The sequence below is a fragment of the uncultured Microbacterium sp. genome, assembly GCF_913776565.1.
GTDB lineage: Bacteria > Actinomycetota > Actinomycetes > Actinomycetales > Microbacteriaceae > Microbacterium.
The window spans coordinates 1-41361 of record NZ_CAJYPF010000156.1 but is presented as its reverse complement, the minus strand read 5'-3'; the positions used below and the strand labels follow the sequence as shown (position 1 = coordinate 41361).

General features: G+C 70.9%; 41 protein-coding genes and 1 pseudogene. 31 read left to right on the top strand and 11 right to left on the bottom strand.

From position 1 onward, the window contains the following. The 7 genes from QZ433_RS08635 to rpsN all read left to right on the top strand — a co-directional run. Window positions 1-449 (top strand): permease (locus tag QZ433_RS08635; protein WP_295782005.1); only part of this gene is annotated, 449 nt, incomplete at its 5' end. Then, complete coding sequence (locus QZ433_RS08630; RefSeq protein WP_295782000.1) at window positions 442-1299, top strand: TIGR03943 family protein; 858 nt, start codon at window positions 442-444, stop codon at window positions 1297-1299. The genes QZ433_RS08635 and QZ433_RS08630, both read left to right, overlap by 8 nt. Next, window positions 1289-2695, top strand: coding sequence for a hypothetical protein (locus tag QZ433_RS08625; RefSeq protein WP_295781998.1), 1407 nt, complete (start codon window positions 1289-1291; stop codon window positions 2693-2695). Before QZ433_RS08630 ends, QZ433_RS08625 begins: the two co-directional genes overlap by 11 nt. Beyond that, window positions 2695-3393, top strand: coding sequence for a DNA-3-methyladenine glycosylase (locus tag QZ433_RS08620; RefSeq protein ID WP_295781996.1), 699 nt, complete (start codon window positions 2695-2697; stop codon window positions 3391-3393). Before QZ433_RS08625 ends, QZ433_RS08620 begins: the two co-directional genes overlap by 1 nt. A 138-nt stretch (window positions 3394-3531) precedes the next feature. Continuing rightward, on the top strand, window positions 3532-3768 hold the full coding sequence (gene rpmB, locus QZ433_RS08615; RefSeq protein ID WP_055832508.1) for a 50S ribosomal protein L28: 237 nt from the start codon (window positions 3532-3534) through the stop codon (window positions 3766-3768). Further along, a complete protein-coding gene (gene rpmG / locus QZ433_RS08610; RefSeq protein ID WP_013584775.1) occupies window positions 3768-3938 on the top strand; it encodes a 50S ribosomal protein L33 in 171 nt (56 codons plus the stop codon). Before rpmB ends, rpmG begins: the two co-directional genes overlap by 1 nt. 4 nt (window positions 3939-3942) lie before the next feature. Then, a complete protein-coding gene (gene rpsN / locus QZ433_RS08605; protein WP_022878196.1) occupies window positions 3943-4248 on the top strand; it encodes a 30S ribosomal protein S14 in 306 nt (101 codons plus the stop codon). Window positions 4249-4309: 61 nt separating this feature from the next. On the opposite strand, the gene QZ433_RS08600 is transcribed toward rpsN, so the two are convergent. Together QZ433_RS08600 and QZ433_RS08595 are read right to left on the bottom strand one after the other, a co-directional pair. Further along, a complete protein-coding gene (locus tag QZ433_RS08600; protein WP_295781989.1) occupies window positions 4310-5854 on the bottom strand; it encodes a LuxR family transcriptional regulator in 1545 nt (514 codons plus the stop codon). Further along, window positions 5851-7311 carry a LuxR C-terminal-related transcriptional regulator gene (locus tag QZ433_RS08595; protein ID WP_295781987.1) on the bottom strand — a complete coding sequence of 487 codons (1461 nt, stop codon included), beginning with the start codon at window positions 7309-7311 and terminating at the stop codon, window positions 5851-5853. The genes QZ433_RS08600 and QZ433_RS08595 overlap by 4 nt, the downstream gene beginning before the upstream one ends. A 356-nt stretch (window positions 7312-7667) precedes the next feature. Between QZ433_RS08595 and QZ433_RS08590 the strand changes: the two genes are divergently transcribed. Together QZ433_RS08590 and QZ433_RS08585 are read left to right on the top strand one after the other, a co-directional pair. Next, window positions 7668-7955, top strand: coding sequence for an HU family DNA-binding protein (locus QZ433_RS08590; RefSeq protein ID WP_013584778.1), 288 nt, complete (start codon window positions 7668-7670; stop codon window positions 7953-7955). Window positions 7956-8032: 77 nt separating this feature from the next. Next, window positions 8033-10015 (top strand): cytochrome c oxidase assembly protein, encoded by a 1983-nt coding sequence (locus QZ433_RS08585; protein WP_295781974.1) that lies wholly within the window; start codon window positions 8033-8035, stop codon window positions 10013-10015. A 40-nt stretch (window positions 10016-10055) separates the two neighbouring features. On the opposite strand, the gene QZ433_RS08580 is transcribed toward QZ433_RS08585, so the two are convergent. Together QZ433_RS08580 and QZ433_RS08575 are read right to left on the bottom strand one after the other, a co-directional pair. Beyond that, window positions 10056-11126, bottom strand: a complete 1071-nt coding sequence (locus QZ433_RS08580) for a hypothetical protein (RefSeq protein ID WP_295781972.1) — start codon at window positions 11124-11126, stop codon at window positions 10056-10058. Between the two features lie 42 nt (window positions 11127-11168). Continuing rightward, window positions 11169-12002 (bottom strand): NAD(P)/FAD-dependent oxidoreductase, encoded by an 834-nt coding sequence (locus QZ433_RS08575; protein ID WP_295781970.1) that lies wholly within the window; start codon window positions 12000-12002, stop codon window positions 11169-11171. Between the two features lie 51 nt (window positions 12003-12053). Between QZ433_RS08575 and QZ433_RS08570 the strand changes: the two genes are divergently transcribed. Together QZ433_RS08570 and QZ433_RS08565 are read left to right on the top strand one after the other, a co-directional pair. Next, the gene (locus QZ433_RS08570) at window positions 12054-12521 is read left to right on the top strand and encodes a MerR family transcriptional regulator (RefSeq protein WP_295781967.1); all 468 of its coding nucleotides are present in this window, start codon (window positions 12054-12056) and stop codon (window positions 12519-12521) included. A 76-nt stretch (window positions 12522-12597) separates the two neighbouring features. Next, complete coding sequence (locus tag QZ433_RS08565; RefSeq protein WP_295781965.1) at window positions 12598-13971, top strand: AAA family ATPase; 1374 nt, start codon at window positions 12598-12600, stop codon at window positions 13969-13971. 3 nt (window positions 13972-13974) lie between these two features. Here the strand turns inward: QZ433_RS08565 and QZ433_RS08560 are convergent, their stop codons facing one another. Further along, window positions 13975-14628, bottom strand: coding sequence for a heme oxygenase (biliverdin-producing) (locus tag QZ433_RS08560; RefSeq protein WP_295781963.1), 654 nt, complete (start codon window positions 14626-14628; stop codon window positions 13975-13977). 185 nt (window positions 14629-14813) lie between these two features. Here QZ433_RS08560 and QZ433_RS08555 point away from each other — a divergent pair, with 185 nt between their 5' ends. The 5 genes from QZ433_RS08555 (at window position 14814) to QZ433_RS08535 (ending at window position 20057) form a co-directional block, all read left to right on the top strand. Further along, complete coding sequence (locus QZ433_RS08555) at window positions 14814-16085, top strand: serine hydrolase domain-containing protein (RefSeq protein ID WP_295781960.1); 1272 nt, start codon at window positions 14814-14816, stop codon at window positions 16083-16085. A gap of 7 nt (window positions 16086-16092) precedes the next feature. After that, entirely contained in the window at window positions 16093-17001 is a 909-nt protein-coding gene (locus QZ433_RS08550) for an EamA family transporter (RefSeq protein WP_295781958.1), read from the top strand. Window positions 17002-17082: 81 nt separating this feature from the next. Further along, on the top strand, window positions 17083-17409 hold the full coding sequence (locus tag QZ433_RS08545) for a DUF3140 domain-containing protein (RefSeq protein ID WP_295781955.1): 327 nt from the start codon (window positions 17083-17085) through the stop codon (window positions 17407-17409). Window positions 17410-17472: 63 nt separating this feature from the next. Beyond that, window positions 17473-18471 carry a magnesium/cobalt transporter CorA gene (gene corA, locus QZ433_RS08540; protein ID WP_295781952.1) on the top strand — a complete coding sequence of 333 codons (999 nt, stop codon included), beginning with the start codon at window positions 17473-17475 and terminating at the stop codon, window positions 18469-18471. 80 nt (window positions 18472-18551) lie between these two features. After that, on the top strand, window positions 18552-20057 hold the full coding sequence (locus QZ433_RS08535; protein ID WP_295781950.1) for an amino acid permease: 1506 nt from the start codon (window positions 18552-18554) through the stop codon (window positions 20055-20057). Window positions 20058-20226: 169 nt separating this feature from the next. Here the strand turns inward: QZ433_RS08535 and QZ433_RS08530 are convergent, their stop codons facing one another. Together QZ433_RS08530 and QZ433_RS08525 are read right to left on the bottom strand one after the other, a co-directional pair. Next, a complete protein-coding gene (locus QZ433_RS08530; RefSeq protein WP_295781947.1) occupies window positions 20227-21408 on the bottom strand; it encodes a 4-hydroxybenzoate 3-monooxygenase in 1182 nt (393 codons plus the stop codon). Between the two features lie 216 nt (window positions 21409-21624). Then, entirely contained in the window at window positions 21625-22377 is a 753-nt protein-coding gene (locus QZ433_RS08525) for an IclR family transcriptional regulator (RefSeq protein WP_295781945.1), read from the bottom strand. Between the two features lie 89 nt (window positions 22378-22466). Here QZ433_RS08525 and pcaH point away from each other — a divergent pair, with 89 nt between their 5' ends. The 8 genes from pcaH (at window position 22467) to QZ433_RS08485 (ending at window position 28995) form a co-directional block, all read left to right on the top strand. After that, window positions 22467-23276, top strand: coding sequence for a protocatechuate 3,4-dioxygenase subunit beta (gene pcaH / locus QZ433_RS08520; RefSeq protein ID WP_295781944.1), 810 nt, complete (start codon window positions 22467-22469; stop codon window positions 23274-23276). Window positions 23277-23343: 67 nt separating this feature from the next. After that, window positions 23344-23901 carry a protocatechuate 3,4-dioxygenase subunit alpha gene (gene pcaG, locus QZ433_RS08515; protein ID WP_295781941.1) on the top strand — a complete coding sequence of 186 codons (558 nt, stop codon included), beginning with the start codon at window positions 23344-23346 and terminating at the stop codon, window positions 23899-23901. Further along, window positions 23891-25264, top strand: a complete 1374-nt coding sequence (locus QZ433_RS08510) for a lyase family protein (protein WP_295781938.1) — start codon at window positions 23891-23893, stop codon at window positions 25262-25264. The genes pcaG and QZ433_RS08510 overlap by 11 nt, the downstream gene beginning before the upstream one ends. After that, window positions 25261-26037 carry an alpha/beta fold hydrolase gene (locus QZ433_RS08505; protein WP_295781936.1) on the top strand — a complete coding sequence of 259 codons (777 nt, stop codon included), beginning with the start codon at window positions 25261-25263 and terminating at the stop codon, window positions 26035-26037. Before QZ433_RS08510 ends, QZ433_RS08505 begins: the two co-directional genes overlap by 4 nt. Next, a complete protein-coding gene (gene pcaC, locus QZ433_RS08500) occupies window positions 26037-26450 on the top strand; it encodes a 4-carboxymuconolactone decarboxylase (protein ID WP_295781933.1) in 414 nt (137 codons plus the stop codon). The genes QZ433_RS08505 and pcaC overlap by 1 nt, the downstream gene beginning before the upstream one ends. Beyond that, on the top strand, window positions 26447-27190 hold the full coding sequence (locus QZ433_RS08495; RefSeq protein ID WP_295781931.1) for a 3-oxoacid CoA-transferase subunit A: 744 nt from the start codon (window positions 26447-26449) through the stop codon (window positions 27188-27190). Before pcaC ends, QZ433_RS08495 begins: the two co-directional genes overlap by 4 nt. Further along, window positions 27187-27825, top strand: a complete 639-nt coding sequence (locus QZ433_RS08490; protein WP_295781928.1) for a 3-oxoacid CoA-transferase subunit B — start codon at window positions 27187-27189, stop codon at window positions 27823-27825. The genes QZ433_RS08495 and QZ433_RS08490 overlap by 4 nt, the downstream gene beginning before the upstream one ends. 3 nt (window positions 27826-27828) lie before the next feature. Next, window positions 27829-28995, top strand: a complete 1167-nt coding sequence (locus QZ433_RS08485; RefSeq protein WP_295781924.1) for a thiolase family protein — start codon at window positions 27829-27831, stop codon at window positions 28993-28995. A gap of 118 nt (window positions 28996-29113) precedes the next feature. On the opposite strand, the gene QZ433_RS08480 is transcribed toward QZ433_RS08485, so the two are convergent. The 3 genes from QZ433_RS08480 to QZ433_RS08470 are packed head-to-tail and all read right to left on the bottom strand — an operon-like array spanning window position 29114 to window position 32433. Then, window positions 29114-29764, bottom strand: coding sequence for a TetR/AcrR family transcriptional regulator (locus QZ433_RS08480; protein WP_295781921.1), 651 nt, complete (start codon window positions 29762-29764; stop codon window positions 29114-29116). Window positions 29765-29790: 26 nt separating this feature from the next. Then, window positions 29791-31254, bottom strand: a complete 1464-nt coding sequence (locus tag QZ433_RS08475) for a hypothetical protein (protein ID WP_295781917.1) — start codon at window positions 31252-31254, stop codon at window positions 29791-29793. Between the two features lie 15 nt (window positions 31255-31269). Continuing rightward, entirely contained in the window at window positions 31270-32433 is a 1164-nt protein-coding gene (locus QZ433_RS08470; RefSeq protein ID WP_295781914.1) for an FAD-dependent monooxygenase, read from the bottom strand. 210 nt (window positions 32434-32643) lie between these two features. Between QZ433_RS08470 and QZ433_RS08465 the strand changes: the two genes are divergently transcribed. Together QZ433_RS08465 and QZ433_RS08460 are read left to right on the top strand one after the other, a co-directional pair. After that, on the top strand, window positions 32644-33945 hold the full coding sequence (locus QZ433_RS08465) for a DUF6379 domain-containing protein (RefSeq protein ID WP_295781912.1): 1302 nt from the start codon (window positions 32644-32646) through the stop codon (window positions 33943-33945). 9 nt (window positions 33946-33954) lie between these two features. Then, window positions 33955-35433, top strand: coding sequence for a DUF6379 domain-containing protein (locus tag QZ433_RS08460; RefSeq protein ID WP_295781909.1), 1479 nt, complete (start codon window positions 33955-33957; stop codon window positions 35431-35433). Between the two features lie 37 nt (window positions 35434-35470). Here QZ433_RS08460 and QZ433_RS08455 read toward each other — a convergent pair whose 3' ends face one another. Then, window positions 35471-36409 carry a LysR family transcriptional regulator gene (locus QZ433_RS08455; RefSeq protein ID WP_295782008.1) on the bottom strand — a complete coding sequence of 313 codons (939 nt, stop codon included), beginning with the start codon at window positions 36407-36409 and terminating at the stop codon, window positions 35471-35473. Between the two features lie 228 nt (window positions 36410-36637). Here QZ433_RS08455 and QZ433_RS08450 point away from each other — a divergent pair, with 228 nt between their 5' ends. The 5 genes and pseudogenes from QZ433_RS08450 to QZ433_RS08430 form a co-directional block, all read left to right on the top strand. Beyond that, window positions 36638-37927 (top strand): extracellular solute-binding protein, encoded by a 1290-nt coding sequence (locus QZ433_RS08450; RefSeq protein WP_295781908.1) that lies wholly within the window; start codon window positions 36638-36640, stop codon window positions 37925-37927. Between the two features lie 70 nt (window positions 37928-37997). Beyond that, window positions 37998-38972 (top strand): carbohydrate ABC transporter permease, encoded by a 975-nt coding sequence (locus QZ433_RS08445; RefSeq protein ID WP_136588281.1) that lies wholly within the window; start codon window positions 37998-38000, stop codon window positions 38970-38972. 1 nt (window position 38973) lies between these two features. Next, complete coding sequence (locus tag QZ433_RS08440; RefSeq protein ID WP_136588282.1) at window positions 38974-39810, top strand: carbohydrate ABC transporter permease; 837 nt, start codon at window positions 38974-38976, stop codon at window positions 39808-39810. Window positions 39811-39903: 93 nt separating this feature from the next. After that, a complete protein-coding gene (locus QZ433_RS08435; RefSeq protein WP_295781893.1) occupies window positions 39904-40698 on the top strand; it encodes a TIM barrel protein in 795 nt (264 codons plus the stop codon). Further along, window positions 40695-41361 (top strand): annotated as a pseudogene (locus QZ433_RS08430) (choline dehydrogenase); the annotation flags it as partial. The gene QZ433_RS08435 and the pseudogene QZ433_RS08430, both read left to right, overlap by 4 nt.

The window sequence follows — 41361 nt, the reverse complement described above, 5'->3', positions numbered from 1 at the left end:
CCGAGCGCTTCCTCGAGACGTGCGAGATCGTCGTGCAGGAGCGCGGCGACCGCGGGCGGCGCACCCTCGCGCAGTTCGTGGTGGAGCTGCGCTCGGTCATGCCGGCGCTCATCATCGGCTCGCTGCTCGCGGGGGCGGTGCAGGTGCTCGTACCGCGCAGCGCCCTGCTGGCGATCGGATCGGACCCCGCCCTGTCGATCGCGGCGATGATGGTGCTCGCGATCGTGGTGTCGCTGTGTTCGAACGTCGACGCGTTCTTCGCGCTGTCGTTCGCGTCGACCTTCACGCCGGGTTCGATCGTGGCGTTCCTCGTCGTCGGCCCGATCGTCGACCTGAAGATGATGGCGCTGCTGCGCACCACCTTCACCACGCGGGTGCTCGCGGGCATGACGGTCGTGGTGGTGCTGTTCGCCTTCGCCCTGGGAACGGTGGTGAATCTGCTTGTCTAGGACCGGAGCACTGGCGACCCGCTGGCTCGGTGTGGGCCTGACCGCCTGCCTGTCGATCACCACGGTCACGCTGTGGCTGACGGGCCGCATGTCGCTGTACATCAACCCGGACTCGGCGTGGTTCGCCGTGGGCATGTCGATCGTCGCGCTGATCGGCGCGATCGCGTCATTCGCGCTCCCCCTGGGCGCCGAGGCCGACCACGGACACGACCACGAGCACGGCCACGCCCCGGCCGCCGCCTCGGCGCGGCGCGAGGCGTTCGCGCACGCCGACCACGAGCATTCCGACCCCCTCGACGCGCACGATCGCGCCGCGCACGAGCACCTCGCGGCCCGACCGCGGCTCACCCCCGGCGGCATCGCCGCGTTCACGGGCGGGGTGATCGCTTCGGGCGCGGTCATCGCCGTGCTGTTGACCCCGGCGGCATCGCTGTCGACCGAGCTCGCCGTCTCGCGCGACGTGGGCGCACCGCCGCTGTTCGCGGGCAGCGACGTGGTGACCCTGGCCGCCTCCGGCGACACCTCGCAGTTCGGCATCGGCGACTGGTCGGCGGTGTTCGCCCACGCCACCAACCCCGAGACCTTCGACGGCAAACCCGTCACCCTGACCGGCTTCATCACGCCCGGCGGCGACGGTGCGAGCTTCGACCTCACGCGCCTGGTCATCACGCACTGCGTCATCGACGCGCAGACCGCGCGACTGCCCATCGCCGCCTCGGGGAGCACCCCCTCGACCGGCCAATGGGTCACCGTCACCGGAACCGTGCGTTCCAGCGGCGACGGCAAGCTCGAGGTGCAGGCGGAGCAGGTGGCGGCGATCGACGAACCGGCGGACCCCTATGAGTACTGACTCCCGCCGCTCGCGCGCACGCAAGCGGCGCGGTCGCGGCTTCGCGGTCGCGTTCGCGGCGGTGCTCGTGGCGCTCGTGGTCGTCGGCGGTCTCGGCGGCGTCGTCGCCGTCGCGCAGGGACCGCGCGTCACGGACGTGCAGGTCGACCCCGCGGCCGCGATCGCGGCATCCGGATCCCGCGTGATCCTCACCACGACCCAGTCGCTCCAGAGCGTGGATCCCGCGCAGGTCGAGGTCGACCCGGCGACGCCGTTCACGGTCGACACGGCGGGCCGGAGCGTCGGCGTGCGCTTCACCCTGCCGCTGCGCGACGACACCGATTACCGCATCACGATCGACGGGGTGAGCGGTCTGGGCGCGGGGCCGTCGTCGACGCTCACCGAGACGTTCCGCACGCCACCCCTGCAGGCCTATCTCATGCAGCGCGGCACCCCTGAGGGCGACACGATCTTCCGCACCGACCTGCAGGGGGAGGCGGGACTGCCGGTGTTCGTCCACCCGCACATCGAGGACTTCCGGGCGACGGCGAACCACCTGGTCATCTCGGTGCGCGACGGCGACACCGCGCGCGTGATCGTGACCGATCCCGACGGCGGCAACCAGCGTGACATCGCCCTGCCGGGGCCGGGGTACGTCACCAACCTGCAGTCGGCGGATCGCGGGGAACGCATCGGCTTCACCTTCTCGGATGCCGACCTGAGCGCCGCGGGAGGCCGCGAGAGTCGCCTGTTCACGGCGTCGGCGGCCGACGACGCGCCGCCCACCGAGGTGGGCCTGAACGGCGGCGACGTGCGCATCGCGGACTACCGCTTCGTCCCCGACACCGACAGCATGCTCGTGCTGACGTTCGACTCCCGTCTGCTGCTCACCGATGCGCAGGGCGGCAACGCGGCCCCACTGGGAAGCGCCGTCTCGATCGACGGGATCGCGCGCGGCTCCTCGGTCGCGATCGTCGAACGACTGGAGGGCATTCGCGAGATCGACCTGACCGACGGGTCGGAGACGGGGCTCGTCACTCCCGTGGACCCGCCGGGGCTTGCCGGCCGGGCGACCCCGGTGCCGGGGGCGGGCGCGGGAACCATCCGCTCGTTCGCCGACATCAGCACCGACGGGGTGTCGCGTTCGACGACGATCGCCCACGTCGACACGGCGGGGGCGGTGCGCCCCCTTCTCGAGGTTCCGGGCTCGGACACCGCGCTGCAGACGTGCGTCTCGCCGAGCGGCCGCTACGCGGCGGTGCTGGTCGCGCCGCGCGCCGTCGACAACCCCTTCGACCGGTATCAGCTGCCGCTGCCGGAGCGCCTGCTCACGCACCTGGTCGAGATCGACACGGGTCGCGAGGTCACGGCGCTGCAGGGTTTCGACCTGTCGTGGTGCCAGGTCCCCCCGCAGTGATGCGACCGGCGACCCGCGCGGACCTGTCGCTGCTGCCCGTCGAGGCCGCCCCCCTGCTGCTGGGTGGGCTGCTCGAGACGGTCGTCGCGGGGGAGCGCGTGGTCGTCCGCCTCACCGAGGTCGAGGCGTACCACGGGCTCGGCACCGGCGATCGACCCGACCCGGCGTCGCATGCCCGCATGGGACCGACCGCGCGCAACGCGACGATGTGGGGCGAACCCGGTCATCTGTACGTGTACCTGAGCCACGGCATCCACTCGTGCGTCAACGTCGTCTGCGGGCCCGAGGGGGTCGCGGGGGGTGTGCTGCTGCGCGGGGCCGAGGTGGTCGAGGGCGCGGACATCGCCCAGCGGCGCCGCCTCGCGCGCGGCGGGGTGGTGCGTTCGCGCCGGGAGATCGCCCGGGGCCCGGGCCGCCTGGGTGATGCGGTGGGTCTGCGCCATCCCGTCCACGACGGTATCGACGCCGTCGCCGGCGCGGAGCGGGCGGGGGCGCGAGCCCGGCTGCTGCTGCCGGAGACGCCGGCCGCGGGGGTGGCGACCGGCCCGCGCGTGGGTGTCGCGGGCATCGCCGGGACCTCGGCGTTCCCCTGGCGGTTCTGGATCGAGGGGGATGCCACGGTCTCGCCGTTCCGATGGGGACGCGGGGCCGCCGAAGCGGCGGCCCGTCAAGCCGACACGCCGCCCGTGCTAGACTGACCCCTTGTCTGCGCGCACTCCAGCACGCAGTTCGCATCCCACACCCTGATCACGGCCTTCGGTCGCGCTCGGACGGGGTGCAGACAAGGGATCTTGGGTGGCACCGTCCGGTGTCACGGTACAGAAGGAGACATCACCATGGCAGCAGTGTGCCAGGTGACTGGAGCGGTTCCCGGCTTCGGTCACAACATCTCGCACTCGCACCGCCGGACGAAGCGCCGCTTCGACCCGAACGTGCAGAAGAAGACCTACTTCGTTCCGTCGCTGGGTCGCAACATCAAGCTCAACGTTTCGGCGAAGGGCATCAAGGTCATCGACGCTCGCGGCATCGAGTCCGTCGTGCGTGACCTGCAGGCGAAGGGCGTGAAGCTGTAATGGCGAAGAAGGCTCAGGACGTCCGTCCGATCATCAAGCTGCGTTCGACCGCCGGCACGGGGTACACCTACGTGACGCGCAAGAACCGCCGCAACAACCCCGACCGCATCGTGCTCAAGAAGTACGACCCCGTGGTCCGCAAGCACGTCGACTTCCGAGAGGAGCGCTAAGCACATGGCTAAGAAGAGCAAGATCGCGCGCAACGAGCAGCGCAAGGTCGTCGTCGAGCGCTACGCCGCGAAGCGCGCCGAGCTGAAGAAGACCCTGGTCGACCCCAACGCGACCGACGAGGCCCGCGAGGCCGCCCGCGTGGGCCTGCAGAAGCTCCCCCGCAACGCGTCGCCCGCGCGCGTGCGCAGCCGCGACGTCATCGACGGCCGCCCCCGTGGTGTCCTCACGAAGTTCGGCGTCTCGCGCGTCCGCTTCCGTGACATGGCCCACCGTGGCGAGCTGCCCGGTGTGACCAAGTCGAGCTGGTAAGCACCAGACACCCGTTCGAAGGGCGGGGTTTCCGAGAGGAGCCCCCGCCCTTCGTCGTCCGTCAGTCGTCCGTCCCGTCGAGCCGCCCGATCACCTCGGCGCGCGTGGCGACCCCCAGCTTGCGGTAGATCGATCGCAGTTGGCTCTTGACCGTGTTCGGTGACACGCCTCGTGCGCGCGCGATCTCGTCATTGGTCCGCCCGCGACGCAGCAGCTGCACCAGTTCGTGCTCCGTCGGCGTCAGCGCGACCGGGGAATCCCCCCGTACGTCGCTCACCGTGACGAGATGCAGCTGCCGCAGCACGGGAGCGAGGGGTCCGGCCAACTCGGGATGCGAGCGGAGCGCGTCGTCGACGAGCGCTCCGGCTTCTTCACCGGGCAGCATGAGGAAGGGCGCCGCCGACATCCCGTTGCGGGCGACGAGCAAGAGAGCGGTGCGCATGCTCTCTCGCGCCGACCGCTCGTTGCCCGTGCGGAGCAGGGCGATCGCCCGTCGCGCGAGCACGGGTACCAGTGTGCGCAGGCAGTGATCGAGGTCGGCCGACACGCAGCCCTCCGTGCCGTCGAGGAGCTCCTGCTCGCGCCCGAGGGCGAGCAGAGCCGCCGAGCGCTGCATCGCGAAGCACGCGCCGTGTCCCTCGGGGCTGTCGTAGGGACGCAGCAGATCGAGAGCGCCCAGGTGATCGCCGTGAGCGACCATGAGATCGGACATCACCGACACGACGAAGTACCGCAGCATGCGGTGACTGCTGCGACGACGTCCGCTGAGCAGCAGATTGCGCCCCGCGGCGAGGGCGGCCGCGAAATCGTGCGTGAACATCATCGCGCCGACCTCGAGCGCGTCGGCGGTGAAGAGGGCATACGCGTCGTCGTGATGGACCGCGCGCAGCTGATCGGCGACGCCCTTCAGCCCCGCGGCGTCCATGCGGATGACCGCGATCGTGCCTCTCGCGGTCATCTCGGCGTAGGCGACCTCGGATGCGTCCCACCCGTTGTCGCGGAACAGCGTCAGCGCCTCGTCGATGCTGGCCTGCGCTGCGCGGATCTCGCCGTTGAGCGCTCGGCCGAGGGCCATGACCGAGAGGGCGCGGTAGCGCAGAGCGGGCGTATCGGCGAAGAGCAGCGCCTCGGCGCCGAAGCGTGCACCCATCTGCGGTCGGCCGGCGGCGGTGCAGTACTCGCCCGCCCCGGCGTACAGCTGCGACCGTGCGGCCGAGGACAGCTGGGCCGGACGGCGCAGGCGCACGCCGTCGAAGGCGCGGCGAACGAGGTCGGCGCCGTCCGACAGGGCATCCCGTCGCGCTCGGGCCGAGAAGCACGCCGCTGCAGTCAGCGCCTCGGCGTCCGTCCAGACGCGCGGCGCGGTCGGCGGGAGGCACTCGGCGAGCAGCGTCAGGTGACGAGCGAGCGGCACGCCCCGTCCGGGGACGAGCCGCGCGGACGTGGCGGCGGCCGCGGCCCGCAGCGTGGCTCCGATCGGCGGTGAGGGGACGGCATCCGGGGTGGTGTCCGCGGGCTCGCGGCGTCCCTTCGCCCCGGCCGCACGCAGGTGAACGATCGGGGACGGGGCCTGGTCGTCCCCGGGGGGCCGCGGCCAGGGGGTCATCGATCGGTCATCGATGAGGAGGTGAGCCTCTGGACCGCCTCGGCCCGCCCGTTCACGCCGAGCTTGACGTAGATGGAGCGCACCTGACTCCTGACCGTGTTCAGCGAGACGCCTCGGTCTCGGGCGATCTCGGCGAGGCTCGAGGGGGTCGCCAACGCGGACGCGAGAGTGCGCTCGGTCGGCGTGAGCCCGGCGGCCCACGTGTTCTCCGTCCCGTCCGCGGTCGCCGGGACGGCGTTCTCGAGCAGGGTCAGCAGCTCGTCGACGACCGGGCGGGCCGACGCGCGCTCCGCCGCGACGGCGTCGAAGAGGAACCGCAGCTCGTCGAGCGGCAGCGAGAGGAAGGGGACGGCGGACGCGCCGATGCGTTCCGTCAGCAGCACGACCGCCTCCATGCACCTCAGCGCGCGTCGGTGCGCCCCCAGACGCTGGAACGCGAGGGCGCGGCGAACCAGCAGGGGGCCGAGGGTACGCGGGTTGTGCCCCGCTTCGTCCGCGGCGCAGAGGTCGGTGTCGGCGATGAGCTCGCGATCGCGACGCAGGTGCAGCAGAACGGTCGCCCGGTGCGTCGGGAAGCAGACCCCGTGCCCCTCGGGACTCTGCCACGGCGCGAGCAGCGCCAGCGCCTCTTCGAGTTGTCCGCTGGCGACGAGCAGGTCGGCGTGCATGCAGACGACATGCAGTCGGCACCCTCTCCAGCTGCTGTGGATGCCGCTGCTGTGCAGCAGGTGCGCGCTGCCGGCGAGGGCGCCGGCGATGTCGCCGCGGAAGAGGCGCGCGATCACGTCGGCCATCCCGGCCGTGAAGTCCCAGAAGGCGTCACCGGGCTGCGTCGCGCGCAGATCGGCCGCGATCTGTTCCAACGCGTCCGCGTCCGCGCGTGCGGCGGCGACGGTGATGCGCGCGAAGAAGGTGACGAGCATGCGCTCTGTCGACGGCCACCCCTGCGCGCGGTACAGCTCGTCGGCGTCCTGCAGCAGGCGTTCGGTCTTGTCGACATCGCCGTCCAGACCCGCCGCGAAAGCGCCCGCTGCCAGCGCGCGATATGTCAGCCCGGGAGTATCGGCGAACAGCAGGGCCTCGTCCGCGAACCGCGCCGCGACGTCGGCGAGCGCGAGGCTGCAGGTGTACTCGGAGACGCTGGAGTACAGCAGCGAGCGAGCGCCCGCCGACAGGGAGGCGGGGCGGGTGAGGCGGACGTCGTCGAAGAAGCGGTCGACGAGTCCCGACCCGAGGGTGAGGGCGTCCTGGCGTGCACGGGCGGTCAGCTGGGCGGCGAGGATGCCGGCCGCGTCGTCGGTCCACAGCGCCGGCGGACTCAGCGGTTCGCACTCCGCGAGCAGGGCGAGGTCGCGAGCGGGGGGAAGGCCGTTACCGGGTGAGAGTCGGGCCGCCGTCCGCGCCGCCGCGGCACGGAGGTCTCCCCCCACCTCGGAGATGTCCAGGGCCGAAGTCATGACGGGTCTCCGTTCGTGCCGGGAGCTCCTCGTCCGTCGGGTGAGGATACGTGGTGGCGGTCATTCTAATGCGCGCCTCGCCCTCTTCTTCACCCGGGTGAGGGCACGCGTCGTGTGCTCACCGCGGGTCGAACGGTGCGCGACGCGAGAGCCACGGCGCTCTCGGGAGGGAGAGGCCGCCTCCGGGGGTCGTCACCGACGCGACACGCCGCGCAGAAACGGACCAAATCGGTCAGAATCCGCGTAATTCCGCGGTTCGGTTGATACTGTCGAGGCGGTCTCCCGACCACCGAGGAGAATTCCTCCTCGTCCGCGTAACGAGAGGCGACGCGCGCCGTCGCCTGGAGGACAACCACATGGCCGACAAGTCCATCACCAAGACCGAGCTCGTCGCGAGCATCGCCAGCGCGACCGGGCAGAGCCAGTCCGCCGTGTCGGGCGTGCTCGACTCCCTCTTCTCCACCGTCTCCGAGGCGGTCGCCAAGGGCAGCAAGGTTTCGATCCCCGGCTGGATCGCCTTCGAGCAGGTCGCGACCTCGGCTCGCACCGGCCGCAACCCGCAGACGGGTGAGGAGATCTCCATCCCCGCCGGCAAGCGCGTCAAGGTCACCGCGGGCTCGAAGCTCAAGGCCGCCGTCAAGTAATTCGACCGCGAGTCTTCAGAGGGGGGATGCCATCGGCATCCCCCCTCTGCCATGCGCGTGCGACGTAGGCTGGAGGGGTGAATCCCCGACTCCTGCGCGTCGCGGGACCCGTCATCCTGATCGTGGTCTCGCTGATCGCCGTCGTCGCGGGGCTCGCGTACGGCGGGGGCGCGGCCGAAGCGCAGCTCGCCGACCCCGGGCCGTTCGTGCGCTGGGGGCTGCCGATCGCCACGGTGGTGGTCAACCTGTCGGCGGCGACCATGGTCGGATCGCTCGTTCTCGCGCTCTTCGCGCTGCGCGCGGGGGAGCGACCGTTCGAGATCGCCCTGGACACGGCATCCATCGGCGCGGCGATCTTCACCGTCTCGGCGGGTGTGACGGGATTCCTCACGTTCCTGAACGTGATCCCCGCCTCTCCCACCCTCGACGCGGTCTTCGGCCAGCAGCTCGGGCGGTTCCTGGTCGAGAGCGAGGTCGGGCCCGCGTGGCTGATCACCACGATCGCCGGAGCGGTGCTGACCGTGCTGACCTTCGCCGTGCGCTCGTGGGTGCCCACCCTGATCGTGGCGATCCTCGCTCTCGCGGCGCTCGTCCCGATGGGCACCCAGGGGCACGCGGGCGACGAGGCGAGCCACAACGCCGCCGTCACCTCTCTCGTGCTGCACATCATCGCCGCGGCGGTGTGGCTCGGCGGGCTCATCCTGCTCGTCGTCGTACGCCCCGCCATGTCGCGGACCGACCTGCAGAAGACGCTGCTGCGCTACTCGTCGATCGCGCTGGTGGCGTTCATCGTGGTCGCCGTGTCGGGCACCGTGCGCGCCTCGATCGGCCTGCTCGGGCTGCAGAACATCTGGTCGGCCTACGGCGTGCTCGTCCTGGTCAAGGTGGCTGCCCTGATCGCGATGGGCGTGCTCGGCGCCTGGTATCGCCGACGTCTCATCTCGCGCATGGGTGACGAAACCGGCTCGCGTCGCTTCTGGGGTGTCATCTCGCTCGAGCTGGTCTTCATGGGCATCGCCAGCGGCGTCGCCGCGGCCCTGGCCCGTACACCTCCTCCGGTCGAGGCGCCGCTGGTCGGTCGCACGCCGGCCGAAGTGCTGACGGGCTCGCCGCTGCCCCTCGACCTCACCCCCGAACGCTGGTTCACCGCGTGGGACGTCGACCTGCTGTGGACCCTCGTGGTCGCCTTCGCCCTGTTCTTCTACCTCGCGGGTGTCTGGCGCCTGCTGCGTCGCGGCGACTCGTGGCCGATCTACCGCACGGTCCTGTGGGCCCTGGGTCTGTTCGGGGTGTTCTGGGTGACGTCCGGTCCGATCAACGTGTACCAGGACTACCTGTTCAGCATGCACATGATCGGTCACATGCTGCTGTCGATGGCGATCCCGCTCATGCTGGTGGCGGGGGCTCCGGTGTCGCTCGCGGCCCGCGCGATCCGCAAGCGCGACGACGGCACTCGCGGCGGTCGCGAGTGGATCCTCTGGGCCGTGCACAACCCGGTCGCCAAGGTGCTGACCAACCCCTACGTCGCGGCCGGGCTGTTCATCGGCTCGCTGTGGGCGTTCTACTACACCGACCTCTTCCGCTGGTCGCTGTACGACCACGTCGGCCACATCTGGATGGTCGCGCACTTCCTCGTCACGGGGTACCTGTTCGTGCTGAGCCTCATCGGCATCGACCCCGTCCCGTACCGGCTGCCGTATCCGCTGCGTCTGCTCGTGCTCATCGCGATCATGGCGATGCACGCGTTCTTCGGCATCGCGATCATGATGAACTCCGGCCTGATGGTGGCGGAGTGGTTCGGGGCGATGGGGCGCACGTGGGGAGCGACTCCGCTGCAGGACCAGTATGTCGGCGGAGGTGTCGCGTGGTCGGTGGGTGAGATCCCGACCCTGATCCTCGCGATCGCGGTCGCGATCCAGTGGAGCCGCAGCGACGAGCGCCAGCAGAAGCGCCGCGACCGCCACGTCGATCGTGTCGGAGACGCCGAGCTGGACGCGTACAACGAGGAGCTCGCCCGCCTGGCCGCGCGCGACGCCCGCCTGGCCGAGCGCCGCGGCTGACCCTGCTCCCCCGGCGCCCCGTCCCGCCGCCGGTGAGGGGTCAGTCGGCCGAGCCGCCGATGAGGATGGAGGCCGACCCGTCGGGCAGGACGGAGATCTGGCCGTTGACGGTGAAGGCGACATCCTCTTCGACGGTGCGCACGGTGCCGTCGAAGATCGAACGGATGTCGACGTCGATGTGCGCGACCGCCGCGGCGTCGGGGATGCGCCACCCCGCCCCGTCGGGGACGACGGTGACCTGCGGCTGAGCGACGATCGACCAGGTGGGGGCGTCGTCGATGCGGTTGCGCACGGTGAAGCCGAAGGGGCAGCCGGTGGGCTGCAGCACCTTCTGTTCGGCGCACGCGCTCAGGAACTCCTCGACCCGCTGCTGCACGACGCCGACGAACTCGCTCGTGGGCTGGGCCTGCACATCGACCGGGATGCCGGTCATCGGCGCATCGGCCAGGACGGCGACGCCGGGGGTCGACGAGATGGCGGTGTCGACGGCGACCGAGTACAGCCCGGGCGAGAAGACCAGCAGGGGGAGCGCGGCGGTGGGATCGGCATCCGCCCCGTCGATCGAGACCTGGCGCTTGTCGACCTCGAAGCCGTTCACGGCGAAACGCATCGAGCCCTCGACCGAGAGCTTCACGACCGCGAGCGGACTGCGGGCGAACCTCCAGCGCGGCAGCAGCCCGGCCGTGGTGTCGGGTTGCACGTCGAAGGTGGTGGTGCCGGCGTAGTCCCCGGCGCGGTAGGACACCGTGACGCGCGTGCGGTCGCCGTCGACCTGCTCCCCGGTGACCGCGGCATCCGTGAGCGTCGTCAGGGACTCGGGTCGCAGCAGCGCCTCCGAGGCGGTCGCGGGCAGGCCGGCGGCCTCGAGCTCCGCCGAGTCCACGGCGACGCCGGGGACGGCGAGGGCCTCGGCACTGCGGCGATCCTGCAGCAGCTCGAGGTAGTGCAGCACGAAGGCGCGGGGGCTGTAGAACTCGCGGTACAGCGAGGCCGCGCCCGCCCCGATCGCGGCGATCAGCAGGACGCCGATCAGCGCGATGGTCACGAGGGCGCGCGCGCGTGCGGCCCCGACACCCCTGGGCGTCGCGGGGCCCCCGCCGGCAATGTCCACGGACCCAGTCTAGGAACGGCACCTGTGCGGTGCCCCCGCGCGTCAGTCCATGACGAGCGAGTGCACCACGGCGACGGCGGCGAGCTGGCCGCCGGAGATGGCCGCGGCCAGCGAGAACAACGGGCCGGGAAGGTGGTCGGGCTGCGCGATGTCGCCGACCGCGTACACGCCCTCGACGCTCGTGCGGCCGAATGCATCGGTGCGCAGGGCCCCGCTGTCCTGGCGCAGCAGGGCGAGACCGTCGAGGAAGGCGCCCCGCACGCTCCAGGTGGGCGCGACGAACGCCCCGGCGACCTCGGGCGCGGAGCCGTCGGTCAGGTGCAGGCGCAGTCCGCCCTCGATGCCGAGGACCTCGCGCACGGAGGCCGGGTCGATCACCTGGACCTCGGATGCCACGGGCTCGAGCATCCGGGAGAGGACGGCGGCGTGCGGCGAGGCGTTGAGGACCGCGACAGGGCGACCGGCGAACTCGTGCCCGTGGCAGAAGGGGCAGTTGGCGACCGTGTCGCCCCAGTGCGCGGCGAGACCGGGGATCGGCGGGAGGTCGTCGGTGACCCCGGTGGCGAGGATCACCGCGTGGGCGCGGAGCCGTCCGCCCGCGGTCTCGACCGTCAGCGCGCCGTCGGTGCGCCAGACGGCGGTTGCGGCGGCATCCCGGATCTCGACCGTTTCGTACGCGGCGATCTCGGCGCGGGCGATCCGGCGCAGCTCGGCGGGATCGCGTCCGTCGTTGGTGAGCAGGTTGTGCGCGTGGCGAACGGTGGCGTTGCGGTACTCGCCCGAGTCCAGCACGAGGGTGCTGCGGTGCATGCGCCCCAGCGTGAGGGCCGCCTGCAGGCCCGCCGGGCCGCCCCCGATGATGATCGCGTCGTACATGATGAGCTCCTTCCGCTTGTGTTCGCGTCCATGGTGTGACTTCATGTCGACATGAAGTCAAGCGGTGAGTCCATCGGAGACGCCGCGGCACGGTTCGGCCTCGACACCCACGTGCTGCGGTACTGGGAGGACGAGGGGCTGCTCCGCCCCGCGCGCGACGGCGCCGGACGACGCCTCTTCGCGGAGGACGACGTCGTGCGTGTCGCGGTCATCCTGCGCAACAAGGCGGCGGGGATGTCGCTCGAGCAGATCCGCGTGCTGCTCGACGAGGCGGCGCCCGACCGGCACCGGGTGCTCGAGGAGCACATCGCCGAGCTCGACCGGCGCGCCGCCGACATCGCCGAGGCGCGTGCGATGACCGAGCATGCGCTGCGTTGCCGCTCGCACGACATCACGCAGTGCCCGCGCTTCCGCAGCCACGTCGGCGACGTGCTGTCGGGCGAGGCGCGCTGGCTGCTCGACCGCACCGAGCCGAGGGGCGGCCCGGTCGGCGCGGCATCCGGGTCCGCTCCCACGTGATGGAAGAGGGCGGTCGACGAGAGCACCGATCCACACGGGGCCGCCGCCCTCGGGCGGCGCGAACTAGCATGAACCGGTGACCACGCCGCCCCTCTCCGCCGAGCAGCAGGCGCTGTTCCGGCTGATCGAGGACACGCGTGAGCACGTCTTCGTCACGGGCCGCGCCGGCACCGGTAAATCGACCCTGCTGCAGCACCTCGCCTGGAACACGAAGAAGCAGATCGCCGTCTGCGCGCCGACGGGTGTGGCGGCGCTCAACGTCGAGGGCCAGACGATCCACTCCCTCTTCCGCCTGCCGATCGGCCTGATCGCGAACGGCGACATCGATCAGAACGACGCCACCCGCAAGATCCTGAACGCCATCGACACCCTCGTGATCGACGAGATCTCGATGGTCAACGCCGATCTGATGGATGCCATCGATCGCTCGCTCCGCCAGGCGCGGGGTCGGCGCGCCGAGCCGTTCGGCGGGACGCAGATCGTCATGTTCGGCGACCCGTACCAGCTCGCCCCCGTCCCGCCCCGCGGCGACGAGATGCGCTACATCCGCGACCATTACCGCTCGTTCTGGTTCTTCGACGCGAAGGTGTGGTCGGGCGAGGCAGCCGCCGACGGGCTGATCGACATCGGTCGGCACGGGGCCGATCTGCACGTGAACGAGCTCGTCGAGATCCACCGGCAGTCCGATCCCGGGTTCAAGCAGCTGCTCAACGCGGTGCGCTACGGACGCGTGACGGCCGAGATGGCGGGCGTGCTCAACGCCGCGGGGGCGCGGACGCCGCCGCACCCCACCGACGGCGAGCACCCGATCATCACGCTGGCCACGCGCAACGACCGGGTCAACACCATCAACCGCCGCCATCTCGACGAGCTGGTCGGCCGCACGCAGACCGCCAACGCCGAGATCTCGGGGGACTTCGGTCGCGGAGAGGCGAACTACCCGGCCGAGATGGAGCTCACCCTCAAGGTGGGCGCGCAGGTCATGTTCCTGCGCAACGACAGCGCGCAGTTCGGCGAGGCGCCGCGGTGGGTCAACGGCACGATCGGCACCGTCACCCGCATCGCGGGCGACAGCGTGCGGGTCGAGGTGGACGGTATCGCCCACGACGTCGAGCCGGCCGTGTGGGAGAGGTATCGCTACGCCTACGACCCGGGGACCAAGAACCTCTCGCGCGAGATCGTCGCGGAGTTCACGCAGTTCCCGCTGCGTCTCGCCTGGGCCGTGACGATCCACAAATCGCAGGGCAAGACCTACGACCGCGCGGTGGTCGACCTGGGGGCGGGGGCGTTCGCCCCGGGGCAGACCTACGTCGCACTCAGCCGGCTGACCTCGCTCGACGGCCTGTACCTGACGCGGCCGCTGCGGCCCGCCGACATCCGCGTCGACGAGGACGTGCGCCGCTTCATGAAGCAGGCCTGGCTCGCGCGACAGGATGCGGCGCAGGCGTGAGCCTCAGGCGACGCGCGCGGCCTTGGCGCGGGTGAGATCGGCGAACAGCTCAGTGGTGAAACGGTAGGCCACGAGGACCTCGGCGATGACCCGCTCCTTCTCGTCGTCGTCCCACGGGGCGGCGTCGAGCTGCTCGCGGTAGATGCTCTTGAAGGCCTTGGGGTCGGCGATGTCGCCGAAGAGCAGGAACCCGATGCCGTTGGTCTCGAACCCGAACCGGCGCTGCATCAGGCGCCCGATCGAGGGTCCGCCGGACAGGTCGCCCACGAAGCGCGTGTAGTGGTGCGCGACGAAGCCGCCCGGCCACGTCGCCGCGACCCGGCGGATGCGCGAGACGTACGCCTGCGTGGTCGGCAGAGGATGGATCAGCTCGCGCCAGTCGGGACCCCGCAGAAAAGCGAGGTCGGCCTCGAGGGCCGGGAGTCGGGAGTGGTGATCTCGGACGAAGACGGATGCCACCGGGTCGGTGCGCATGCGGATCGCCGCCTCTTCGAGCGCGGCGTAGAGGAACCAGTGCTGCGCGATCAGGGCGATGTAGTCCTCGCGTGTGCCGGCCCCGGTGAGCAGGTCGGTCATGAATCCGTCGCACTCGCGCGCGGAGTGCGCCGCGCTGGAGCGTTCGCGCAGAGCCGTGGAGAACGGGGCGACGGCGTTCATGCGGCCATCATACGCAGAAAGTTAGGATCGCCTAACCCCTCTTTCCGCCGCCGGGGCGCTTTCGAGCGACAGTCGTGATGCACCCGTGACGCCGCATCGGCGCAAGGGGCGGTCGCGTTCAGGTGCCGTGTGTTTGAATCTTTCGGGAGCGGGCTTCGTCGCGCTCGGAAATGCTGGGGGTACACATGCGCGGATGGCGTCGTTCCGCGGCCATCGCGATCGCGGGCGCGAGCATGCTCGCCGTCGTCCTGAGCGGCTGCACGTCCCAGGGGTCCGTCACGATCGACGTCCCCACCCAGGTGGACGGGCCCCTCCCCGACGAGACGGTCGCCGAGATGCGCGACGCGGTCACCGCCGCCATCGCCGCGACCGGGTCCACCGGCGCGATCGTGGGCGTGTGGGCCCCGTGGAGCGGCAGCTGGGTGTCGGGCGTGGGCACGCAATCCCCCGGTGGCGCCGAGGTGACCCCCGACCTGACCTTCCGCGCGGGTGAGGTCACCGGCGCGATGACCTGCGACGCGCTCTACACCCTCGAGGCCGACCGGACCCTGTCGATGGACGACCCCGTCACCACCTGGGTGAGCGGTCTGCCCGGCTACGAGGACATCACGCTGCGCCAGCTCTGCGACGGCACCTCGGGACTGGGGTCGTACACGACGATCCTCGACCGCATGGTCCTGAACAACCCCGACCGCGTATGGAACCCTCGCGAGCTCGTCGCCTACGGCATCTCCCAGCCGCGGCGCAACGCGCCCGGAGAAGCCTTCTCGGCCTCGGCCACCAACGCCGATCTGGCGGGCCTGGCCGTCGAGCGGGCGACCGGGGAGCCGCTCGCCACCGTCATCGCCGAGCGGGTCACCGGGCCCCTCGGTCTGTCGGCCACCGGCATCCCCGCCCCCGCCGCCGCCACCCCGGGGCCGTCGTCGCTCACCGGTCACTGGTCGCAGCCCAACGCCGAGGGCGCGTTCGACTGCTCCGCCCCGCTCGAGTTCAGCACGATGTCGTCGAGCTACGGCGGGGCGTCCGCCGGTGCCGTGACCGACATCGACGACCTCGGTCGGTACGCGCAGGCGCTCGCGACGGGTGCGCTGCTGCCGTCCGAGAACGACCGGTTCGCCGCGCCCGTCCCGGTCGGCGGCGACCAGCCCACGTGGTTCACCGCGGCGGGCGGTGCCTACCAGGCCGGCTCGCTCATCGGACAGTACGGCTGGACGCCCGGCTACCTCGCGGGCGCGTTCGCCGACCCCCAGACCGGCATGTCGGTCGCCGTCGTGCTGAACAACTCGGCCGGCAACAAGAACACCGGCGCGTGGTTGGCCTGGCAGCTCGCAGCGATCGCCTCGAAGGCTCCCGCCGCGGCGGGACAGACGATGCCCGAGGCGGGGCTGCCGTGGACCGCCGAGCAGATGCGCGACAACATCGCGGGCAACGCGATCTGCGCTCCGCCCGCGGGATGATCCGCCGGTGACCGGGCGGGGCGGCCCGGGTTCGGCCGCATCCCTCGTGCTGGTCGGGCTGGTGTGCCAAGAGGTCGGCGCGTCGTTCGCCGTCATGCTGTTCCCGCAGACGGGGCCGCTCGGCATCGTCATGCTACGGCTGCTCTTCTCGGCGATACTGCTGCTGGTGATCGCGCGCCCGCGCCTGCGAGGACACTCGGGCCCCGCCTGGCGGTCGGTCGTCGGGTTCGGGCTGGTGCTGGCATCCATGAACGCTCTGTTCTACCTGGCCCTCGAACGGCTGCCGCTGGGCGTCACCGTGACCATCGAGGTGCTCGGGCCCCTCACGCTGTCGATCCTCACCGCGACCGGACTCGCGCGCTGGCTCTGGGCGGGCCTGGCGCTGGCCGGGGTCGTCGCCCTGGGCGCGGGCGGATGGGACCGGCTGGACCCTCTGGGCGTCGCGTTCGCGCTGGGGGCGGCGGTCAGCTGGGCGCTGTACATCCTGGCGTCCGCCCGGGTCGGCCGCGAATTCCCCCGCCTGGACGGTCTCGCCCTCGCGATGGCGATCGGCGCCGCTGTCGCCCTGCCCTTCGGCATCTGGCAGGCGGGTCCGGCGCTGCTGCGCCTGGACATCCTCGCCCTGGGCGCGGCGGTCGCGCTGCTGTCGTCGACCATCCCCTACGCGCTCGAGCTCGTGGCGCTGCGGCGACTGGCGGCATCCGCCTTCGCGATCCTCATGAGCCTGGGCCCCGCGACCGCGTCGATCGCCGGGTTCCTTCTGCTCGGGCAGCGGTTGTCGTGGCTGGAGATCCTGGGCATCGCGCTGGTGATCACCGCCAGCATCGGCGCGGTCCTGGCCGCCGCCCGCCGCGGCACAGGCGCCCGGCAGGCCGGCCCCGACATCGACGAGCCGCTCAGCGAGCCCGTCGGCTGATCCGCTTCGAGCGGGATGCCATCGCGGCGGCGCGCGTGCAAGGGGGCCGCGGCGCGCGTCCGGGGCCGGGAGGATGGCGGCATGAGCGATGAGGATCAGACCCGCGAGGATTTCGACGAGGCCGTCAACATGACCGCGAGCGAGTTGAAGAAGTGGCTCGACACGGACGAATCGAAATCGGTCGGGCAGAAGAAGGACGGCGGGGAGTCCACCGGGCACGAGAGCGGGCGACACATCGTGCGCATCCTCGAGAAGAAGGCGTCCGACCTGACCGACGACGACTACGCGCACATGCGGAAGGTCGTGGGCTACGTCAAGCGGCACAGCGCCCAGCGACCCAAGGGCGATGTGACCGAGACCGACTGGCGGTACTCGCTGATGAACTGGGGCAACGACCCGAAGAAGTGACGGCCGTCAGGATGTCGTGAGGATCGCCCTCTCGTCATAGCCGCGCACGGTACAACGGTAGACATGCCCATCATCGACAGCGCTGTGTACGTCGGCGGCCGACGGATCGAGAATCCGGCGAGCCTCGACCAGACGTTCGAGTACATGGAGGCGCACGGGGGCATGGCCTGGATCGGCCTGCTGCGCCCGTCGCCCGACGAACTCGAGCGCGTCGCCGCCGAGTTCTCGTTGCATCCGCTCGCTGTCGAGGACGCTCTGACCGGGCACCAGCGCGCGAAGCTCGAACGCTACGGCAGCAATCTGTTCGCCGTCCTTCGCCCGGCGCGGTACGTCGACTCGAGCGAGACGGTCGAGTTCGGCGAGCTGCACGTGTTCATCGGACCCGACTACGTCGTCACGGTCCGCCACGCCGAGGTCCCCGACCTGTCCGAGGTCCGGCGGCGGCTCGAGAAGAACCCCGAACTGCTCGCGCGGGGGCCCGAGGCCGTGCTCTACGCCATCCTCGACGAGGTCGTCGACCAGTACGACCCGGTGGCGCGCGGCATCCAGAACGACGTGGACGAGATCGAGGATCAGCTGTTCAGCTCGGAGGGCGCCGAGCTGACCCAGCGCATCTACGAGCTGGCCCGCGAGGTCATCCACTTCCAACGCGCGGTCGAGCCGCTGCGCGACATGCTCGAGGCCCTGCTGCGCGGAGCCGGCAAGTACGGCGTCGACATCGAGCTGCAGCGCTCCCTTCGCGACGTGCTCGACCACGTACTGCGTCAGTGCGAGAAGTTGACGGCCCTGCGCGCGATCCTCGACAACGCGCTCACGGTCAACGCCACGCTCGTCACACAGCGTCAGACCGAGACCTCGCTCGAGCAGAACGAGCAGGTGAAGAAGATCTCGGGCTGGGCGGCGATCCTGTTCGGGCCGTCCCTGATCGGGGCGATCTACGGGATGAACGTCACCAACATGCCCGAGCTCAACTGGACGTTCGGATACCCGATGGCGCTCGGCCTGATGGCCGCCACCTCGTACGGACTCTGGCTGACGTTCAAGCGCAAACACTGGCTCTGACCCCCGCGCGGCGCCCGGCACGCCGATCTCTTCGCGCTTGTCGGACGCCGATTGCGCGAATCGAGTGGTTCGATGGGGGCATGACCGACACTCCCTCGCGTCGCGGCGACGCCGAGCCGCCCACCACCTCGACCGTGCAGCTGGAGGACAGCGGCTACCACAAGCGTCTGTCGTCGCGGCAGGTGCAGATGATCGCGATCGGCGGTGCGATCGGAACCGGCCTGTTCCTCGGCGCCGGAGGTCGTCTCGCCCAGGCGGGGCCCGCGATCGTGCTCTCGTACGCCGTATGCGGACTGTTCGCGTTCTTCATCCTGCGCGCGCTCGGCGAGCTGGTGCTGCACCGCCCCACCTCGGGGTCGTTCGTGTCCTACGCGCGCGAGTTCTTCGGTGAGAAGGCGGCGTTCGTCTCGGGCTGGTTCTACTGGATCAACTGGGCCACCACGACGATGGTCGACATCACCGCGGCCGCGCTGTACATGAACTTCTTCGGCAAATACGTGCCGTGGATCGCCGCCGTTCCCCAGTGGGTGTGGGCGCTCGCCGCGCTCGTGACCGTGCTGGCGGTCAACCTCGTGTCGGTGAAGGTGTTCGGCGAGCTGGAGTTCTGGTTCGCGCTCATCAAGGTGACCGCCCTCGTGGCGTTCCTGCTCGTGGGCATCTACTTCGTCGTCTTCGGCACGCCGACGGGGGCACCCACCGGCTTCTCGCTGATCGCCGACAACGGCGGGTTCTTCCCCAACGGCATCCTGCCCGCCATCATCCTCATGCAGGGTGTGGTGTTCGCCTACGCCTCGATCGAGCTGATCGGCACCGCGGCGGGCGAGACGAAGAACCCCGAGAAGGTCATGCCGCGCGCGATCAACTCGGTCATCTTCCGCGTCGCGGTGTTCTACGTCGGGTCGGTGCTGCTTCTCTCGCTGCTGCTGCCGTTCACGGCCTACTCGAAGGACGAGAGTCCCTTCGTGACGTTCTTCGCCTCGATCGGGGTGCCCGGCGTGGACGTCATCATGAACCTCGTCGTGCTGACGGCGGCGCTGTCGTCGTTGAACGCCGGACTGTACTCGACCGGTCGCATCCTGCGCTCGATGGCGGTCGCCGGTTCCGCGCCGAAGTTCGCCGCACGCATGAACAAGGCCGGCGTGCCCTACGGCGGTATCGCGATCACGGCCTTCGTCGCGCTGTTCGGCGTCGTGATCAACTACGTCAACCCGTCCGACGCGTTCGAGACGGTCCTGAACGTCGCCGCCGTCGGCATCCTGGTCACCTGGGCGACGATCATCGTCTGCCAGATGCGCCTCAAGCAGCTCGCCGACCGCGGACAGCTGGTCCGGCCGTCGTTCCGGCTGTTCTGGGCGCCGTACACGAGCTACCTGACCCTCGCGTTCCTGCTGGTGGTGCTCGTGCTGGTCTTCATCGACTCACCCGCGACGCTGGTCGTGGCGATCGTGGCGAGCCTGCTCATCACCGCCGGCTGGTTCGCATGCCGAAAGCGCATCGCCGCTCTCGCCGCCGAGCGCGAGGGCTACACCGGCACGGTGCCGGTGGTGCCGAGCCCGTTCCCGCGGTCGCGCGACGGCGAGGACTGAGTTCGGACGTCCTCTCGCGGCGGCGCTCGTGCTCCGGCTCGGGCGCCGCCGTCGTACGCGCGGCGAGGGCGATGGAGTATCCCGGACACCCGGGTGATTTCGAGAACCGTCCGGGTGTTCTGGACACTCGCGGGCGCGGGCGCGGGCGCGGGCGGGGGTGGGGCGGAGGTCAGTCGTCGAACGGCCAGCCGCAGTAGGCCTCGGCCAGATAGGCGCGGCCGTGGGCGGAATCCACCACCGAGCGCAACTCGCCGACCTGCCGCCGACGGTCGAAGGCGGTGGCATCCGGGGCCACGTGCAGCAGGCTCGTCATCCACCATGAGAAGTGCTGCGCCTTCCAGATGCGGGCGAGCGCCCGCTCGGGGTAGGCGTCGAACGCGCGCTCGTCGTCTTCGAGCAGCAGACGTCGCAGGGCCTCGGCGAGCAGACGCACGTCGGCGATCGCCAGGTTCATCCCCTTCGCACCCGTCGGGGGGACCGTGTGCGCGGCGTCGCCGACGAGCGCGACGCGGCCGCGGCGCAGCTCGTGGGCGACGAAGCTGCGGAAGCGCAGGACGTCGCGCTGGAAGATGGGCCCGCGCAGGAGTTCGGTGCCCGGGACGCGCTTCTGCAGCTCGTCCCACAGCTGCTGTTCGCTGTACGCCGCGGTGTCGGTGTCGGGGGCGCACTGGAAATACATGCGCTGCACGGTGGGGGAACGCTGGCTCACCAGCGCGAAGCCGTCGGGGGAGTTGCTGTAGATGAGCTCGTCCGCACTCGGCGGCGCCTCGCACAGGATGCCGAACCAGGCGAAGGGGTACTCACGGAAGAACCCGCCCTGGCTCGAGCCGGTCACCGCGGCGCGCGCGACGCTGCGCGACCCGTCGGACCCCACGACCACGTCGGCCTCGATCTCGAGAACGTCGCCGTCCGCGTCACGGGCTCTCACGCGGGGCCGGGTCGTGTCGGCATCCTCGACGCCCTCGGCGGTGACGCCGAAGCGCAGGTCCTGCCCGGCGGCGAGGCGTGCGGCGATGAGATCCTTCAGCACCTCGTGCTGCGGGTAGAGCCACACGGCGCGGCCCACGGTCTCGGCGAAGTCGATGCGGTGGCCCTCGCCCTCGAAACGCAGTTCGATGCCGTCGTGCCGGTGCCCGACGGTGCGCGCGCGGGAGTGCGGGCCGAGGGTGTCGAGCAGCTCGACGGTGCCCTGCTCGAGGATGCCGGCGCGGATGGTGCTCTCGATCTCGTCGCGCGAACGCCGGTCGATCACGACCGAGGCGATGCCGGCGCGATCGAGCAGGTGCGCGAGCAGGAGTCCGGCGGGGCCCGCGCCGATGATCGCGACGCGGGTGCGGAGGGTGGTGGTCATGGCGTCTCCTTCGACGGTGGCTGTGTCGATGGTGCCTTTCCCGCAGACGCGCTGCCGCGGGGCTCTCATTGAACGGGATGTGGCTCGACGTGGTTCATCTGCAGGACCGGGCGGCCGCGGGGCGCCCCGTGCGGCACTTCGGGTGCCACACGCCCCACGGATCATGCAGATGGGCGTGCGACGTCGGCGGCCGGGCGGGGCCGGGGACCAGGCGCGTCAGCGCCGGTAGCCGAGGGCGCGCTCGGTGTCGCGCGCGGCGCGGTGCAACTCGACGAGGGCGAACTGCGTCTCGGCGTCTCGCGGCAGCACAGCCGACAGGGCGGCGATGACCGCCCCCGTCTCGTCGCGGATCGGCACCGCGACGCCAGTCGACACCTCGTCGACGTAGCCCGGGGCGATCACCCGGCCGAGCGTGCGGATCTCGGCGAGGGCGCGACGCAGGGCGGCCGGATCGACGATCGTCGACGGCGTGACCGCGGCGAGCGGGCCCGCGAGGACGCGCTCCTGCAGATCGCGCGGTCCGAAAGCGAGGAGCACCAGTCCCGACGACGACGCGTGCAGGGGCAGTCGGCCCGCCACCCGCGTGACGTTGGCGCCCGAGTCGGGGGCGCTCAGGCGCTCGAGGAACAACGCCTCGTCCTTCTCGAGGATCGCGAGCTGCGTGTGCTCGCGCACGCGCTGCTGCACGCGTTCCATGGCGGGCAGCGCCGCCTGCCGCAGGCGCAGCGCGTGGGACGAACGGGTGGCCAGCTCCCACAACCGCATGCCCACGCGGACGCGACGCTCCTCGTCGCGCTCGAGGAGTCCGGCATCCACCAGTTCGTTCACGATCCGGTGCGCCGACGAGCTCGGTAGACCGGCCCGGCGCCCGATCTCGGCCGTCGTCTGCGCCGTGCGCGTGGGCGTGAAGGTCTCGAGGATGCGCACCAGACGGTCCGTCACGGAGTCGCCCGAGGAGGAGTTCGCCACGGTACCACCATGGCACGACTCCCATTCAGCGGGAACGCTCTGCCGCAGCCCCGTCGCATGTCCGAGCATGGAGGGGTCGAAGGAGACCCATGACGAACCGCCCCGCCGCAGCACCCGAATCGCTGCTCGCCGCGCCCGACCAGGCGACGCAGGACGACATCGTCCGCGAGATCCGGGCCCGTCACGCCGAACTCGACCGCGCCGATGCCGCGGGCGAGGACGTGCCGGCGACCGCCCACGACTTCCCGGCCTACCGGTCGAGCGTGCTGCGGCATCCCACCAAGAACCCGAAGCTCGTGGACCCCGAGACGATCGAGCTGTTCTCGCCCGCGTTCGGGCAGCGCGACGTCGCCGCGATCGAGTCGGACCTGACACTGCAGCACGCCGGAGAGCCCCTGGGCGAGCGGATGACGGTGCAGGGCCGACTGCTCGACTCGTGGGGGCGCCCGGTGGCGAACCAGCTGATCGAGATCTGGCAGGCCAACTCCGCCGGTCGCTACATCCACCAGCGCGACCAGCACCCCGCCCCGCTCGACCCGAATTTCACCGGCGCCGGTCGCGCGATCACGGACGAGAACGGCGAGTACCGCTTCACGACGATCAAGCCGGGCCCGTACCCCTGGAAGAACCACCGCAACGCGTGGCGGCCCGCCCACATCCACTTCTCGGTGTTCGGGTCCTCTTTCACGCAGCGCCTGGTGACGCAGATGTACTTCCCGGGCGACCCGCTCTTCGCCCTCGACCCGATCTACAACAGCATCCACCGGCAGAAGGACCGCGACGCCCTCGTCGGCGTGTACGACCACGACCTGACCTCGCCCGAGTGGGCGACGGGATACCGTTTCGACATCGTCGTGGACGGACCCGACCGCACGTACTTCGAGGCGGAGGACGAGTGAGATGACGAGCACATCGAGGCACGATGCGGTCTCCGAGCCGGTCGAAGGGCGCGCAGGAGGGCCGGGCATGATCCCCGCCAAGACGCATCGCGCGACACCCGGCCAGACCGTCGGGCCGTTCTTCGCCTACGGCCTGGAGTACCCGAAGCAGCACGAGGTCGTCTTCCCCCATTCGCCCGGCGCGATCGTGCTGTCGGGCACGGTGCGCGACGGAGCAGGGGCGCCGATCCCCGACGCGCTGGTGGAGATCTTCGGGGCGGATGCCGACGGCTCGGTGCCGCGGGCGCGCGGGGCGTTCCGCCGCGACGACCACACCTTCACCGGTTTCGGTCGCGCCTTCACCGACGACGAGGGGCGCTACACGTTCTGGACGAGGGAACCCGGCATCCAGTCCGGTCGCGCGGGATTCTTCGCCGCGATCGTGTTCGCGCGCGGCCTGCCCGACAAGCTGCACACCCGCATCTACTCGCCGGCCGACGCCGCGGCGCTCGCCGCCGACCCCCTGCTGGCCTCGCTCGACGAGACCGAGCGCGCCAGCCTGATCGCGACCCGCACGCCCGAGGGGTACCTGACGCACGACATCCGGCTGCAGGGCGAGAACGAGACGGTGTTCCTTGCCTTCTGACACTCCGTCCGTCCTCGACATCGGCCTTCTCTCGCCCGTGAGCGTCGGGCACGACGACCTGCTGTCGGACGCCTTCGTGCTGCGCACGCTCGTCGACGTGGAGTGCGCGCTCGTCGCGGCCTACGTCGAGGTGGGCGCAGCCCCCCGCGAGGCGCGTGCGCACATCGATCATGTCTTCGGGCGCGACGAGAAGGGCGGGACGTCGATCCGCGCGCTCGACATCGCCCGGATCGTGCGCGACGCGGTCGCCGGGGGGAACCCCGTCATCCCCCTCGTGGGGATGCTGCGGGCCCAGGTCGATCTCGCCCATCGCGGGTGGATCCACCGCGGCGCGACGAGCCAGGACATCCTCGACACCGCGCTGATGGTCGTGGCGCGCCGCGCCGTCGAGCAGACGCGGCGGTCCACGAGCAACGCGGCCGCGTGGGCGCGACAGCTCGCCGAGCGGCACGCCGACGACGTCGCCGCGGCGCGCACCCTCACGCAGCACGCGGTGCCCACCACGATCGGTGCGCGTGCCGCGACCTGGGCGCGCGGGCTGGAACGCGCCGCCCGGCAGCTCGAGACCCTGACCTTCCCCGCGCAGCTCGCCGGGGCCGGGGGGACCCTCGCCTCGTTCGTCGAGGCGACCGGATCCCCGGATGCCGCCGACGCCCTGCCCGCGACCTTCGCCTGGGCACTCGGACTCGACGCCCCCGACGCCCCGTGGCACGTCTCGCGTGGTCCGGTGACCGAGATCGGCGACGCCCTCGTCCGCGCGATCGACGCGCTCGGCAAGGTGGCCGGGGACGTCGCGACCCTCAGCCGCACCGAGATCGGCGAGGTCTCCGAGGCGATCGGCGGGGGATCGTCCGCCATGCCCCAGAAGCAGAACCCCGCCGAGGCGGTGCTGATCTGCTCCGCCGCCCTGCGCGCGCCGCAGCTGGCTGCGACGCTGCACCTGGCATCCGCCCTCGCCGTCGACGAGCGCCCCGACGGCGCCTGGCACGCCGAGTGGCCGACCCTGCGGGAGCTGCTGCGGCTCGCCGTCGGCGCGTCGGCGCACGGGTCGTCGCTGCTGGCCCACCTGCGCGTGGACGTCGGCGCCGCGGCGGACAACGCCGCCCTGACCCGCGGCCGGCTCGTGAGCGAACGTCTGCGCGGAGTGCTCGTGCCGCTCATCGGCGCCGAGCGGTTCGCCGAGCTGCTCTCGGGCGACGACGATCTGGCGTCGCGCCTGCGCGCCCTGCCCGAGACGACCGGTCTCGACATCGAGTCCCTGGTGGACCCGGCCGGCTACCTGGGGCTGGCGCCTCGGCTCGCGCGGGGCACGACCCACGTCGGCCGCGGCACCGCTCGGGGCGGGAACGGAGAGAACCGATGACGACTCTCATCCGCCTGAACGAACCGGTCGGACCGGAGAACGCGCCCCTCGTCGTGCTCGGCCCTTCGCTCGGAACCTCGACGATCCTGTGGGAGGACGTGATCCCGCTTCTCGCCGACGACTACCGCGTCGCCGCGTGGGACCTGCCCGGACACGGCGCGGGGCCGCGCGTCTCGCACGCGTTCACCGTCGCCGACCTCGCGGATGCCGTGGCCGCCGCCGTGGCCGACGACACCTTCTTGTACGCCGGCGTCTCGCTCGGCGGGGCCACGGGGCTCGAGCTCGCCCGGCGCCACGGCGACCGCGTGCGCGCGGCCGCGATCGTGGCATCCGGAGCCGTTCTGGGCGACCCCGTGTCGTGGGCCGAGCGGGCCGCGCAGGCGCGGTCCCAGAGCACGTCGAGCCTGATCGTCGGCTCGGCGCAGCGCTGGTTCGCCCCCGACTCGATGGCCCGCCGCCCCGACCTGAGCGGCCGCCTGCTGCACGCGCTGCAGGACGCCGACGACGAGGGCTACGCCCGGTGCTGCGAGGCGCTCGCCGCGTACGACGTGCGCTCGACCCTCGCCGGCATCGACGTCCCCGTCCTCGCCGCGTGGGGCGCCCACGACGCCGTCGCCCCCGAGGCGAAGGCCGTCGAGATCGCCGAGGGCGTCGTCGACGGTCGCGTCGCGCGCATCGCGGACGCCGGTCACCTGCCCCCCGCCGAGCAGCCCGAGGCCGTGGCGGCCCTGCTGCGCTCGTTCTTCGCTTCCGTCACCCGAGGAGACTCCTGATGCCCACCGACCGGGAACGCCACGACCAGGGCATGGCCGTGCGGCGCGCCGTACTCGGCGACGCGCACGTCGACCGCGCGCGCGCCGCGACCACCGACCTCACCGCCGACTGGCAGGACTTCATCACCCGCGTCGCCTGGGGCGACGTCTGGTCGCGCCCGGGTCTCGACCGCCGGTCGCGCTCGATCGCGGTGCTGAGCTCGCTCATCGCCCACGGCCACCACGAGGAGCTCGCGATGCACCTGCGCGCGGCGATCCGCAACGGCCTCACGATCGACGAGATCCGCGAGGTCATCCTGCAGTCGGCGGTGTACTCCGGCGTCCCGGCGGCCAACACGGCCTTCCGCATCGCCGCGACGGTGTTCGCCGAGCCGGAGGCCGCGGACGTCCCCGCCGAGGAGGACGCCCGATGATCGACAAGACCGTTCCCGACGTCGCGGCGGCCGTGGCCGGCATCCGCGACGGATCGACCGTGATGATCGGCGGCTTCGGCCGCGCGGGCCAACCGGTCGAGTTGATCGACGCCCTCATCGCCCACGGGGCCGCGGGGCTGACCGTCGTCAACAACAACGCCGGCAACGGCGACACGGGCCTGGCGGCCCTGCTCGCGGCCGGACAGGTGCGCAAGATGATCTGCTCGTTCCCCCGGCAGAGCGACTCGTGGGTGTTCGATCGGCTGTACCGCGCCGGAGAGATCGAGCTCGAGCTCGTCCCGCAGGGCAACCTGGCCGAGCGCATCCGCGCCGCCGGAGCCGGGATCGGCGGGTTCTTCACCCCCACCGGCGTCGGCACGCACTTGGCCGAGGGCAAGGAGACCCGGCAGATCGACGGGCGCGACTACGTGCTCGAGTACCCCATCCGCGCGGACGTCGCCCTCATCAGCGCCCGCGCGGCCGACCGCTGGGGCAACCTGGTGTACCGCGAGACGGCTCGCAACTTCGGGCCCATCATGGCCGCCGCGGCCACCACGACCGTCGCGCAGGTCGACGAGATCGTCGAGCTCGGCTCGCTCGACCCCGAGGCCGTCGTCACGCCGGGGCTCTACGTCGACCGCGTGGTCGCGGTGGGGGAGCGGGCGTGGCTGCGCGACGGGGAATTCGTCGGCGGAGTCGACATCGAAGGCCGCGCCCTGGCATCCGAGGAGGATCGATGACCACCCGCATCTCGCGCACGCAGCTCGCCGCCCGCGTGGCATCCGACATTCCCGAGGGAGCCGTGGTGAACCTCGGCATCGGCGCCCCCACCCTGGTCGCCGACTACCTGCCCGCGGGGCTCGAGATCGTGCTGCACACCGAGAACGGCATGCTCGGCATGGGCCCCGCCCCCGCCCGCGGCAGCGTCGACCCCGACCTCATCAACGCCGGCAAACAGCCCGTCACCGCGCTCGCCGGGGCCGCCTACTTCCATCACGCCGACTCGTTCGCGATGATGCGCGGCGGACACCTCGACGTCTGCGTGCTGGGCGCGTTCCAGGTGTCGGCCGGGGGCGACCTCGCGAACTGGTCGACCGGGGAGCCCGGCGCGATCCCCGCGGTCGGCGGGGCGATGGACCTCGCGATCGGCGCGAAGGACGTCTACGTCATGACCGACCTGCTCACCAAGGGCGGCGAGCCCAAGCTCGTGGCGTCGTGCACCTACCCGCTGACCGGGATCGGATGCGTCTCGCGGGTCTACACCGACCACGGCGTCTTCGACGTCACCCCCGACGGCTTCCGCGTGCGCGAGCTGTTCGGCGACAACACGCACGCCGAGGTCGAGGCGCTGCTCGGCCTGAAGCTGGAGGACTGACCCATGCCCGCCTCGTTCGTCTACGACGCCGTCCGCACCCCGTTCGCCCGACACGCGAAAGCGTTCGCGGACGTGCGCCCGGACGACCTCGCGGCCACCGTCATGGCATCCGTCGTCGAACGGACCGGGATCGACCCCGCCCGCATCGAGGACGTCATCTTCGGCGACGCCAACCAGGCCGGCGAGGACAACCGCAACGTCGCGCGCTTCGGGGCGCTGCTCGCGGGATTCCCGTCGTCGGTGCCCGGAACGACGATCAACCGCCTGTGCGGATCGTCTCTGGATGCCGTGATCCAGGGCTCCCGCGCGATCGAGGCCGGCGACGCCGATCTGATCCTCGCCGGTGGTGTCGAGTCGATGACCCGCGCCCCCTTCGTGGTCGAGAAGAGTCCGCGGCCTTTCCCCGCGGCGAACCAGACGATGTGGAACACCTCGATCGGCTGGCGCATGACCAACCCGCGCCTGCGCAAGGACTGGACGATCTCGAACGGCGAGAGCGCCGAGAAGCTCGCCGAGATCCACGACATCTCGCGCGAGGAGCAGGACGCCTTCGCCGCGCGCAGCCACCGTCTCGCCGCGGCCGCGTGGGCGGACGGTCGTTTCGCCGACGAGATCGTGCAGGTCGAGGGGCACGCCCTCGCGCGCGACGAGGGCATCCGCGACGACTCCACCGCCGAGGTGCTGGCGGGGCTGCGCCCGGCCTTCCGCGCGGGCGGCACGGTCACGGCCGGCAACTCCTCGCCCATCAACGACGGTGCATCGGCCGTGCTGCTGGGTGCCGAGGGAGCGGTGGATGCCGACCCCCTGGCCCGCATCGCCGGTCGGGCCGCGTTCGGCAACGACCCCGACGTGTTCGGCGTCGCCCCCGTCGAGGCGGCGAACCGCGCCCTCGCGCGCGCCGGGCGGACGTGGGCGGACGTGTCGTTCGTCGAGCTGAACGAGGCGTTCGCGTCGCAGACGCTCGCGTGCGCGAAACTGTGGACCGAGCTCGACCCCGACCTGCTCAACCAGAACGGCGGCGCGATCGCGATCGGCCACCCCCTGGGTGCGTCCGGCGGACGCATCATCGCGCGCGCCGCGCACGAGCTGAAACGCCGCGGGGGCGGCGTCGCGGTGACGGCGATCTGCATCGGCGTCGGCCAGGGGCTCGCGGTGGTGCTCGAGCGCTGACGGTGCCGCCACGGCATCCGCCTCATGAGAACAGGGGATGCGGCGGGAACAGGGGATCGGCGCGGAACCCTTCTGTTCGGGGGACGCCGTCTCGTCGTCGTGACGCTCCGCGGTGCGGTCAGGCCGGGGTGACGATGAGCGACACCGTGCGCGCGAGCCGCTCGAGCAGGTCGTCCCAGCCGTACGCCCCGTCGGGAGTCGCGGTCGCGGCGACGCCCAACCCGAGGTAGCGCACGCAGAGGCTGTAGAAGACCTCGAACGCCCAGTCCGCCGTCTGCGGCGGCAGGTCGACGCCGTGCTCCGCCGCCGCGGCGAGCAGGGCCCGCACGAACGCGGCCTGCCCGGCGTCACCGGAGCGATGCCCCCTCTCGAGGATGGCCTCGTCGTCCACGCCGAGCAGGAAGAACGGCGACAGCAGGTCGCGGTTGGTCCGCAAGATCTCGGCGTAGGCGCCGACGATCCGGGTCGTCGCCTGAGCGAAGCTCGGCGCTCCGAGCCCCGCCGCACCGACCCGGAGCGCGGTCTCGTCGTCGAGGCGGTCGAATTCCTGGCTCTGCACGAGACGCAGCAGCTCGGTCTTGCCCGCGACCCGGCCGTAGATCGACCCGATCGACACCTCGGCCCGCGCGCTCACCTCGGCCAGTGAGAACTGCCCGGTCCCGCGTTCCCGGAGCAGCGCGAGCGCCGCCTGGCGCACTTTCGCGAAGGAGTCGCGACTGCGCTGCTGCTTCGGCTCCGACAGGCCGGCGCCGCTCGATCGTGTCGCCACCGTTGCACCTCGCTCCTCGCGCCCCGTCAGCCCGTCAGCTCCACGAGAAGGACCGACTGCGGCGGCAGGGCGAACTCCAGCTGAAGGCTACCGTCGGCGGACACCTCGATGTCGCGCGAGGTGTCGACCGCTCCCGTCATCGAGGCGGCCGACACGGTGACGGTGCGCCCGGCCCAGGGAAGACGGTGCAGGTCGAGGACGATCGACTCCACCCGTGCCGAGGCGAGGTCCGCGCGCTGCGGAGGCAGGGTCAGGCTCAGCTCGATGCGCTGCTCGCCGATCGGGATGCGGAAGGTGAAGCGATCCTCGTCGCGCGGCGCGAGCGCGCTGTCGGGGGCGGCGTAGTTCGCCACGAGCACGCGCACACGGTCGCCGTCTCGACCGGCGATGCCGACGAGACCCGACTCGTCGCCACCGGTGACGGCCAGCCTCCGGCCGCGCATCGCGCGCCCGGCGAGGGCGAGTGCACGGGAGCGTTCGTCGGGTCGGCCGTCCACGTCGCCGACCCCGCCCGGGTCCACGAAGCCGTAGTGCGGATCGCGACCGCTGTCGGCGCGGAAGAAGAACGCGTGGTCGATCACGGTGTCCTGCAGAGCGATGGCGGTCGCCGCCATGAACGCGCCCTTCTCCTCGGCGGGGGCGGAGCTGCTGGGCACCGCGAGGTAGTTCCAGTAGCTGAGCGTCAGATCGGTGTCGGTGAACCCGTGGTCGTCCAGGAGGGTCCGCAGCTCGCGCGCGACGTAGCGGTAGTCGAGCGGATCGCGGGTGCCGTCGGTGAACCAGAGGAACGAGAAGAAGTCGAGGGGGAGGGCGTTCTCGCGGACGAACGACAGGAACCCCTCGCGGTACGGCGCGTCCGCCTCGAGGGAGAACGCCAGAGAAGGACCTCCGACGGTCAGCGACGGGTCGACGCGCTGCACCGCCTCGCAGAAGGCGCGGTACATGGCGTAGAACTCCCGCGGCTCGCCGGCGAAGTGCAGAGGGCCGAAGTCGGGTTGGTCGCCGAACTCGTAGATGCGCACGGGCTTCGCCGGTCCGCCGGCCCACCCGTGCGAGTAGTGGCGCACGATGCGCTCGACGACCCGGCCGTACACCTCGACGTCGGCGGCGGGGAGCTTGTTGCGCGGGATCGAGCTGGCCACCGTGAACATCACCTCGGCGCCGAGGGCGTGCACGGACTCGACCCACTGGTCGGTCGCGGCGAAGTTGTAGCTCGCGGGGTCGTCGACGTCGGCGCTCCAGTCGGGGAAGAGGCTGGAGGGGTCGTTTCGCGTGTCCAGGCGCGAGACCCAGTCGAACGAGCGGACGACCGTGACCCCGGCCTCGCGCCACAGCGGCGTCATGTCGGGGAACTCGGGGTGATCGTCGACGGGTCCGGGGACGCCGCCGACGCCGTTCAGCGATCGGAAGGCGCTCTCGTCCGCGGCATCCACGACGAAAGTCCGGGTGCGGGATGCCGGGGGTGCGGCGGGGGCGTCGGGGTGCGGCATGTCGTGTCCTCGGTCTCAGTAGGGCATCCGCAGGAGGCGGTTGGCGTACTCGTTGGCGATCGGTTCGTCGTGGCGGAGGTGCTCGATGCGCGCCCGGTAGGCCTCGTCGGTGACGGAGTCGAACTCCTCGAGCATCGACTCGATCGAGCGCTCGTGCACGGCGCGCACGCGCGGCAGGCGGCGCTTCATGACATCGAGCTGGGCGTCGAGCACCGAGTCGTTCCGGGCGAGCTCCTGGGCGAGAACCACCCCGTCCTCGATGCTCATCGCCGCTCCGGACCCGAGGTAGGGGGTCATCGTGTGGGCGGCGTCGCCCAGGATCATCACGCGGCCGCGGAACCAGGGATAGGGCACCCACACCGTCGAGTACGGCGTGTAGGCGACGTTCTCGGCGAGGCGGACGTCGTCGAGCGCGTCGGCGAGGAAGTCCGACCCGCGGGTCAGGGCCGCGGCGCGGTCGTGCATGATCTCGGCCATCTTGCTCGCGTCGTAGCGGGGGCGCCCCTCTTCGGCCACGGTGAGCACCATGTACATCAGGTCTTCGGACAGGGGGGTGAGCATGATCTTGCCGCCGTAGCCCTGACAGATGATCGGCTGCATGATCTTGCGGCGGTTCGGAAGGCCCACGCGCCACGCGACCCCGCCGACCGGCCGGGGGTCGTACTTCTCGCCGAAGTAGTCGCGGCGGATCTGCGAGTGCAGGCCGTCGAAGCCGAGGACGAGGTCGTAGTCGGCCCGGTCGCCGGTGCTGAAAGTGACCGTCGCGGTGTCATCGTGTTGCGCGATGTCGGCGACGGTCGTGCTCATGCGGAAGGTGCAGCCGTTCTCGCGGGCGTGCCGGGCGGCGAGCTCGAGGAAGGCGATGCGCGACATCGTCACGCATCCCGGCAGGCCCTCGTCCTGCGTGCCGTAGCTCATCGTGCTGAGCAGGTTCCCCTCGGCGTCGTGATTGTCGATCCCGGGTGCGGGATGCCCGATCTCGAGCACCTCGTCGAGCAGGCCGATCTCGCGCACGGCGCGCAGGCCGTTGATGCGCAAGCCGAAGCCGACGCCGGCGACGCTGATCTCGGGCTTGTCGTCGATCACGTCGACCGTCGCGCCGATGCGGGCGAGTGCCGAGGCGGCGCTGAGGCCTCCGATTCCGGCGCCGACGACGAGAATCCTCAACGGGTGGGCCATGCGTGTGCTCCTCTTCGAGCGGTCGGAACCGCCTCGACGCGTCGGACGGAAAATCAAAACGGTGATTCGGATTCTGAACCTAGGCGTCGTCGGTACCGCCCCGCAAGCGAGCGACGTTCGCCTCGATGATGCGCGGCATCACATCCCCTTATGTCGCAAATCTGCAAAAGCCGAGTAGCGTCGAAGCGACCCCACACAGAAGGAGCGACGATGCTTCTCGAAAGAGACCTCATCCAGTCCGTCGGATTCCGCAACGTCCGGGAGGGCGGCGAGATCACCGGCTTCCAGTTCCGCGTGCGCATGCCCTCGTACCGCGGGATGGCCGCCTCGCTGATCGACGGGATCGCCGTCAACATCCCCGGCCTGGTCGACGTCGCACCCGACGTGCCGCTGTGGACGCTCCAGGGGCGGCAGTACACGCTCGCCCAGCTCTGGGACGGCGACGGCGTGCGCTGGCCGCTCGAGGACGCGGCGATCGTCACCGTCCCGCTGCCCGGGGGCCTCCCCGACGGCGTGCACGAGCTGTCGATCGAACTGCGCCTGCGCATGTCGTACATCCCTCAGGAGCACCAGCCGAGCACCTACCGCGTCACCAAGCACGTCACGCTCGCGCCCGAGGCATCCGGTGCCCCCTTCCGCTACGGCGTCTCGCTCTACAGCTACATGACCGACTTCGGCACGGTCATGGACCTCGAGACCGCGATGGCCTCGATCGCCGACCTCGGCGCGACCGGCATCGAGATCCTCGGCGAGGCGCACGTCCCGAACTACCCGCACCCCTCGGACGAGTGGGTCGCGCAGTGGTTCGCCCTCCTGCAGAAGTACGGCCTCGAGCCGACCAACATGGGCTCGTGGATCGACACGCGCCTGCACTCGAGCGGCCCGAACGGCCGCGACATGACGGTGGAGGAGGGGGCTGCGGCGCTGCAGCGCGATCTGCGTCTCGCGAAGCGCCTCGGCTTCCGCTTCGTGCGGCCCAAGATCGGCGTCGTCTCCAGCGACCTCATCCCGCACCCGATCTGGACCGAGGTCGTCGAGGCGTCCCTGCCGCTCGCCGAGGAGCTCGACGTGATCATCTGCCCCGAGATCCACTCGCCGACCCCCATCAAGCACGAGGTCGTCGACGACTACATCGCCCTCATCCGCCGCACCGGCACGAAGCACTTCGGACTCCTGCTCGACACCGGCATCTTCCAGGACCGCCCCATTCCGCTCAAGCCCGGCGAGCTGCCGGGTCAGCGTCCGGCGTTCCTCGACGGCATCCACGTGGACCCGAACGACGTGTTCGACGTCATCGAGAACGTCGTGTTCATCCAGGCGAAGTTCCACGACATCGACGCCGACCTGCACGACCAGCAGATTCCGTGGGAGCCCGTGCTGCGGGCGCTCAAGGACGCCGGCTACACCGGGTACCTCTCGAGCGAGTACGAGGGCGAACGCGAACCGTGGCGCTCGATCGAGCAGGTGCGCCGCCAGCACACGCTCATCCGCCAGATCGCCGACCGTCTCTGAGGGATCGACATGCCCAACGGACTCATCCACGACGACAGCCTGCGCACGCACCCCGACGGGCTGGCGCTGCGCCTGACGATCCCCTGGTACCGCAGCCTCTGGCTGTCGTCGGTGTCGACCCTCGCCCTGACCGTCGACGGGGAGCAGGTGGATGCCGACGACCTGCGCCTCGAGTTCGCCGACGCCTCGTACCGGCTCGACGAGCTGCCGGAGCACAGCGAACGGCTGTGGTTCCTGCAGGAGCACCCCCGGCTGGTCGCCCGCCGCGCCCGGCCCGTCGTGCTCGGCGAGACCCACGACGTCGTGCTGCACGGCGAGCTGCGCCTGCCGTACATGCAGATCGCCCCGGGCCAGGACGGCGGGCCCGGCATGTACGTGCCCAACGTCGCGCACGACGTCCGCACCCTCGACGTCGTCGACGCGGATGCCGGCATCCCGGCGCTCGTGTCGGACGTCACGCCCCCGCCGCCCGCGGCCGAGGAGGACCCCTTCCAGCTCGGCCTGACGCTGTACTCGGCCAGCGCGGAGTTCCGCGCGGGGTACTTCGACTTCGACGGCCTGCTCGACCGGGTCGCCCAGCTCGGTATCGGCCCCGGCATCGAGATCGTGGCATCCCAGATGGTGCCGACCTACCCGGTGGTCGGCGACGACTTCGTGCGCACGTGGCGCGCGGCGTTCGACCGCCACGGGTTCGTCGAGAGCTCGTTCGGCGCGAACCTCGACATGGGGCGCCGCCGCGATCGCGACATGACGCCCGACGAGGAGTTCGCGTTCTCGAAGCTCATGTTCGAGGGGGCGAAGAAGCTCGGCTTCCCCCTCGTGCGCATCCAGAGCGCCAAGCCCGAGCTGCTGCGTCGCCTGCTGCCGATCGCCGAGGACCTCGAGCTGAAACTCGCGTACGAGATCCATGCGCCGATGGGTCCGAACGCCGAACCGATTCTGCGCGTGCGCGAGACCTACGCCGAGCTCGACTCCCCGCTTCTCGGCTTCGTCGCCGACTTCTCCTCCACCATGCACGCGATGTCGCCGACCCTGCTGCGGGCCGTGCGCCGCGCGGGCCTCGACGACGAGGCGGTCCAGACGCTGCAGAGCATCTGGGCGACGGATGCCGCGATGCAGGCGCGCCAGCAGGAGTTCCTCGCGTACCTCCGCGGGCGGGACTTCGACCCGGGTCGGCTGGGCGCCTTCGCGCACCTGGCCTTCAACATGCACGGACACGTCGATCCGCGCGAGTGGGCCGACATCATGCCGCAGATCGTGCACGTGCACGCGAAGTTCTACGACATCGACGACGCCGGACAGGAGCCGGCGATCGACTATCCCGAGCTCGTGCGCGTGTTCGTCGAGGGCGGCTATCGCGGCTTCTGGTCGAGCGAGTGGGAGGGCCACGCGTTCGCCGAGCTGGGCGAGGTCGACCCGCTGCTGCTCGTGCGTCGCCAGCACGACCTCATCCGTGCGTCGATGCGGGCGGTGACCGCGGGGGTCTGAGGGCGACCGTGGCGCGATGACGGCCGGCGCCCGCCGCTCAGTGCGGCGGGTGGCCGGCCGCGATGCGTCGCCCGGCCTCGGCGAACAGCCCCCGCATCCACTCGTGCTCCGGATCGCGCGTGTGCGAGGGATGCCACCACAGCGCGCTCACGATCGGGGTCGCCGCGAAGGGCAGGGGCACCACGCGGATGCCGCCGATGCGCAGTAGATGCGGCGCGAGGGCCGATTGCACCAGCCCGACGCGGCGCGTCCCGCTGACGAAGTGGCCGACCGACAGGAAGCTCTCGAGCACGACTTCGATGCGCGGTTCGACGCCGAGCTGCTGGATCTGTCGGGCGGCTGACGTGAACGCCGAGCGCGACTGGAAGGTCAGCACCCACGGCATGTCGGCGAGATTCTGCATGGTGAGAGCCTCGCCGACCTCGGCGTTGTCCTCGGCGACGACGGCGAGCCAGTCGTCCTGCCAGAGATCGAGATGGGGCAGTTCCGAGACCGGGCCGTGGGGGATGACCATGGCGTCCGCCGAGCGCAGCCGGTTCGCGGCTTCCTCCACGATCCCGGGATTGTGCAGCATGTAGCGGAACCGCACTCCCGGCGCCTGCTCGGCGGCGAGCTGCGAGACCACGGTGCCGACCGTGACGAAGCCGTAGTCCGAGCCGTAGATCGAGAATTCGCGCGTGGATTCGGCCGGTGACCACGACGCCTGGCTCTCGAACACGCGCCGCGCCGCCTCCAGGGCGGTGCTCGTGTGATCGGTCAGGCGCACGGCGAACGGGGTGAGCTCGTACGTGTTGCCGCGGCGGGCGAGGATCTGGTCGTCGAAGTGCGCGCGCAGGCGCGCGAGCGACGCGCTCAACGCGGGCTGGCTCAGGTGCAGGCTCTCGGCGGCGCGCGTCACACTACGCTCGGTGAGCAGTGCGTCGAGGGCGACGAGGAGGTTGAGATCGAGGCGCGAGAGTGTCGCATGGTCGGTCACCACGGCGTGATCCTTCGCTCGGGGAAGCTGTGCTCGCATCGTATCAACGGCATCTATGCAGGCGCCAGGACGCATATCTCTCGGCGATGCGGCCGCGTTCGTGCGGCCTTATGCGCCGCATCGCGAAGACTTATGTGCTTTTTCGGCGCAACGCGCCGATACTGGGTCACACAGCACAGGCGCTCCCACCGAAGGGCTCGCCGACAACGTCGTCAGAAAGGCTGGCCCATGGCTCCGCAACGCCGCGTCACGCGCATCGCAGGTCTTCTCGCCCTCCCCGTCACCGCCGCTCTCGCCCTCTCGGGCTGCTCGGGCTCGAGCGCGGGGGACTCCGGGGGCGACGCCGAATCGTTCACCTTCACGTTCGCCACCTCCAACAACCTCGAGAGCCCGTACGAGACGCTCGCCAAGGAGTACATGGCGGCGAACCCCGGCGTCACGATCACCTCGAACCCGACCCCGAACGACAAGTACGGCGAGACCATCCGCACGCAGTTGCAGGCGGGGAACGCCTCCGACGTGATCATCACCGCGCCCGGCGCGGGTGACGCACGCGGTCTCAGCGCCCTCGCCCAGGCCGGGTTCTTCGAGCCGCTCGGCGACACGGCGACGTCGCTCGTGCCGACCGGCAGCGACACGCTCTTCGAGATCGACGGCAAGACCTACGGACAGCCGCTGGACTTCACCATCGGCGCCGTCGTCGCCAGCATGGGCACGGCGGGCATGAACGGGATCACGAGCTGGCCCACCACCATGGACGACTTCTACGCCGAATGCGGCAAGCTCGCGGGCGACGGCAAGTCGATGCTCGCCCTCGCCGGCGCCGCCGCCCCGAACGCGGGCCTCACGGCTCAGGGCATCGCGGCGACCCGCGTCTACGCATCGGACCCGAACTTCAACACCGAGCGGGCCGAGGGCAAGACCACCTTCGCCCAGAGCAAGGGCTGGGCCGACACGCTGCAGACCATCATCGACCTCAAGGACAAGGGCTGCTTCCAGGCCGGCGCCGAGGGCGGCGGCTTCGACGCCATCACCAACGGACTCGCGCAGGGCACCTCGGTCGGCAGCTTCATCCCCTCGGGCTCGGCGGTCGAGATCGCCGCGGCGGCTCCCGCGGAGGCCGACTTCAAGGTGCAGCCCTTCCCGGCCGCGGGCGGCGGCAAGCCCTTCGTGCTCGCCAGCTCGAACTACGCCGCGTCGATCAACGCGAAGTCCCAGAAGAAGGACGCCGCGAAGAAGTTCCTCGACTGGCTCGCCACCCCCGACGCGCAGGAGAAGTTCTACGAGGCCTCGGGTCTGCTGCCCATCTCGGAGTACAAGAACCTCGACCTGAGCAACACGATCTACTCCGAGGTCGTCGATGACATCTCGAACGGCTCGTACACCACCCTGCCCTCGAACGTCTGGCCCAACCCGGCCGTGTACGACGCGCTCTCGACGGGCGTCCAGGGACTGCTGACCGGCCAGAGCAGCATCGACCAGGTGCTCCAGAACATGGATGCGGCCTGGGGCAACTGAGTGAATCCGCCGCCCGGGCCCCTGGACCCGGGCGGCGGAGCCGCACCCCATCGAGGATGACGAGGACGCCATGAGCACCACCTTCCGAGCCGGCGAGGTCGCCGCCACCGAGACCGAGCGCGTGGTCCTGCCGCGCCGCGGCGGACGCCGCCGACAGGCTCCCGCCCCGCGGCGCAAGGGCCTGCTGAAGTTCGGCTACTGGTGGTGGGCGCTGCCGGGCATCCTCTTCGTCATCGGCATCCACTACGTCGCCACGAGCGTCGGCGGCTTCTTCGCCTTCACGAACTGGACCGGCATCGGGGCCTTCGAGCTGATCGGGCTCGACAACTTCACGCGCATCTTCCAGGACCCGACGAAGATCGGGGCCCTGTGGAACACGCTGTTCCTCGCCTTCGGATCGGTGATCCTCAGCAACATCCTGGGCCTGGGCATCGCCCTCGGGCTCAACCGGGGGCTCAAGAGCCGCTACATCCTGCGCACGCTCTTCTTCATGCCGGTCGTGCTGAGCCCGCTGGCGACCTCGTACATCTGGAAGTTCATCTTCGACTTCAACGGGCCGCTCAACCTCGTGCTGCGCGGGATCGGCCTGGACTCGATGGCCCGCGCCTGGATCGCCGACCCCACGTGGGCGATCTGGACCATCCTCGTGGTTCTCGTCTGGCAGAACATCGGCTTCTCGATGGTGATCTACATGGCCGGCCTCGCCGCCGTCCCGGTCGAGATCGAGGAGGCCGCAGCCATCGACGGCGCCAACCTGTGGCAGCGCTTCTGGCACGTCACGCTCCCCTCCATCCGCCCGGCCGTCGCGATCGCGACCACCCTCGGGCTGGTGAACGGACTGCGCGTCTTCGACCAGATCATGGCGCTCACCGGCGGCGGCCCCGCCGCGGCGACCGAGACGCTCGCGACGCAGGTCTACAAGCAGTCCTTCGCGCTCGGCAACTTCGGCTACGGCGCCGCCCTCGCGCTGCTGCTCACCCTGATCATCCTCGTCTTCGCCGTCATCCAGCAGCGCGTCACCGCCGACCGTTCGGAGGAGAACTGACATGTTCCGCTACACCAAGCTCACGGGACTGCGCGAGTTCCTGTTCTGGATCGCCGCGCTCGTCTTCCTGCTGCCGTTCTACTTCCTGGTCACGACCTCGCTGAAGTCGGACCGCGAGGTCATCACCTCGTCGACGCTGGCACCGCCGACGGCGCCCGACTTCGGCAACTTCCTCAAGGTGCTCACCGCCACCGGCAACTCGAACGTCGTGATGGGGCTCGTCAACAGCATCATCATCACGGCCGGCAGCATCGTGCTGCTGGTGCTCCTGGGTTCGCTCACCGGTTACGTGATCGCCCGCAGCACGCGCCGGTGGAGCCGCGTCGTCTACTACCTGTTCCTCGTGGCGATCGTGCTCCCCACGCAGCTCGGCACCGTGCCGCTGTACATCGGGGCGCGCGCGCTCGGACTCACCGGCTCGGCCTGGGGCATGATCATCCTCTACACCGGGATGCTCCTGCCGCTCGCGATCTTCCTCTACGCGGGGTTCTTCCGCGGGCTCGGCACCGAGTACGAGGAGGCGGCGACCATCGACGGCGCCAGCCGCACGCAGATCTTCTTCCGCATCGTGCTCCCGTTGATGTCGCCCGCGACGGGGACCGTGGCGATCCTCGCCGGCCTCATCGTGTGGAACGACTTCTTCACGTCGCTGATCTTCCTCGGCGGTTCCGCGAACCAGACCCTCCCGGTCGCCATGTACTACTACATCGGCTCGCTGGTCTCGGCCTGGAACCAGATCTTCGCGATCGTCATCGTCTCGATGATCCCGATCCTCGCCTTCTACCTGTTCGCCCAGAAGCGCTTCATCCAGGGCTTCGCCGGCGGCTTGAAGGGCTGACCCCTCTTCTCACGGGCTGAGCCTGCCCAGATGGATGCCGCGAAGCGCGGCATCCGTCGATCGTCGCGCCCCGCAGTCGAAAGGACACACCCCATGTACCGACTCGCTCCCAACATCGAACTCCTCTTCACCGAGGCCGGCGATTACCACGACCGCGTGCGCGCGGCCGCGGCCGCGGGCTTCGACGCCGTCGAGATGTGGGGTCCCACCGGGGTGGACGCCCCGGCGACGCCCAAGGACCTGCCGGCGCTGAAGGCCGCGCTCGAGGAGACCGGCGTGCAGCTCACCGCGCAGCTGAGCGAGCCGCGCACGCAGTTCATGATCCCGCCGTGGGACCACTCCGAGTTCTTCCGCAAGCTCGACGAGGGCGTCGCGATCGCGCGGGATCTCGGCTGCCCCCGCATCGTGGTGGGAAGCGGCACGGGCTTCGGCGGGTGGAAGCGCCAGGTGCAGCTCGACAAGCTGATCGAGATCTACCGCACGGCGATCGCCCAGATCGAGGGATCGGGCGTCGGTCTCGTGCTCGAGCCGGTCAACGTGCGCGTCGACCACCCCGGCTCGCTGCTGGACCGCACCGCCGAGGGGGTCTACGTCGCCCGCGGCGTCGACTCGCCGCACTTCGGGGTGCTGTACGACATCTACCACTCGGCCGTCGAGGGCGAGGACATGGAGGCCGAGCTCGTGAACGCGGGCGACCTGATCCACTACGTGCAGCTCGCCGACGCTCCCGGTCGGGGGGAGCCCGGAACGGGCTCGCTCGACTGGGCCGAGCGCTTCCGCCTGCTCCGCGACAGCGGCTACGACGGGCCCGTCGGCCTGGAGTACTACCCCACCACCGCGTCGGAGGCCTCGGTCGCCCACGTCGTCGAGATCGCGCGCGCGGCATGAGCGCCCGGGAGTACCCGGCATCCGTCGATGTCGTCATCGTCGGCAGCGGGCCGACGGGTTCGGCGTACGCCCGGATCCTCTCGGAGCGGGTGCCCGGAGCGAGCATCGCGATGTTCGAGGTGGGGCCGACGGTGTCGAACCCGCCCGGCGCGCACGTGAAGAACATCTCCGACACCGCCGAACGCGCTCGCGCGCAGGTGGCGTCGGAGGGCCCGGGGGAGCGCGGCGAGAAGGTCGCCAGCCCCGGGGCCGCCCGTGCCGGGGTGCGGGGGGCGCGCCCCGGCACGTTCCTCCTCGACGAGGGCTACGCCTTCGAGGGCGAGGACGGGATGCCCGTCGCCGCGATGTCGAGCAACGTCGGCGGCATGGCGGCGCACTGGACGGGCGCGTGCCCGCGGCCCAACGACAGCGAGCGCATCGCCTTCCTCGACGACCTCGACGAGCTCCTCGACGAGGGCGACCGCCTGCTGGGGGTGACGCGGGACGCGTTCGACGCGGCGCCCTTCGGCGAGATCGTGCGCGAGCGCCTCTCGGCCGCGGTGGACGCGGGTCGCGTCGACGCCACGAAGGTGCAGCGGATGCCGCTCGCCGTGCACCGCCGCGACGACGGTCGGCTCGTGTGGTCGGGCTCGGACATCGTCCTGGGCGACGTCACGCGCGAGA

What these genes read in the sequence shown, in the direction of transcription:
- QZ433_RS08535 (WP_295781950.1), top strand. Translation starts at nt 18,552, where the DNA reads ATGACCGACACTCCCTCGCGTCGCGGCGACGCCGAGCCGCCCACCACC.
- QZ433_RS08505 (WP_295781936.1), top strand. Translation starts at nt 25,261, where the DNA reads ATGACGACTCTCATCCGCCTGAACGAACCGGTCGGACCGGAGAACGCG.
- QZ433_RS08435 (WP_295781893.1), top strand. Translation starts at nt 39,904, where the DNA reads ATGTACCGACTCGCTCCCAACATCGAACTCCTCTTCACCGAGGCCGGC.
- rpsN (WP_022878196.1), top strand. Translation starts at nt 3,943, where the DNA reads ATGGCTAAGAAGAGCAAGATCGCGCGCAACGAGCAGCGCAAGGTCGTC.
- QZ433_RS08460 (WP_295781909.1), top strand. Translation starts at nt 33,955, where the DNA reads ATGCCCAACGGACTCATCCACGACGACAGCCTGCGCACGCACCCCGAC.
- rpmB (WP_055832508.1), top strand. Translation starts at nt 3,532, where the DNA reads ATGGCAGCAGTGTGCCAGGTGACTGGAGCGGTTCCCGGCTTCGGTCAC.
- QZ433_RS08625 (WP_295781998.1), top strand. Translation starts at nt 1,289, where the DNA reads ATGAGTACTGACTCCCGCCGCTCGCGCGCACGCAAGCGGCGCGGTCGC.
- pcaH (WP_295781944.1), top strand. Translation starts at nt 22,467, where the DNA reads ATGACGAACCGCCCCGCCGCAGCACCCGAATCGCTGCTCGCCGCGCCC.
- QZ433_RS08590 (WP_013584778.1), top strand. Translation starts at nt 7,668, where the DNA reads ATGGCCGACAAGTCCATCACCAAGACCGAGCTCGTCGCGAGCATCGCC.
- QZ433_RS08475 (WP_295781917.1), bottom strand. Translation starts at nt 31,254, where the DNA reads ATGCCGCACCCCGACGCCCCCGCCGCACCCCCGGCATCCCGCACCCGG.
- QZ433_RS08555 (WP_295781960.1), top strand. Translation starts at nt 14,814, where the DNA reads ATGCGCGGATGGCGTCGTTCCGCGGCCATCGCGATCGCGGGCGCGAGC.
- QZ433_RS08600 (WP_295781989.1), bottom strand. Translation starts at nt 5,854, where the DNA reads ATGACCCCCTGGCCGCGGCCCCCCGGGGACGACCAGGCCCCGTCCCCG.
- QZ433_RS08495 (WP_295781931.1), top strand. Translation starts at nt 26,447, where the DNA reads ATGATCGACAAGACCGTTCCCGACGTCGCGGCGGCCGTGGCCGGCATC.
- QZ433_RS08445 (WP_136588281.1), top strand. Translation starts at nt 37,998, where the DNA reads ATGAGCACCACCTTCCGAGCCGGCGAGGTCGCCGCCACCGAGACCGAG.
- QZ433_RS08560 (WP_295781963.1), bottom strand. Translation starts at nt 14,628, where the DNA reads ATGAACGCCGTCGCCCCGTTCTCCACGGCTCTGCGCGAACGCTCCAGC.
- QZ433_RS08470 (WP_295781914.1), bottom strand. Translation starts at nt 32,433, where the DNA reads ATGGCCCACCCGTTGAGGATTCTCGTCGTCGGCGCCGGAATCGGAGGC.
- QZ433_RS08595 (WP_295781987.1), bottom strand. Translation starts at nt 7,311, where the DNA reads ATGACTTCGGCCCTGGACATCTCCGAGGTGGGGGGAGACCTCCGTGCC.
- QZ433_RS08545 (WP_295781955.1), top strand. Translation starts at nt 17,083, where the DNA reads ATGAGCGATGAGGATCAGACCCGCGAGGATTTCGACGAGGCCGTCAAC.
- QZ433_RS08485 (WP_295781924.1), top strand. Translation starts at nt 27,829, where the DNA reads ATGCCCGCCTCGTTCGTCTACGACGCCGTCCGCACCCCGTTCGCCCGA.
- QZ433_RS08490 (WP_295781928.1), top strand. Translation starts at nt 27,187, where the DNA reads ATGACCACCCGCATCTCGCGCACGCAGCTCGCCGCCCGCGTGGCATCC.
- QZ433_RS08570 (WP_295781967.1), top strand. Translation starts at nt 12,054, where the DNA reads ATGAAGTCAAGCGGTGAGTCCATCGGAGACGCCGCGGCACGGTTCGGC.
- QZ433_RS08530 (WP_295781947.1), bottom strand. Translation starts at nt 21,408, where the DNA reads ATGACCACCACCCTCCGCACCCGCGTCGCGATCATCGGCGCGGGCCCC.
- QZ433_RS08620 (WP_295781996.1), top strand. Translation starts at nt 2,695, where the DNA reads ATGCGACCGGCGACCCGCGCGGACCTGTCGCTGCTGCCCGTCGAGGCC.
- rpmG (WP_013584775.1), top strand. Translation starts at nt 3,768, where the DNA reads ATGGCGAAGAAGGCTCAGGACGTCCGTCCGATCATCAAGCTGCGTTCG.
- corA (WP_295781952.1), top strand. Translation starts at nt 17,473, where the DNA reads ATGCCCATCATCGACAGCGCTGTGTACGTCGGCGGCCGACGGATCGAG.
- QZ433_RS08575 (WP_295781970.1), bottom strand. Translation starts at nt 12,002, where the DNA reads ATGTACGACGCGATCATCATCGGGGGCGGCCCGGCGGGCCTGCAGGCG.
- QZ433_RS08450 (WP_295781908.1), top strand. Translation starts at nt 36,638, where the DNA reads ATGGCTCCGCAACGCCGCGTCACGCGCATCGCAGGTCTTCTCGCCCTC.
- pcaC (WP_295781933.1), top strand. Translation starts at nt 26,037, where the DNA reads ATGCCCACCGACCGGGAACGCCACGACCAGGGCATGGCCGTGCGGCGC.
- QZ433_RS08440 (WP_136588282.1), top strand. Translation starts at nt 38,974, where the DNA reads ATGTTCCGCTACACCAAGCTCACGGGACTGCGCGAGTTCCTGTTCTGG.
- QZ433_RS08465 (WP_295781912.1), top strand. Translation starts at nt 32,644, where the DNA reads ATGCTTCTCGAAAGAGACCTCATCCAGTCCGTCGGATTCCGCAACGTC.
- pcaG (WP_295781941.1), top strand. Translation starts at nt 23,344, where the DNA reads ATGATCCCCGCCAAGACGCATCGCGCGACACCCGGCCAGACCGTCGGG.